General features: G+C 46.8%; 39 protein-coding genes and 1 riboswitch (1 of these 40 cut by a window edge). Of the genes, 3 read left to right on the forward strand and 36 right to left on the reverse strand.

What is annotated here, in order from left to right:
* The 30 genes from VRK_RS20330 to lysC all read right to left on the reverse strand — a co-directional run.
* Positions 1-384, reverse strand: the start of a protein-coding gene (locus VRK_RS20330) for a YhdP family protein (protein WP_059123322.1). It extends 3,564 nt beyond the left edge of the window; only the first 384 of its 3,948 coding nucleotides appear in the window; its start codon is at positions 382-384; its stop codon lies beyond the left edge, outside the window.
* 19 nt (positions 385-403) lie between these two features.
* Positions 404-1,873, reverse strand: a complete 1,470-nt coding sequence (rng, locus tag VRK_RS20335; RefSeq protein ID WP_059123323.1) for a ribonuclease G — start codon at positions 1,871-1,873, stop codon at positions 404-406.
* Positions 1,874-1,893: 20 nt separating this feature from the next.
* Positions 1,894-2,466 (reverse strand): Maf family protein, encoded by a 573-nt coding sequence (locus VRK_RS20340; protein ID WP_059123324.1) that lies wholly within the window; start codon positions 2,464-2,466, stop codon positions 1,894-1,896.
* The gene (gene mreD / locus VRK_RS20345) at positions 2,463-2,951 is read right to left on the reverse strand and encodes a rod shape-determining protein MreD (RefSeq protein ID WP_059123325.1); all 489 of its coding nucleotides are present in this window, start codon (positions 2,949-2,951) and stop codon (positions 2,463-2,465) included. The genes VRK_RS20340 and mreD overlap by 4 nt, the downstream gene beginning before the upstream one ends.
* A complete protein-coding gene (gene mreC, locus VRK_RS20350; RefSeq protein WP_059123326.1) occupies positions 2,941-3,828 on the reverse strand; it encodes a rod shape-determining protein MreC in 888 nt (295 codons plus the stop codon). The genes mreD and mreC overlap by 11 nt, the downstream gene beginning before the upstream one ends.
* A gap of 57 nt (positions 3,829-3,885) precedes the next feature.
* Entirely contained in the window at positions 3,886-4,929 is a 1,044-nt protein-coding gene (locus VRK_RS20355) for a rod shape-determining protein (RefSeq protein ID WP_038185732.1), read from the reverse strand.
* A gap of 178 nt (positions 4,930-5,107) precedes the next feature.
* The gene (gene csrD, locus VRK_RS20360) at positions 5,108-7,096 is read right to left on the reverse strand and encodes an RNase E specificity factor CsrD (protein ID WP_059123327.1); all 1,989 of its coding nucleotides are present in this window, start codon (positions 7,094-7,096) and stop codon (positions 5,108-5,110) included.
* Between the two features lie 354 nt (positions 7,097-7,450).
* Positions 7,451-8,551 (reverse strand): hydrogenase nickel incorporation protein HypB, encoded by a 1,101-nt coding sequence (gene hypB / locus VRK_RS20365; protein ID WP_059123328.1) that lies wholly within the window; start codon positions 8,549-8,551, stop codon positions 7,451-7,453.
* Positions 8,544-8,894 carry a hydrogenase maturation nickel metallochaperone HypA gene (gene hypA, locus VRK_RS20370; protein WP_059123329.1) on the reverse strand — a complete coding sequence of 117 codons (351 nt, stop codon included), beginning with the start codon at positions 8,892-8,894 and terminating at the stop codon, positions 8,544-8,546. Before hypA ends, hypB begins: the two co-directional genes overlap by 8 nt.
* Before the next feature lie 9 nt (positions 8,895-8,903).
* Positions 8,904-9,905: a hydrogenase expression/formation protein HypE gene (gene hypE, locus VRK_RS20375; RefSeq protein ID WP_059123330.1), complete on the reverse strand. Its 1,002-nt coding sequence runs from the start codon at positions 9,903-9,905 to the stop codon at positions 8,904-8,906.
* Complete coding sequence (gene hypD / locus VRK_RS20380; protein WP_059123363.1) at positions 9,902-11,065, reverse strand: hydrogenase formation protein HypD; 1,164 nt, start codon at positions 11,063-11,065, stop codon at positions 9,902-9,904. Before hypD ends, hypE begins: the two co-directional genes overlap by 4 nt.
* A gap of 4 nt (positions 11,066-11,069) precedes the next feature.
* Positions 11,070-11,321 (reverse strand): HypC/HybG/HupF family hydrogenase formation chaperone, encoded by a 252-nt coding sequence (locus VRK_RS20385; RefSeq protein WP_059123331.1) that lies wholly within the window; start codon positions 11,319-11,321, stop codon positions 11,070-11,072.
* 66 nt (positions 11,322-11,387) lie between these two features.
* The gene (hypF, locus tag VRK_RS20390) at positions 11,388-13,667 is read right to left on the reverse strand and encodes a carbamoyltransferase HypF (RefSeq protein WP_059123332.1); all 2,280 of its coding nucleotides are present in this window, start codon (positions 13,665-13,667) and stop codon (positions 11,388-11,390) included.
* 87 nt (positions 13,668-13,754) lie between these two features.
* The gene (locus VRK_RS20395) at positions 13,755-14,333 is read right to left on the reverse strand and encodes a HupE/UreJ family protein (RefSeq protein WP_059123333.1); all 579 of its coding nucleotides are present in this window, start codon (positions 14,331-14,333) and stop codon (positions 13,755-13,757) included.
* A gap of 38 nt (positions 14,334-14,371) precedes the next feature.
* Positions 14,372-15,199, reverse strand: coding sequence for a formate dehydrogenase accessory sulfurtransferase FdhD (gene fdhD, locus VRK_RS20400; RefSeq protein WP_059123334.1), 828 nt, complete (start codon positions 15,197-15,199; stop codon positions 14,372-14,374).
* Between the two features lie 14 nt (positions 15,200-15,213).
* Positions 15,214-17,295: a sigma 54-interacting transcriptional regulator gene (locus VRK_RS20405; protein WP_059123335.1), complete on the reverse strand. Its 2,082-nt coding sequence runs from the start codon at positions 17,293-17,295 to the stop codon at positions 15,214-15,216.
* Between the two features lie 73 nt (positions 17,296-17,368).
* The gene (gene fdhF / locus VRK_RS20410; RefSeq protein ID WP_059123364.1) at positions 17,369-19,513 is read right to left on the reverse strand and encodes a formate dehydrogenase subunit alpha; all 2,145 of its coding nucleotides are present in this window, start codon (positions 19,511-19,513) and stop codon (positions 17,369-17,371) included.
* Positions 19,514-19,556: 43 nt separating this feature from the next.
* The gene (locus VRK_RS20415; protein WP_059123336.1) at positions 19,557-20,105 is read right to left on the reverse strand and encodes a 4Fe-4S dicluster domain-containing protein; all 549 of its coding nucleotides are present in this window, start codon (positions 20,103-20,105) and stop codon (positions 19,557-19,559) included.
* 240 nt (positions 20,106-20,345) lie between these two features.
* Positions 20,346-20,804: a hydrogenase maturation peptidase HycI gene (hycI, locus tag VRK_RS20420; RefSeq protein WP_059123337.1), complete on the reverse strand. Its 459-nt coding sequence runs from the start codon at positions 20,802-20,804 to the stop codon at positions 20,346-20,348.
* Positions 20,801-21,253: a formate hydrogenlyase maturation HycH family protein gene (locus tag VRK_RS20425; protein WP_059123338.1), complete on the reverse strand. Its 453-nt coding sequence runs from the start codon at positions 21,251-21,253 to the stop codon at positions 20,801-20,803. The genes hycI and VRK_RS20425 overlap by 4 nt, the downstream gene beginning before the upstream one ends.
* On the reverse strand, positions 21,240-22,001 hold the full coding sequence (locus VRK_RS20430; RefSeq protein WP_231735842.1) for an NADH-quinone oxidoreductase subunit B family protein: 762 nt from the start codon (positions 21,999-22,001) through the stop codon (positions 21,240-21,242). Before VRK_RS20430 ends, VRK_RS20425 begins: the two co-directional genes overlap by 14 nt.
* A gap of 53 nt (positions 22,002-22,054) precedes the next feature.
* A complete protein-coding gene (locus tag VRK_RS20435; protein ID WP_082671490.1) occupies positions 22,055-22,750 on the reverse strand; it encodes a formate hydrogenlyase complex iron-sulfur subunit in 696 nt (231 codons plus the stop codon).
* 7 nt (positions 22,751-22,757) lie between these two features.
* Positions 22,758-24,497 carry a hydrogenase large subunit gene (locus VRK_RS20440; protein ID WP_059123340.1) on the reverse strand — a complete coding sequence of 580 codons (1,740 nt, stop codon included), beginning with the start codon at positions 24,495-24,497 and terminating at the stop codon, positions 22,758-22,760.
* A gap of 12 nt (positions 24,498-24,509) precedes the next feature.
* The gene (locus tag VRK_RS20445) at positions 24,510-26,114 is read right to left on the reverse strand and encodes a hydrogenase 4 subunit F (protein ID WP_231735838.1); all 1,605 of its coding nucleotides are present in this window, start codon (positions 26,112-26,114) and stop codon (positions 24,510-24,512) included.
* Between the two features lie 4 nt (positions 26,115-26,118).
* Positions 26,119-26,754, reverse strand: coding sequence for a hydrogenase 4 membrane subunit (hyfE, locus tag VRK_RS20450; RefSeq protein WP_231735839.1), 636 nt, complete (start codon positions 26,752-26,754; stop codon positions 26,119-26,121).
* Positions 26,755-26,776: 22 nt separating this feature from the next.
* A complete protein-coding gene (locus tag VRK_RS20455; protein WP_059123342.1) occupies positions 26,777-28,216 on the reverse strand; it encodes a hydrogenase 4 subunit D in 1,440 nt (479 codons plus the stop codon).
* Between the two features lie 11 nt (positions 28,217-28,227).
* Complete coding sequence (locus VRK_RS20460) at positions 28,228-29,184, reverse strand: respiratory chain complex I subunit 1 family protein (protein ID WP_269431957.1); 957 nt, start codon at positions 29,182-29,184, stop codon at positions 28,228-28,230.
* Complete coding sequence (gene hyfB / locus VRK_RS20465) at positions 29,181-31,214, reverse strand: hydrogenase 4 subunit B (RefSeq protein ID WP_231735840.1); 2,034 nt, start codon at positions 31,212-31,214, stop codon at positions 29,181-29,183. Before hyfB ends, VRK_RS20460 begins: the two co-directional genes overlap by 4 nt.
* Position 31,215: 1 nt before the next feature.
* On the reverse strand, positions 31,216-31,821 hold the full coding sequence (locus VRK_RS20470; protein ID WP_059123344.1) for a 4Fe-4S dicluster domain-containing protein: 606 nt from the start codon (positions 31,819-31,821) through the stop codon (positions 31,216-31,218).
* A 284-nt stretch (positions 31,822-32,105) separates the two neighbouring features.
* The gene (gene lysC / locus VRK_RS20475) at positions 32,106-33,467 is read right to left on the reverse strand and encodes a lysine-sensitive aspartokinase 3 (protein ID WP_059123345.1); all 1,362 of its coding nucleotides are present in this window, start codon (positions 33,465-33,467) and stop codon (positions 32,106-32,108) included.
* A 111-nt stretch (positions 33,468-33,578) separates the two neighbouring features.
* A riboswitch (Lysine riboswitch) is annotated at positions 33,579-33,755 on the reverse strand.
* A gap of 186 nt (positions 33,756-33,941) precedes the next feature.
* Between lysC and VRK_RS20480 the strand changes: the two genes are divergently transcribed.
* Complete coding sequence (locus tag VRK_RS20480; RefSeq protein ID WP_059123346.1) at positions 33,942-35,072, forward strand: pyridoxal-phosphate-dependent aminotransferase family protein; 1,131 nt, start codon at positions 33,942-33,944, stop codon at positions 35,070-35,072.
* Positions 35,073-35,074: 2 nt separating this feature from the next.
* Here VRK_RS20480 and VRK_RS20485 read toward each other — a convergent pair whose 3' ends face one another.
* The 4 genes from VRK_RS20485 to VRK_RS20500 all read right to left on the reverse strand — a co-directional run bounded on the left by VRK_RS20485 (position 35,075) and on the right by VRK_RS20500 (position 41,486).
* Positions 35,075-36,787: a PglL family O-oligosaccharyltransferase gene (locus VRK_RS20485; protein ID WP_059123347.1), complete on the reverse strand. Its 1,713-nt coding sequence runs from the start codon at positions 36,785-36,787 to the stop codon at positions 35,075-35,077.
* Between the two features lie 87 nt (positions 36,788-36,874).
* Entirely contained in the window at positions 36,875-39,697 is a 2,823-nt protein-coding gene (gene uvrA, locus VRK_RS20490) for an excinuclease ABC subunit UvrA (protein WP_059123348.1), read from the reverse strand.
* Positions 39,698-39,833: 136 nt separating this feature from the next.
* Positions 39,834-40,721, reverse strand: coding sequence for a UTP--glucose-1-phosphate uridylyltransferase GalU (gene galU, locus VRK_RS20495; protein WP_059123349.1), 888 nt, complete (start codon positions 40,719-40,721; stop codon positions 39,834-39,836).
* A 117-nt stretch (positions 40,722-40,838) separates the two neighbouring features.
* Positions 40,839-41,486, reverse strand: coding sequence for a response regulator transcription factor (locus VRK_RS20500; protein WP_059123350.1), 648 nt, complete (start codon positions 41,484-41,486; stop codon positions 40,839-40,841).
* Between the two features lie 273 nt (positions 41,487-41,759).
* On the opposite strand from VRK_RS20500, the gene VRK_RS20505 reads away from it, so the two are divergent.
* Positions 41,760-42,293 carry a single-stranded DNA-binding protein gene (locus tag VRK_RS20505; protein WP_059123351.1) on the forward strand — a complete coding sequence of 178 codons (534 nt, stop codon included), beginning with the start codon at positions 41,760-41,762 and terminating at the stop codon, positions 42,291-42,293.
* A 97-nt stretch (positions 42,294-42,390) separates the two neighbouring features.
* On the opposite strand, the gene metH is transcribed toward VRK_RS20505, so the two are convergent.
* A complete protein-coding gene (gene metH, locus VRK_RS20510; protein ID WP_059123352.1) occupies positions 42,391-46,065 on the reverse strand; it encodes a methionine synthase in 3,675 nt (1,224 codons plus the stop codon).
* Positions 46,066-46,256: 191 nt separating this feature from the next.
* On the opposite strand from metH, the gene VRK_RS20515 reads away from it, so the two are divergent.
* Positions 46,257-47,582 carry a cation:proton antiporter gene (locus VRK_RS20515; RefSeq protein WP_059123353.1) on the forward strand — a complete coding sequence of 442 codons (1,326 nt, stop codon included), beginning with the start codon at positions 46,257-46,259 and terminating at the stop codon, positions 47,580-47,582.
* 69 nt (positions 47,583-47,651) lie between these two features.
* Here VRK_RS20515 and VRK_RS20520 read toward each other — a convergent pair whose 3' ends face one another.
* Positions 47,652-48,590 (reverse strand): phospholipase A, encoded by a 939-nt coding sequence (locus VRK_RS20520; RefSeq protein WP_197413199.1) that lies wholly within the window; start codon positions 48,588-48,590, stop codon positions 47,652-47,654.
* Positions 48,591-48,711 lie beyond the last annotated feature (121 nt).

A 48,711-nucleotide genomic window follows, 5' to 3' on the forward strand; every position in this document is an offset into this window, starting at 1 on the left:
CAAATCAACCGAACTGACATCCAGCTTCGACTGGTGAATGACTAAATTGGCAATCACGGGCTGCCATTGCAGCAGTGATTTAAATAGGTCGAATTCAATATCGACCCGATCAGCTGCAAAATGAATATTCGATGTATCGGGTAAATGCGCTTGAAACCCCGTCAGAGAAAGAGAAGGGTGACGATTACGCCAAAATCCTTGTATATCCTTCACAGAAAACTGAATTTCAGCCTGACTGTTCATCCATTCGGTCATTGGAATCTGATACTGATTCATATGAGGTAAAGCAACTCTCAAAGCTGAAATCAGAATCGCAAGCAAAACCAACAGGCTTAATAAAAGCCATAGTAATGTCCGTACAAGACGAGAAACTATAAAACGCACTATACCCTACTCAGTTAAGTCACATCATGACAACATCAAACTGTTCTTGGACATACAAATGTTCCGCTTGAATCCGCACCTGTTTGCCAATAAAGACCTCAAGCTCTGCCAACGCATGAGATTCATCACCCTGTAAAGAATCAGCAACGGCCGGCGAAGCATAAACGACGAATTTATCTGCATCATAAGCCCGGTTCACCCGGGTAATTTCACGCAAAATTTCAAAACAAACGGTTTCAACAGTTTTGACTTGTCCACGCCCTTCACATGTTGGACAAGTAGAACACAACACATGTTCAATACTTTCTCGCGTTCTCTTGCGTGTCATCTCCACCAATCCCAAATGGGTAAAACCATTGATATTGGTTTTGACACGATCTTTACTCAGTGCCGTTTCTAATGAGGCCAGCACGCGGGTCCGGTGTTCTTCCGAGACCATATCAATAAAATCAATAATAATAATGCCCCCCAGATTACGCAGTCGAAGTTGACGGGCGATCGCTTGGGTGGCTTCAATATTGGTGTTGAAAATTGTCTCTTCCAGATTACGGCGGCCGACAAATGCCCCGGTATTGATATCGATGGTAGTCATAGCTTCCGTTTGGTCGATGATCAGATAGCCACCTGATTTCAGCTCAACCTTACGCTCCAGAGAACGCTGGATTTCATTCTCTGTATCATACATATCAAAAATGGGTTTATCGCCTTCATACAACACCAGTTTATCGGTCAGTTCAGGCACGTATTCAGATGTGAATTCTTTGAGATTTTCAAACTCCAGACGCGAGTCCACCAAAATTTTGGTTAAATCGGTCCCGACGAAATCTCTGAGGATACGCTGTGACAGCCCAAGTTCGCCATAAAGGGTAGTCCGCGTTTTATACTTTGCCCGCCGCTCCATGATCTTGCTCCACAAGCGCTTGAGAAAAGCGGCATCCTGAGAGAGTTCTTTCTCATCGGCACCTTCTGCGGCAGTGCGGATAATAAAGCCCCCCAATTCATCACAATAATTAGCGACGATATTCTTGAGACGCTCTCTTTCGCATTCACTTTCAATCCGTTGGGAAACACCGACATGACTGGCACCGGGCATAAAGACCAGATAACGGGAAGGTAGCGTGATATCCGTTGTCAGGCGAGCGCCTTTAGTACCGAGCGGATCTTTGACAACCTGTACTACGATATCTTGTCCCTGACGGACAAGTTCAGAGATATCGCGTACCTGAAACTGTTGCTTTTCATTTTCCGCCACACATTCAGTGTGGGGAACAATATCCGAAGCATGCAGAAAAGCGGCCTTATCCAGACCAATATCAACAAACGCAGCCTGCATACCGGGCAATACCCGACTCACTTTTCCTTTATAAATATTTCCGACGATGCCGCGTTTTGCATCCCGTTCGATATGGATTTCCTGCAGGACCCCACCCTCTATCATCGCCACGCGACTCTCACTCGGAGTTACATTCAACAACAACTCTGCACTCATGAGCGCACCTCAATTTGATTTTATAAAAATTTATGCAAGAGCTGGTCAGTTTCAAATAGCGGTAGTCCGACAACGGCAAAATAACTACCTTCAATCCGAGTTACAAATTTTCCACCCAATCCCTGAATACCATAACTGCCAGCTTTATCACACGGTTCACCCGATTGCCAATAGCGTTCTATTTCATTATCTGACAACGGTTTAAACCATACATCCGTGGTTACCACTATCGTGTGTGTTTGTCGGGCATCGGTGACCGTCACGGCGGTCATGACCTGATGGTTTCGCCCGGAAAGCTGTAAGAGCATCTGCCGAGCATGTGTAAAACAGGTCGGTTTTTCGAGAATATGCTGATCAACCACCACAATCGTATCTGCCCCTAAAACAACTGCTCGCTCAGACATCACCATGTGCAAACCTGCGATTGCTTTTTCCCGGGATAATCTCGACACATAGGCTTGCGCTGATTCATGGGCCAGATGCTCTTCTACGACCTCAGGTAAAATAATCTCGAATGAGTAATCTAACTGCGTCAGGAGCTCTTTTCGTCTCGGGGAAGCAGAAGCAAGATAGAGTATCCGGTGGCCGTTCATCGAATATTCCAGTAGCGTCTCACGCGCCTCAGCAGCAGGAAAAGCCATGGCCACAAAATACAGCTAATGATCCCCCCCCATAAAGAGAGCGCATTAAACTCAACTGGACGGAACAAAAACTCCCCCCCCAGAACCATGACATCGAGTGCGATCGTCAGTAACCCAATCACGATCGCCTGCTGCCACAACGCCATATTCCGCAGAATCAAAAAGTTCATCGCAACAATATACACAATAATAGACAACATCATGCCACGGATCCCCAGAGTCGATCCGAGAATCAAGTCCCAGAGTAGTCCAAGTACCAGAGCGGTTCCGACATTAACACGGTGAGGCAGCGCGAGTACCCAGTAACAGAGAATCAGTAAAATCCATGAGGGGCGCAATAACTCAAGCGCCCCCGGCCATGGGATCGTCTGCAAAACGAGCGCACAAAAGAAGGATATCCAGATCACAACATGCCCTTTCAGGACTCTATTGGCCACGCTGCCCCTCCTTATCCAAGGTATCCGTTAAAGGCTGGCGGGTTTTCTGTTGGCGGTCCTCGTTCGGCCAGACCAGCAACAAATAACGTAAGCGATCAAAGTCAACGACCGGAGTTGCTTCAATCACAGCAAACTCACGACGTGTGTCTTTATCTACTTTGGATACTCTGGCGACAGGATAACCCTCCGGGTAAATGCCTCCCAATCCTGAAGAGGCCAGCAAATCCCCCTCTTCGATATCGGTACTACTCGGAATATGCTCCAGTTGAATATATTCCGACTGGCCATTCCCGGAAGCAATCACTCGAATATCATTGCGTAGATCCTGAACAGGAATCGCACTATTGGCATCAATCAGCAGTAACACCCTGCTATTATGAGCAGCCACAAACGTCACCTGACCGACGATCCCTTTTTCATTAATAACGGGCTGGCCTTCATAGACGCCATCGGTCCGGCCTTTATCAATCACAACTTGGTGGGTATACGGTGAGGTATCGACCGCCATCACTTCCGTGACCATCTTTCGCTCATCCCGAACAAAAGACGATCCCAGTAATTTTCTTAAGCGCTGATTTTCTTCTTTATACTGATTGAACAAAATCAAATCACTTCTGAGCGTCAATACTTCTTGTTTCAGCCGTTGATTGGATTCCAATAACGTCTTGTGACTCTGCATCCGCTCGTATAAACCGTCAAATAAAACCCGGGGAAGGTCCGCAGCATACTGAATCGGTGCAACGAAACTATTGAGAAAATAACGTACGTGAGAAAAAGTATTTAAACGACTATCAGCCAGCATGAGACTGGCTGATAATACAACGGCAAAAAAAAGACGTAGCGAAAGAGATGGACCTCGCCCAAAAATTGGCTTCATGATGACAATCCCGTTTTGCAGCGTCTCTTCATCTCAAACAATGACACAAAGATGGCACTACTCTTCACTAAATAAATCACCGCCATGCATGTCGATCATTTCTAGCGCTTTACCACCGCCTCGGGCAACACATGTCAGTGGGTCATCGGCAACCACAACGGGGATTCCCGTTTCTTCGGTCAGCAGACGATCAAGATCTTTCAGCAGTGCACCACCACCAGTCAGCACCATCCCGTTTTCAGAAATATCTGATGCGAGTTCCGGCGGACATTGCTCTAATGCAATCATCACGGCAGAGACGATCCCGGTGAGCGGCTCCTGGAGCGCTTCCAGAATTTCATTCGAGTTCAGTGTAAAACTACGCGGCACACCTTCTGCCAGATTACGACCACGAACTTCTATTTCCCGGACATCGTCACCCGGATAAGCCGTCCCGATTTCATGTTTAATCTTTTCGGCAGTCGCCTCACCGATCAAACTACCGTAGTTACGGCGAACATAATTGATAATCGCCTCATCAAACCGGTCGCCACCAATCCGTACTGAAGACGAATACACGACACCATTGAGAGAAATAACTGCAACTTCAGTCGTCCCGCCACCGATATCAACCACCATTGAACCGGTCGGCTCCGAAACGCGAAGACCCGCACCGATAGCAGCAGCCATCGGTTCATCAATCAGATAAACTTCACGGGCTCCGGCACCTTCCGCCGATTCTTTGATCGCACGTCGTTCAACCTGAGTTGAACCACAAGGGACACAAATCAACACCCGGGGACTCGGTTTAAGAAAACTATTGTCATGGACTTGTTTGATAAAAGTTTGCAACATTTTCTCAGTGACGTAGAAATCAGCGATTACACCATCTTTCATGGGACGAATTGCTGAAATATTCCCCGGTGTTCGTCCCAGCATCTGTTTCGCCGCATGTCCGACGGCAGCGACACTACGACCACCACGCCCTTTATCTTGGCGAATTGCTACAACGGAAGGCTCGTCAAGGACAATACCTTGTCCTTTGACGTATATAAGCGTGTTGGCAGTCCCTAAATCAATCGATAAGTCGTTTGAAAACATACCACGAAGTTTCTTAAACATATTCTTCGTTCATCCTGCAAGAAAATTGAAGATTAAAATTCCGTTAAATGTACCAATGCCTTGCTGTCACAGCAAGATATTGACACCGAAACATGGACAGAAACACGCAATTTCTAACAGATTTCTTACTCAGGGCTAAGATTCCGCCTGAAATAGCACCGAATCTTAGCCTGTTCTGTCAGCGCTGAGTGTGTTTCGTTTTCCAGCGTTTCCGTTTCCCCGGTTTAATATTGGTTACCCGAGGCTTGGGAATCCATTGAGATTCGATATCAAATAACCGTCCCTGAACGCCACTGACGCCCAAAGACTGAAGAATTTTCCATTCACCTTCAGATTCAACACCGACGGCGATAATTTGAGTGTCCGCGCCACGGCAGACACCAACCATACTCCGAACAAACAACTGGTTCTCGGAGCGTCGTTCAATACCTTTTACCAGACTACGATGAAGTTTCAGATAGTCAATTTTGAATTCTTTGACGTAATGCGTGCTGACGATCGTACGTCCGACCTGTCCAGCCACAATCTGGCAATTGAACGCAGCAATCATTTTTAACACCGGTCGCATATAGTCAAGGTGTTTCACTAAATGACTTTCCGTAAACTCAAAACAGAGCCGCTGACGATATTCACGAGGCAGTTGCATCAGCAAATTCCTGAACCAGATAAAATGCGAACGCTGAGCAAATGAGGTGACATATAAATTGATTGAATATATATCAGTGCCTGAGCCTTCCTCCCGAAGGAATCGCACCACGCGATGACAGGTTACCCGATCCAGCACCATTTCATAGCCAACGGTCACAATTGCTGAGATAAACCGAGACGTTTTCATGAATCCCTGTCCCGGTTCGGGAATTCTGACAAAAAGTTCTTTATGGACAACCGAGAGTTGGTTATGACGGGAGATGACATAACAGTCCTGTTTGAATAAACATATTTTCTCTTCAGTCAGGTTATGTTCAAACAAACTACGCCAGCGAACGTTACCTCTTTCATCATCGACCGGTTTAACCTTGTTAAAGCGGCTCCACGCGTTGACACCTTCCAATTGAGCCGTTTTTAATGCTGTCTCCACCTCATCAATAATTCTCCCCCACTGTTCTCCTTCGGTGTACATTGTGATGCCGATATGACACCAGTTACCCGGTTCCAGTGGCAGAGGCGGACTTAACCGCTCAATCCCTTTCAAACACTGGACAGCAACCTGAGCCACTTCCTTTGAATTTTGATGAGGGATCAACACCGAGAAAACGGTGTCATAATAACGCGACAGAATGGCATCCGGATAACGTTGAATCACATTCGAAATACATTCCCCGACCTGAACGACCAAATGATCAAATTCTGATTTATCCCGCCCATCCAGCTCTTCAAGCTGTAGCATCAGGACACCGCCTCGCGCATCATTTTCGAGTAAAGCCGCTTCCAGCTTGCTATCAAACAACACGCGGTTGGCAGCCCCCGTCAATTGATCCAAAAATGTCTGCGTGCGGATAAATGTATCAAAACGGCTTCGTTCCTGTCGGGCATCTTGAAGTTCTTCAATCAGTCGGTCAAGTGCCTCACTTGCGGTATAAGGCCACTCTCTTTCATCACCCTTTGCATAACGTTCCACCTGCCCGGCCAGAATCATTCTGCCGCGCTCTTCAAGCAATTCAGAACCGAGCAGTTGAGCCTGTAACCATTTCACCCCTCGTAGCAGACACACCACAATCAGAATCACAGCAAAGGTTGTGGACCACATTGCGCTGAAAGAGTAGGTAAAGCCGATATAAGGCGGAACCGCCTTAAAGTGTAAGGTGTAATCTTGATTGCGTTTCAGGCTGAAATGAGCATGATACAATCGGCTCTCCTCAACCGAAGAGGTTGTATCTTTAAATCGGTACACGATACCGGCTTTCGAGGTGAGTGTCATTTCAACGATATTACTGGCATGAAGTAACTTGGGAACCCAGCGCTGCATAGAATAGGCAGCATCAGGTTCTTCCAACTCTTTATCAATGACTTCAACCACACCATAGAGGTAATGATTGAGATATTCATGTCCCAACCGTTGAAAAGAAAGGGTTCCGCCAATAAATAAGATGAAAATCGCCCCGGTCACAATCATAGTGACTACCGCAACCAGTCGGGTGCTGAGCTTGAGCGTTGGCGTATATCTCATGAATATCAAATCCTTTTATATTCATTGAAAATTGAACGGGCTTCATTCAGGATACAACGAAATCATGTCATATGACGGCGAATCGTATAACACAATCAAAAATAACAGGAAAATATTGACCCTCTTGGGGGAACAATATATACCTGAACCGAAGCATCCAAAAGAACACCTTCATTCTCTTTCTACGCGCAAGCTCGATTTTATTCTACCTGTTCTTTCCTTTTCTCAGATAAGTTCCCCCATTTCATCAAGATATCAGTCGTAATAATGGTTTTTATCAACTTTAGGCCCACTCATGTGTCACAACGTAAATTTGAGACATCCCTCCAATAAATGACCATCAACAACGCACCATCAAGATACAAGTTGCTTCTGCTGTTGCGTAAGCCAGTCAATCCAGGCTGACATCCCTTCACCGGTAGTGGCTGAGATTTTGATCACTTGGATATCCGGATTGATCTGACGTGCATTGGCAATACAGGCTTCAATATCAAAATCGACATAGTTCAACAGATCAATTTTATTCACCAGCATCAACTGAGAAGCGGCAAACATATTGGGATACTTCAATGGCTTATCTTCACCTTCAGTGACCGATAAAATGGTGACTTTATGCCGCTCTCCCAGATCAAAACTCGCCGGACAAACTAAATTGCCGACATTTTCAATAAACAAGATGCCGGACGTTTGCATATCAAGCTGATGATAAGCACGGTGGATCATCTGAGCGTCCAGATGGCAGCCCTTGCCGGTATTGACCTGAATCGCCGGAACGGATGTGGCCCGAATTCGGTTGGCATCCTGACTGGTCTGTTGATCCCCTTCAATCACTGCACATGGATAGCTTGACTGCAACTGCTTCAACGTTTCGACCAGTAGCGTCGTTTTACCGGACCCCGGGCTCGACATCAGGTTTAACACCAGTTGGCCATGTTGCTGAAAATGAGCACGGTTTTCATCAGCGATGCGATCATTCTGGCTCAAAATATCTTGTTCCAGATGGATTAACTGACGCTGAGACACCCCGGTGACATGGGTTTGAGCCGCACCTTGACCATAGTGAAGATCCCCCTGCGCCGTGACTGTCGGTTGATGGGGTTCCTCATGGTAATGATGATGAGGTTCATGGTGGTGCGATTCGTGATGATGTGCTTCATGGTGATGTGCTTGCTCATGATGGTGATGAGCAGCAGACTGGTACACTGCTGATGATAATTCATCCTGATGAATATGATAGTGAATATGATGATGGACATCGCCCTGATGACTGTAATGATGATGAATGACCATCGGCTGAACTTTTGACGGTTCAGCATGAGTATGGGGATGGGCGTGATCATGGTGATGGTCATGATGGTCATGATGGTCATGATGGTCATGATGGTCATGATGGTCATGATGGTCATGATGATGCTCATCCAAGTGACTTTCGCCACAACCGCAAACACTACACATAAGATTCTACCTCTATCGATTTAATTTTTAATTCTTGTCCGGTTTCAACTCGCAACTGATATGAATGACATAACGGACAACCGGTATAATGGGTATCAATATCAACGTGTTGTTGACACGGTTCACACCAAGCTGTGGCTGGAATCATCTCCACCAAAAACTGTGCGCCTTCCGCCAAAGTCTCGCGACTGGCAAACTGCAAGCCCGTCAATAATGCATCCGGTTCAATACAAGAAAGCACCCCGATCCCCAAGGTGACAGCCGTCACCCGATGAGATTGGCATTGACGTGCATGTTCTACGACCAGATCAATCGTTTTCAGACTCAGAGATAATTCGTGCATGATTCACTCCTAGCAAATGCGCGGTAACAACTCACCGGCAGGGAAGTCAAGGTAACGGCGGCTCCCCCAAGCAGTATGCAGCACCGGTTTTGCCGGTGATAAAGAGACCGCTTCACCAATCACCGCGGCCTGTGCATTAAACTGACGCAAGACTTCAAGCGTCTGCTGCGCCTGCGCTGCAGGAACCGCGATGACAAACGTCCCTTCATTCGCCAAATCACAAGGTTCAAAGCCACATAATTCACAGATCCCCCGCACGGCATCATCCACCGGGATTCGTGCTTCCTGAATCGCCAGTTGTAATCCACAACTCTGGCACCACTCATTCAGCACCGCAGCCAAACCACCGCGCGTTGCATCGCGCATTGCATGGATGTCAATTGAATCGGCTAACAGCGCCTCAACCACCGGCCACAATACGGCACAGTCACTGATGATCGGATGGGCAAGCCGTAGTGATTCTCTGGCCGCCAGAATACAGGCACCGTGGCAACCGATATCCCGGGAAACCAAAATCACGTCCCCGGCCATAATCCGCTGCGCCGAGACATCTGCTTTTTGTATCGCACCGATGCCGGTGGTATTGATGAACACCTTATCTGCCGCACCTCTGGGCACAACTTTGGTATCACCACAGACGATCTGGGTCTGACCGACAGCCAGCTCGGTTGCCATGGCATCGACAATCGTTTCTAATTCGCTGATGAGCGTGCCTTCTTCAATAATAAAGCTACAGCTCAGATAAGTCGGTTTGGCAGCAACCATCGCCAAATCATTACAGGTACCGGCCACCGCAAGCGTACCGATATTCCCTCCGGCAAAAAAATGGGGAGAGACGGTAAAACTGTCGGTTGTCATGGCTAATGGTGACGGGATATTCAGGGTTGCGGCATCTTCGGCCTGATTGAGAATATCGTTCCCCAACCGCTGCCAAAACAGATGCTGAATGAGGTGATTCATCTCGACGCCACCACCGCCATGGCTCAATTGAACGGTTTGCTGTTTTTTCATCCGCGAGACTCCTGTGGTTCAATATGAAAACCGGCGTAGCGATAATAAGCATTACAGGCACCTTCAGAACTCACCATGCAACTGCCCATCGGCCGACTCGGTTGACACGCTTTGCCAAAGACTTTGCAATCAGGCGGGCTGGCGAGCCCACGTAAAATATCCCCACAACGACACGCTTTGTGATCAGGCACAGGCTCCTGCGGTAACAGCGATTCAAACAAAACTTCTGCATCCATATCCGCATATTGTGCCCGGAGCTTCAGGGCGGAGTTCGGAATATTCCCCAGCCCACGCCAGTTAAATGCTGCCCGGACTTCGAAAATATCCGCGATACATGCCTGAGCAACCACATTGCCTTCAAATGAGACCGCTCGTGTGTATTGCGTCTGCAACGCAGGCTGACCGTCAAGTGCCAGTTCGACCAGCATATGTACCGACTCCAATACATCCACCGGCTCAAAGCCGGAAACCACCACCGGAATTTGATAATGCCGGACTATCGGCTGATAAATCTTCGCCCCGGTGATCACACTGACATGGGATGGGCCGAGAAACGCATTGACCCGGGTCATTGAGTCCGCCATCACCGCATCCATCGCAGGAGGCACCAGTACATGATTAATATGAAAACAGAGGTTGGTCAGTTGTAGACGTCGCGCATGTTGGACTAAAACCGCGGTCATCGGGGTCGTGGTTTCAAAACCGATCGCGAAATAGACTACCTTTTGCCCGGGATTTTGGCGGGCAATCTCAAGCACATCCATCGGGTCGTAGATCGGCATGACCGAACCACCATTGGCCCGACATTCTGCCAGAGACAAACGAGAGCCCGGCACTCGGATCATATCACCCAAGGTCACCAGAATTACACCTTCGGTCTGCGCCAGTATAATCGCATGATCAATCCGTTCTTTCGGCATGATGCAGACCGGGCATCCCGGACCATGCACGAAATGTAAATTCTCCGGCAATAATTGCTGGATACCATATTTCATGATGGTATGCGTGTGTCCGCCACACACCTCCATCATGTAGAGCGGCTCCGGCAAGTCACGTGCTTTATGGCGAATCTGTTCTGCCAACCCGCGAATGACCGCCGGTTCCCGAAAACCCTGATACAAAGATCGGACCGAATCTGTCGTGCTTATTTCGTCATTCATCGTTTCACCCAATCCACATCTCATCAGAACCGACCTGACTGATCAGGTCGCGATAGGTTTGCAAACTTTCCTTTGCTTCTTGCTGATCAATTTTACTGATCGCAAATCCCACATGTATCAGTAAATGTTCACCAACCTGAATCGGTTCTGATATCAAGTGAGTACTAACTTCTCGCTCGACACCTAACGTATCGACGACCGCGGTCATCCGTTGTTGATCGACACTGACAACACTCGCGGGAATACATAAACACATCACTCATTACTCTCTGCTGTCCGAAGATTCGGCCACAAGGCTTCACCATCGGATAATTCTGATTATTCAGCACTGGTGAATGCCATACCAAAGCTGCCCCATCGCAATACCGCTATCATTCACCGGGATCATCGTACCGCTATATATCGGCTGCTTGGTTTCGTCCCAGTTCTGCCACAAGGCATCCATCAACAATCGATTTTGAAAAACCCCGCCACTGACAATGACCGGCAGGGATGGATAACGGCTTGCCATCTGTTGAATCGCCCCGGCCAATGCTTCAATCACCCCCCGGCAAGCGTCAGAAATCGCTCCTTGGCTCAGCCAAATTTGGGATTCAATACACCGTATCAATAATGGTTTCCAATCCAGTAGCGACGTCCCGTCCTCCCAGTTCATCTCCCAAGATGAGTCGGGCTGCCCGGCTGACATTGCAGCGGATTCCACCAGTAAGCCGCTTTCGCCGTCAAAATCAGGACGATCAAGCAATGCGCCTAAACAAGCCCACGCATCAAACAAACGCCCGACAGAAGAACACAGCGGAGAGTGTTTACCGGACAACCACAGCTGATGCAGATTAGAAAAGTCATGGTCATCCCATCCCTGAAAGGCCGGGTGTGCCAGCGAGCGAATCTCTTGCAGCGAATAACATTCCAGCAGCATTGCCAGCAAAATTCGGGCAGGATCACGAATCGCCCGCTCGCCGCCAATCAAACGAAAAGGTCTTAAACTGCCACAACGCTGATAACCTTGGGTATCCGCCAGCAACACTTCACCGCCCCAAACCGTGTCATCATCCCCCATGCCGGTACCGTCAAATGCAAACCCTAATACGGGGTCGGTGATTTGATATTCCGCCATTACGGCCAGAATGTGGGCGTGATGATGCTGCACCTGTAAAATGCTGCCTGATCGCGCGTGAGCTGACTGGGTCGAAAAATATCCCGGATGATTGTCACACACCCAATGTGACGGTTCACATTGGTATAAATGTTGAAATAATGAAATGGTCTTTTCATGACGTTGTTGGGTGTCGAGATCATCCAAATCACCGATATAAGGAGACAACATCGACTGTCCGGATAAGGCCATGGCCATAGTCGATTTTTGCTGCGCGCCCATCGCGACAATCGGGGCGCCCTGATAATCACTGTGATGACTGAATGGTGCGTAACCTCGCGCCATTCTCAGCACCCGTATGGTATTACCAGCGTAATGCACAATGCTATCGTCACAGGGGTTGGCAATCGGCCGGTCATGATCCAACATACCGTCCAAAGCCTCACCAAACAAGCGCAGCATTTCATCGCCGTCAGCAACTAATGGCATCCCGGACAGGTTCCCACTGGTCATCACGAGAACAGGCTCGCTTCGGTAGCGACGGTATTGTTCAAACAACAGGTGATGTAACGGGGTATAAGGGAGCATTACGCCCAAGTAAGGACTGTCGCACGATACTTCAGGAGCAAGATTCGGATGAGCTCGCCGGTTCATCAGCACAATCGGTGCGGCACTGGCGGTTAGTGCCTGCCATTCGGCGGGCACTCCGGTAACATATTGCTCCGCGGTTGCGACACCATCGACCATCACCGCAAAGGGTTTACGCTGACGGTGTTTCATTTGGCGCAATTTGCTAACACTCACTGACGATGTGGCATCACAAACCAGATGAAATCCGCCAAGCCCTTTGACCGCAATCACACCACCTTGACTGAGTATCTCGGCAGCTTGCCTAAATACTTCATCCTGCTCTGTGGTACAGGCACTTTGTGCATAACGCAGAGAAACCTTCGGCCCGCAATGGTGACAACTGGTGGGCTGCGCATGATAACGCCGGTTGCTCGGTGCTTGATAAACCTGTAAACATGACGGGCAGAAATCAAACCCTTTCATCGTCGTGTTGATCCGATCATAAGGCAGTTGCTCAATAATCGAATATCTGGGGCCACAATGCGTACAGTTGACAAATGGATAGTGATAATAAGGAGAATGTTCATCATTCATTTCAGACAAACACTCGGGACAAATCGATTGATCCGGAGAAACACTGACCGCAACATGCGTTTCACGCTGACTCGGGTGAATCGTGAATCCTTGTATCCGCCTCAAACGCTGGCGCGAACAAGCGACGTGATCTACACGAGCAAGCCGGGGCGGACGTTCTCTCAGCGCCCGAACAAACAAATCGAGCGCATCTTTGCGTCCCTGAACATCAATTTTAACGCCTTCAGAGCTATTCATCACCCATCCGGATAAATGATGCTGAACCGCAAGTTGATAGACAAAGGGACGGAAACCGACCCCCTGAACAACACCGGAGACACAAATAAAATATCGTTCATTCATGGCACAACCAGCCCGGAGAACTGAAGACACTAGAGAACTTAAGGTACTCTAACTTAAGATACTTTTTCGCTTAAGACGCTTTCTTGCTTAAGACACAAGAAACGAACCGCCAAGTATTGCGACAACAGCGCCGAGCATTTTGACTAAACGGCCACTGGCTGAAAAACGTAATACAGCACTGCCAAGTCCGATCCCCGTCATATGTAACAGAAAAGTAGACAGGACGAAACCGCTGAAATACGCCAATGCATGGCTATTGAATGGCATCTCTGCACCATGAGCCATCCCGTGAAATACCGCAAATGCCATGACTAAAACCGTCACCCACTGATGAGAAATTTGCACACTGCGCCAGAGTAACAGCCCCATCACAACCACACTGAGCGCGATATAGAGTTCGACGCCCGGAACAACTAAACCGGATACCCCTAAAATACCACCAACAATCATCAATGCGATGAAAGAAAGTGGCATCTGCCAACGACTTCTTCCCCCAAATAAAGCCGCCAGAACACCAACACTGATCATCACACTGAGATGATCGACTCCAGTCAGCGGATGCAAGATGCCACTTTCAAAACCATGATCTCCACCATGACCGGAGTGTGCCCATGCCAGTGGAGAAAACAAAACCAGTAACCCGAGGAGTAAATTCTTTATTTTCATTGTTTTATCTCTTTCTCTAAGACTAAATACATTCCCAACTATTGATTCAACCCGAGAATCCTTTCTGCGTGCGTATAAATATTGGCTTGTCCCGGACGGCAATAACCACACAGCGTGACATTGAGACGCTCCGCTAAATCCACGGCCATATCGGTCGCGGCTGAGATAGCACACAAAATCTCAACTCCCCCGGCTGCGGCTTTTTGCACCATCTCAAAACTAGCCCGGCTCGTGACCAATACCACCCCTTTCTGTTTATGATACTTGGTGACCCAACCGATCAATTTGTCGAGCGCAATATGCCGTCCGACATCTTCAAATAATGCTTCCAGTTCACCATGCGTATTCATATAAGCAGCGGCATGACAGGACCCGGTCAGTTGATTCAGTTGCTGGCTCCGTTTCAAACGGTTTAAAGCGTCATCTAGTTTTTGCAAATGAAATGTCGTATGACTTTCCAGTGGTGTTTGTACACGACAAACATGAGCCAATTGGTCTGTGCCACAGAGACCGCATCCTGTCATTCCCGCCATCGTACGCCGTTTTTCCTGCAGACGATTGATACAACGATTGGCAATATCGATCGAGAGCGTGATGCCATCGGGACTCATCTGAATATTGATATCGTGGATATCCCGATCATGGTCAATAATGCCTTCCGTCAGCGAAAAACCGACAGCAAACATATCCAGATCTCTGGGGGTACACATCATAACGGTGTAAGCCACCCCGTTATATTCCAAAGCAACAGGCACTTCCTGAATCAACGCATCGTCAACCAGATGACACTGACTATTCTGCCGATAACGAACAATTTTTTTATGACTGACAGAATCAATATTCTGTACCGTGAAAGATTCACTCATAGGTCTATCCTGATTCATGACGAGGTTAATTCAGTCTCAGGCAAATAGTCCTTGCTGCTAATCCCCATCCGTTGCATTCGTGACAGTAATGTTGTCCTTTTTAAGCCGAGCTTCGCAGCCGCGCCACGCACGCCGGCGACAATGCCATTACTTTCTTTAAGCGCCTGAATCACCGTATCACGATTGATTTCAGACGTATCTTTTTTCTCGTAATGAACTTCCGATGCATTCTCCTGCGGCTGTGATTCTGCTTTCGGAATTTCCAGACCTAATTTCACTAATTCGTCCAGTGGTGCATTCAGCACATCACCGCGAGTTAAAATCACGGATCGCTCAATAAAGTTACGTAACTGTCTGACATTACCGGGCCAGGCAAACGCTGTCAGTGCTCTCATCGTTTCATTGGTAATCGCGGTAATATTCTTTCCCATCTGCTTGGCAATCACGCGGGTAAAATGCTTCACCAATAGAGGAATATCTTCAGGCCGCTGACGAAGCGGTGGGATCTCTATCGGAAAAATATTCAACCGGTAATACAGATCATTACGAAACGTTTTTTCCTGCACCATGGAGAGCAAATCAGCATTGGTTGCCACCACAATCCGCACATCAACCTGAATCAACTGGTTTTTCCCGACCCGCTCAATTTCATTTTCCTGCAGCACCCGTAGCAACTTCGGTTGCAACTCCAATGGCATATCACCGATTTCATCTAAAAACAGCGTGCCTTGATGCGCCTGTTCAAAACGCCCCACCCGTTGATGGACAGCGCCAGTAAATGCGCCGCGCTCATGACCGAAAAGCTCACTCTCAAATAAACCTTCCGGCACCGCAGCGCAGTTCATTTTTATCATCCGCTTTTGACTACGCCGGCTCATCTTATGAATCGCCCGGGCGACCAATTCTTTACCGGTACCAGTCTCGCCCAGAATCAAAACGGTACTATCACAGTCTGCCACCATCGCAACCTGATCGAGCACACGATTCATCGCCTCACTCTGGCTGATGATATCGTCAAAAATACGCTGCTTCTCATCCTTGGATGCAATCGAAATATATTCACTTTTAGGCAGCACTTTGGTATGGGTTTCATGCACACTTAAACTATGCATGGCCATCGCTACCCGAGCTGCAATTTGCTGAAGTAAGTCGAGATCGAGAGCAACATCTTGATCTTTCTTATGGAGCATGTAAGCAATATATCCGACGCGATTGGTACGAAACACCATAGGAATCACGATCAGTTGTTCAATATCTTCGGCAAACTCAATTGCATTTTTCTGAAAAAATAATGGCCTTAAATCATCTCCCCGAATTAACACAGGGGAATAAGGCTCTCTTGTGTTCTGAAACGCACTGTCATCACTAAAAAAATGGCAATGATGACTAATTTCTCCCTGAACCAAATCACTGGTGTACTGGATATAATGTCCCTGATAGGGTTCGATCAGCGCCAAATGATGCATCGCAAAATGTTGGTTCAGACAACGGAGCAAAGAATTGAGTAATGTTTCTTTACTATTTTGGCTGATGACCGCATTCGTGACGTCCACCAGAATATGATAGTTATCTCGTTCATGGCTCAGCTGCTGCGCCATATTTGACGCTAATTCATGCTCGACAATATGAGCAATGAAAGAAACGAGAATACTACTGACCATACGGAACTGCTTCTCACCATCCTCCATATTACTAAGCTTGGGATTGATGAACTCAATCACGCCCAATTGCTGACTGACCGTGTTCAGCGGCATTTTGCAATAATGGGCAATATCCCGGTAAGCCGGATGACCCGCAAAATGAGGATAGTAATAAGCAAAGCCATCACCATCGAGTTTGTAGACACCATCATCATAAGACTGATGATATAAGCCGATCTCTTGAGGATGAAATGTCTCATGCTGAACTTGCTGATTACTATCAACATAGTAAAGGATCAATTCATCAGAAACTTCTCGGTGAAGGATAATATTCATCCGCTCGACTTGCAGAAATGAACATTCATCGTCATTTAGAAATTTCAACAAGTCATACATATCGTGAATCGATAGCATGGCTTGTGAAAAGTTCATCAACTCTTGAGCAATTCTATTCATAATCAGTTACGACTCAATCAAAGGCTCTTTACAGAACATTGTACACAGACGTAAAGAGCCCATATTGATCTAATCACGCATATGCAACATGTGATTTGAGTCGAGCTTTCATTTGACTATATTCAGACTGAACATGGTTCTCTGCCCATGCCTGGTCCTCAATCGCTTCTACCTTAACAGCACAATACTTGAATTCAGGTGTACTCGATATCGGATCGACATGCTCAATCGTTAACTCGTTACATGCACCGATCCACCATTGATAAGTCATGTAAACCGCACCCGCATTAACCCGTTCTGATACGTTGGCGCGTGTAATCACTTTGCCTCGCCGGGAAGAGACCCACACTAACTGCTGATCCGCGATTCCCAGTTGCTTCGCATCCAGTGGATTCATCTGTACATATCCCGGTTCGTCTGCCAGCGTTGAAAGTGCTTTGCAATTCCCCGTCATCGAACGACATGAATAATGACCGATTTCACGAACGGTAGAGAGAACTAAAGGATACTCAGCATCCGTTTGTTCCAATGGTGGACGCCAAGACGCACCGATAAACTTGCCTTTTCCTGATGGCGTCGCAAACTTATTGCCTTCAAACAAGAATGAAGTACCGGGGTGATCTTCCGTCGGGCACGGCCACATCACGGATTTAAGCCCCGCCATTTTTTCGTAGGTAACACCGGCAAACAGCGGTGTCAGTGCCCGCATTTCATCCCAGATCTCTTGGGTATTTTCATAATGCATCGGATAACCCATTCGCGTGGCTAACAGACTGAAAATCTCCCAGTCAGGTTTGACACCTTCAGGCGGAGTCACCGCTTTATAGAAACGCTGGAAGCCGCGGTCAGCACTGGTATACACACCTTCATGTTCTCCCCAACTGGTCGATGGGAAAATAATATCAGCCATTTCAGCGGTTTTGGTCATGAAGATATCTTGAACAATCACCAGCTCCAATTGACGCATTGTCTCCCGCATGGCATTCAGATCGGCTTCAGTCTGCGCTGGATCCTCACCAAAAATGTAGAACGCTTTGCAAGAACCATCCGCAACTTTATGACCGATTTCAGTCATGCGATAGCCGGGTTTCGCTGATAATTTCACGCCCCAAGCCTGCTCAAATTTCTCACGAATCTTATCGTCAGTGACAGACTGATACCCCGGGAACTGATGTGGCAACATCCCTAAATCACAGGTGCCCTGAACATTATTCTGTCCCCGAACCGGACCACAACCAACGCCACGACGGCCAAAGTTACCCGTCATTAATGCCAGGCCAGCCAAACCACGAACCACATCAACCGCCTGACCAAACTGGGTAACACCCATACCCCATAAAATCATCGAACCGGAAGACTTGGCATAAGTCCGAGCAGCTTGCCGTACTTCAGCCGCTTTCAGGCCAGTCAGATGTTCAACTTTTTCAGGCGCATAATCCATGACAATCTTGCGGAACTCATCAAACCCTTCGGTATAATTTTGCACATAAGATTTATCATAAAGATTTTCATCAATCAGCGTATAAGCCAACGCATTGACAAGTGCCATATTAGAACCATTTTTGAGCGCCAGCCATTGATCAGCAACCCGAACTGATTCAATTTTTCGAGGATCACAGACGATCACTTTTGCACCGTTTTCACGCGCTTTCAAAATACGTCTTGCAATCACCGGGTGAGAGTCAGCAACGTTGTAACCGAAAATCAGCAAGCATTTTGCTTCTTCGATTTCAGGAATGGCATTACTCATTGCGCCATTCCCCACTACCGATTCCAAACCGGCAACTGAAGGGGCATGACAAACCCTTGCACAGTGGTCAACGTTGTTTGTACCAATCACTGCCCGGGCAAATTTTTGCATCACATAATTGGATTCATTGCCCGGCCCCCGGGCTGAGCCTGTGGTCATAATCGCGTCAGGACCATATTTCTGCTTGATAGCCGATAACTTCTCGACCGCAAAATCCAGTGCTTCATCCCAAGAAACCGCTTCAAGCTTGTCACTTTTTGTCCGACGAATCATCGGCTGTTTCAACCGTGGTGTCAGCAGTTGGGTGTCATTTAAGAAATCCCACCCATAGTATCCTTTTAAACATAATTGGCCTTCATTGGTTCGGCCATTGGCTGGTTCTGCACCAACCACCTTGTTGTTTTCAACCAGCAGGTTCAACTTACATCCTGTACCGCAATAGGGGCACACGACTAATTTTTTTTCGATCATAATTTTCTCACTATCCCCGATGTTCCATTCTCATTCTGCTTCAAACCGAAATCACGGAAGCCTGATTCGCTGCCGCTTCTCGTTTCTGTTGGCTGGTTTGTTGCAGCGACTCAGGCGCTATCAAACGAATGGCCTCTGTTGGACAAACCTGAACACAAGCCGGCCCCTCTTCTCGGTGTGAACACAAATCACACTTCAGTGCTTGGGATTGAGGCACTTGTTTTTGGAAAAGCGCGGCATGTTCAGACACCACATTTTTCATTCGGGTCATGACACTCATCGCACCATACGGACAGGCAATCACACAGGTCTTACAGCCGATACAACGGGACTGAATCACCTTCACGTAACCATCTTCATGAACGATGGCATGATTCGGGCAAACTTGCGCACACGGGGCATCGTCACACTGACGACACATCACAGGAACGGAGACTTCTGCATTTTTCACCAGTTGTAAACGTGGCGCAAAATCCTCGGTCCCATTCAAAGTACCCGATGACTCATCCTGATGAGCGACCGCACAGGCAATCTCACAGGTTCGACAACCAATACACTTATTGGCGTCAGCAAAAACAAATCGATTCATGCTGTATCCTTTTTGTGTCAATACAACAGAGTATCTTCAGACTCTGGGGGTGGTTAATCATTACAGGCACAAGGCGTGCCAATCCGGGAGTTACTATTTGAAATCATTTAATCCAATGATTTATAAGAAAAAATAAGTGACAAATTTAAAAAACAAATCCAATCAGGAAGAACTGCTAACCTCTTGGCCTGATTGTTCAACGACAAAAGTGTCGAACTTCGACACTTTTGTCACCATGCGTTAGCAATGACTAAAATCCATATCGTCATGCCATTCAGGTAAAGATTGATAAATGGTATCGACAGCGTCTCTGACCATGTCGGTCATCGGTGCAGCAAAGGCGACGATTGCAGGCTGAATCCCGATAAAACAGACATGAGGCACAAACGTTTTCAGCTCATCGATCAGAAAATTCAACGGCAGACTATGGGTAGAAACCATAAACATCTCAGCAATCGTGTCGGGATCAATAATGCGAATCACCCCAGCCTTTTCACCAAAATCAGCGGCATCAACAACCAGAACACGCTCCGGCTTGATATGACGAATCCGATGCAAGGTATCTTCTGGCATCGTGCCGCCTTCTAATACTTCCCAACTGTCTATCGGTTGTTCCAGACACCGCTTAGCCAGCAAAGGGCCGGCACCGTCATCACCCATCATGGTGTTACCGACCGTCAATAATATTTGTCTGCTCATTGCACCGTTCCTCGTACCATCAAATACATCATCGGTTCTTGATGAATGGCATTGAGAATCTCGATCAATCCTGCGGTCAAACGTTGTGATGTCTCAGACTGTGTCGCAGGATTGATTTCCCGAAATGCCAGCGCCAACATATGAATGTGCTCCGGAAAAATCGTAATCTCTCCGAATTTGAGAAAGCCACTCATTTTCCGGTACGCTTCACTGTCTTTCGCTAATCCCTCAATCCACGCTAAATATTCTTCACCGTGACAATCCATATCGGACTGGAGACAATCGACAATGCCAAGGTGGTGCCCAATCGCCAGACTGTAATACATGATCTGTTGTGCTTCTTGAGGCACCTCTTTTTCATCAACAAACTTGCGCGTTAACCGATAAAAGCGCACTCGTTCTTTTAAGTGTCTCGAATGCTTTCCGCTTTGCGCTTCAGCCACAGCCATGACAGGCACCTCCTTTGAGTTCATCGCCCACCAGCTGCTTCATCACCGAACGCATCAGCGTTTCAACAATTTCCGTCAGACGCGGATCGTTATGCTGATGAATATAGGCTTGGATCTGTGCATCCACATTGTCGGCATGGCACCCTTCCAGCACAGACATCAGCTCATCCGCAATGCGGTTGCCCTGACGATAACCGGCTAACAGGCGGGCTTCCCGTTCGATCATGACCCGGATATCTTGCGGAATACCGGTATGACTCAAACTGGCAGGCTCAGCCTCGGCATCATGGTTTTTGGCATGCATTTTTTGTTCAAGTAACCCTAAAGCCACCGCGAATCCATACAGTGTGGCCGCCGGGGTCGGGGGACAACCGGGAATATAAACATCCACCGGAACGATTTTGTCTGTCCCGCCCCAGACACAATAGAGGTCATGAAAAATTCCGCCGTCACAGCCACATGCGCCGTACGACACCACAATTTTCGGATCAGGGGCGGCTTCATAGGCCCGTAAAGCAGGCGCACGCATCGCCCGCGTTACCGCACCGGTAAAGAGTAAGATGTCGGCATGACGAGGGCTGGCAACCACTTTGATGCCGAATCGTTCGGTATCATAAACCGGCGTAGTGGCTGCAAAAATTTCAATTTCACACCCATTACATCCCCCACAGTCCACCCGATAAACATAGGCTGACCGTTTGATCTGTTTCAACAGTGTTTGCTTTAATGCTTGATGTTCAGGGGGCACTTCAACAGGCTGTGTCTGCGTATGATGAACACCCGATAATTGCTGAATACCTTTCACTGGACCTCCTCACGATTGATATCGGTGGCATTGGTATCAGTGCCATTGATAGTGGGCATATGGCTCGCAGAATGAACATTCTCTGACATACCGGAATCAGGATGAGTGGCAGAGATACCTGTAGTATAGATAGTGTTGACCGGTATCTGCTCGGCGGTCACGTAGCGATTGCATGCCAAATTTTGCCCATCCAGCATATTGGCCTGCCGACGACATTCCGGGCAGCTTTCCAACTGGTGACGACGCATGTCTAACGACTCACCACTCAACCCCGCGTGCTGAAGTATTTCCATAACATAATGGAATAATTTTTTAGCGATGAAAGGACGATCACATTCCCGGCAATTGACCAACTCAAACTCAGCCTGTTCATACAAATCTGCTTTGTTGGTCACAGCCAGTTCGAACTGTTGTGACAAGACCAGCGCATGCGTCGGACACACTTCTTCACAACGTCCGCAATAGATACAACGCGCCAGAGAAAGCTCCCAGCGCCGGATGCCCTGCTGCTCATCAGTCTCCATCACTAACGCGTTGGCAGGACAGGCCCTCATGCAGGCACCACAAGCAATACACTGTGTTGCGTCCAGTTCTGGCTTGCCCCGAAAATCCGTGCTGACTTCATACGGCGCAAAAGGATACTTGGCCGTGGCATCGCCGGTTTTTAAAACTGTTTTGAATAGTTTTAACATCACAACCTCACATTGATTTCAGGGGTGAGTTTTTCCGATTGATGCTGTACTGCTCAATCGTTTTATAAGGCACGGTCTGAGACCGTTTTTTCTTGGTATCAATGATGGTGACGCGATCCGTACAGGAGTAACAGGGATCAAGGCTACCGATAATCAGTGGCGCATCGGCAACCGTATTGCCCCGCAACATATAACGCAGCGTCGGCCAGTTGGCATAGGTCGCAGCCCGACAGCGCCAGCGGAACAGTTTTTGGTTATCCCCCGTCATGCTCCAGTGGATATTTTCGCCACGCGGTGCCTCGGTAAATCCCAAAGCAAACCGATGAGGGACGTACTGAAAGTCTTCAGTCAAGATTGCACCTTCGGGAAGATGATCTAATCCAAACTCAGCGATATTGAGTGAATCGAACACTTCACGGATTCGAATCAGCAGGCGCGCCTGTACATCGCCACTGTCAAAATGGTGTAACCCGATCGGTACCTGCCCGTAAGATTCCAGCGATTGACCGTGTACAATCCGGGCGTCGCGGGCAAACCCACTGCCGCGTACCAGAGGACCAACCGGACTAAAATCACGGGCAATATCTTTTGCAAGTACACCGACACCGGAGATCCGGCTGTCAATATTCGGAGTCGAAAGCAGTACATCGACCAATTCGGTAAATGACTGGCGAACTTCACGAATCATGGCAATGCCTTTGGTTCGCTGCTCTTTAAGGAAGTCACGCCGCACCCCGCCAATCAAGTTCATGCCGTAGGTTTTTCTGGCCCCGGTCAGTAACTCCGCAAGTTCCATGGTTTTCTCACGCACGCGGAAAAATTGCATGAAACCGGAATCAAATCCGACAAAGTGGCTGGACAGGCCGATATTGAGTAAATGACTGTGTAAGCGCTCGACTTCCAGTAACACGGTCCGAATCATCTTGCCACGAGCCGGGACTTCGATGTTCAGTGCGGTTTCGATAGAATTGTTATAACCGACGCTATGGGTAAATCCACAGATGCCGCACACGCGATCTGCAAGAAACCCGACTTCATGATAGCCCATCCGCGTTTCAGCTAACTTTTCCATGCCGCGGTGAACATAAAACATCCGATAGTCAGCATCGATAATGTCTTCACCATCAACAAATAAGCGGAAATGACCGGGCTCGTCACTGGTGATATGCAAAGGCCCGACGGGCACGATCCGATCAGAATCGCTTCCCAATTCATTGATAAACGGATAATTTTCCGTCTCTGTTGTCGGTTGCGGACGTTGACGATAATCCATCGCATCTTTACGCAATGGGTGCAAATCTTCCGGCCAGTCATCGGGCAGCACCAGACGACGCTCGTCCGGCAAACCAATCGGGCGCAGACCGAACATATCGCGAATCTCACGCTCTCCCCACACGGCTGCCGGGATCTCAGGTGTGATCGAAATAAATTCCTGATCGTTTGCATTCACCAAAACTTTGACGATCACCCAACTTTTCACTTCGCCTTCCATCGATAAAGCATGATAAACGCCAAAACAGCCGTTTAATGTCCGTTCATCATTACCAAAAGAAACGGACAACCATCCTCCTTGGTCGTAGTAGAGCCATTTCATCACCTCAACCAACGAGGTCATTTTTACGGTCAACGTCACCTGATTGTCGGCCTGCCAGGCTTCATCTTCTATTGCCGCAGGAAAATGTTGACGCACCCCATCGACATAGAGCTTCCCGATCTGCTGTTGCGTGTTTCTATTCAATTGATCCATGTCATAAGGCCTCTAGTTGATCGATTCAGTCAGAGATACAGCCGATAAACTGTCACTGCTTGAAGAAATGGGTTCAATTCCTTGTTGCCAAGGGAGATTTAATGTTTCAAGGAGAGATTCATTAGGTTGATTAATGACAATTTGTGTCGCTTGCTCGACACCATGAAGAATCGTGTTCGGAATATGAGTCCCCATGACAACCATCAGAACAATCAGCACCACCAGCGGGCAGACCGTCAGATAATTCACTTCACCTTTTTCAACATGTTCAGGTGCTGCGCCCATCACACATCCTGCAACCATGCGGGCGAATCCGGCCAGTACCAGCGTCAACAGTAGGAGTAAAACAATGATCAACACCGGATGTTGCGCATACAGCCCGGAACAGATAATCAGAAACTCACTGACAAACAGATTAAATGGCGGCACACCGGCCAGCGCCAGCGCACCGGCACCAAACAGAATACCGGTCCATGGGGCTATCCGTACCACACCTTTGATGATATTCATGTCCCGGGTGCCATACTTGAGCATGATATTGCCGGCCCCGCAGAACATCAGTGTTTTGCCAAGGCTGTGATTGATCATATGAAGCAGCGCAGCAAAGATGCCCAGCGGACCGAGACCAATCGCGAAGGCAATTAAACCCATATTTTCAACACTGGAGTAAGCTAACAAGCGCTTGATATCTTGCTGAACCAGAATGAAAAGTGCTGCAACACCAACCGATAGCAACCCGAATCCGAGCATCAGAGAGCGGGCAAAATCACTGCCGAGCACAATAGAACTGATGGCAAAGTGACGCAGAATAATGAGCAAAGCGCAGTTTAATAACCCTGCCGAAAGTAATCCGGAAACCGGGCTGGGCGCTTCTGAGTGCGCATCCGGTAACCATGTATGCATGGGAAATAAACCGGTTTTTGTCCCGAAGCCAATCACAATAAAGATGAAGGCAATTTGCATCAGTCGCGGATCAAGCAAATGTGCATGATCCCGTAGTGTTGTCCATAGCAACGCCTGTTCCGGTGCATCGAATACAGCAACGGCATTGGCATAGGTCATCACCGTCCCAAACAGACCAAATGCGACCCCGACGCTGCACAGCATGATGTATTTCCAAGCCGCTTCCAGTGATGAGCGCTGATAATACAGCCCGACCAGAAACACTGAACTGACGGTCGTCGCTTCAATTGCCACCCACATCATCAGGATATTATTGGCGGTTAAAGCGATCAGCATGGTCGCCAGAAACAGATTGAAGAGCCCATAAAACAGCGAGACTTGCTTGCCTGACAATTCGCCGTGCTGATGCTCGTGCCCGATATAACCGACCGAGTGAATCCCCGTACACAAGGCTACCAGCCCAAGCACCGCAAGGAACAGTGCTGATAGTCCATCAAGCATCAACCAATTTCCGGCAGAGAAAATCGCACCATGCCTGAACACTTCAGTGGCCATCCCCCAACTGATGCCCCAAGTTGCCACAACACTGACAAGGTGAATCACCATGGATAAGTGGCGGAATTGGTCTCGCAGTGCAATACAAATCAAAGAAATCATCGCTGCGGTTAAGGGAATGCCAAGCAAGTACGGAAATAGATTATTCATTGACATCATACAATTACCCTTTCAGTACAGTCAGTTGATTCACATCCAGCGTATTGAGTCTGCGAAAAATTAACCGAGCCAGAATCACCATCACAATCACCGCAAAGATCGCGTCAATCGTAATCCCGATTTCCAATAAATGAGGCGCGCGGTGTGCAACAAGCGCTAACATCAGTGATGAGCCATTCTCCATCAGGCAATAGCCGAATAACTGCTTCAGAATGTTTCGTTGAGTGATGATACACAGCAAGCCGATAAAGAAATGCGCCAACGATACAGCGAGGACAGGTTTCAGCGTAGCAACCATCGGAAGCGCCACCGGCTGAATGATATAGAGACAAACCAGACTGATTACCGCGACGAAAACCGCGATCAACGCAGGGTGAAACATAGGCTTTTCAGCCTCAGCATCACGCATTTTTCCCAGTTGGATATATAAAATTGTCGGTAACAACACCACTTTCGAAATAAAAGCCGTCATCGACCAAAGGTACAAATCACTCGCGTCGTAATGGTCGGCTATGACCACAAAGAGCAGGACCAACACGAAAGACTGACAGGCATACAGCCAAGATGCAGTTCTGGCCTGACGGGCAATTACCACAAAATAAGACGTGATGACTAACAATCCGGCAAGATTATTCATCATGAGATCATCCATTATGCATCTCCTATTGAAGCCATGTTGCAGCAATCACACTCGATATCACCGACATTGTGATTAATACAACTAAGGTTATTTTCATTGAACCGGGTAAAGGGGACATCCGCTCAACCGCTTCAGAAGGTTCACCGATAATGGTTCGGCCAAACCAATACAACAGCCAACCAAATGTCGCGATGGACTCAATCAACGCCAGAATCAACAGCGGGGTTAACCAAGCATGGGTCGCAGACAGATGGAACCCGGCCTCAAACAACGGGAACTTACTGAAAAATCCATTCAATGGCGGAACCCCGGCGATTGCCATTGCCGCGATACAGAACCCAACGGCCAAGAGCGGTGATTTGCGAATGACTCCTTTCAGTTGAGGAAGCATTCTGGTCCCGCAGGCATAGCTGAATGAGCCAGCAACAAAGAAGAACAGACATTTGGCAAAGGCATGGTTGAAGATGTAAGCAACCCCACTGTCCAGCGCCAGTGATGACCCCATCGCAGCCATAGAGAGTGCCAGAAAAATATATGCTAACTGAGTGATGGTTGAATAAGCCAACAGACGCTTCATATCTTTCTGTGGCAAGTACATCAGAAAACCGTAGATCATGGTGATCATGGCCCCGACAATCCCGACAATCCCGACGATTTCAGGAATCGTTCCGGCAGACAGAATACTGCGGGCAAAAATGTAAACGCCCACTTTGACCATCGAAGCGGCATGTAAGTAAGCACTAATCGGCGTTGGTGCATTCATTGCGTCGGGGAGCCACATGTGCATCGGTAGTTGGGCCGATTTTCCCCACGCGGCAAACATGATGCCAAACAGCACCACCATTTTGGCGACAGGAGTCAATCCTGCAATTGCAGTGAGTTCAAACGTCCCCGCCTGAACAAACAGGGTCGCCGCAGCGATAAATAACCCCAATGAAGCAATGTGAGTGACAAGCAAAGCTTTCAGGGCTGAACGAAACGCCAGCGGCGTTTGGTAATAACCGATCAGAGACCAGGAACAAGCCCCGGTGATTTCAAAGAACAGCAACTGTCCCAAAATGGTTGAAGAGAAGACCAGACCGGCCATAGCTCCGATAAAGATCAGCAGAAACACATAATATCGTTTCGCACCATGCTGCGCGTGTTCTTTGTTCCCTGAACTCATATACCCCAGAGAATAGACCGCCACGATCAAGCCTAATCCGACCACGGCTACGGCAATCAGGGTGCTGACTTTATCGAAGACCAGACCAAAAATAAGGACATGTCCTACATGCAACAGAGGCACCGAAACCGCTTCGCCACCTGTCGAGAAAAAGAGATAAGACAATCCCCAGGTTCCCAATGTCGCCAGTACTGCAAAAAACTGACAGATCCATTTTGCAGACTGCTCAGAGGCAAACAGGATGAATATTGCCCCTAAAAAAGGAAGTCCAATAGTGAGTAATCCAATGATTTCCATCGTTTAATACCTCACAATCGAATGATATAAAATGCGAGTGCTAAAACAGCACAAGCAAAGGCAGACCAAGTCAGCCGATGAGTATTCAGAAAACGAACACGTGCCATACTGTTTTCAACCAATGCCGCCAGAAAGAAAACGACAATGAGTTTGAGCAACAGAATCACGCTCGCAATCCCCAAAGCAGTCACCGTCAGTTCGGCAGCCTTTCCCCACGGGAAGAAAATCGCCAAGAATAATTGAGCAACCACCAGCTGCTTCAGCCCCAGCCCCAGCTTCACCATCGCGAGCCCCGAGCCGGAGTATTCAGTCACCGGACCTTCCTGAAGTTCTTGCTCTGCTTCGGCTGCATCAAACGGGAGTTTTCCCATTTCGATAAACACGGCAAAGGCACAGGCAACACCGGCCAGAATCACAGGAATCGGCTGATTGAGACTTTCGGTTAGCATGCCCTGACTGATGTATCCCAAATCGGTCGAGCCGACCATCAAAGCCATCAGAAAAATTGCCAGCATTAACACCGGCTCGACCAAAACACCCAATGTAAGCTCGCGACTACTACCGATACCACCAAACATGCTATTGGCATCAATGCCGGCTAAAGCAAAGAAGAACCGAAAAATTGCCAGTAGATAGATATCGGTGATCACATCACCGGAAATCGGAAATGGCGACACCTGAGTCAACGTTGGCAAAGCCATCGCAATCAATAACATCGTGACAATCAGGATCCATGGCATTGCCCAGAAAATGCCGCCGGCATTCTCCGGTGCAACCGGCTGACGACGTAGTAACTTGGCGATATCTCGATAATCTTGTAGTAACCCCGGCCCACGTCGGGAATGGATTCTGGCTCTGAGTACCCGTGAAAATCCGGTAGCTAGCGGTGTCAAAAGCAACATGAATAAAGCCTGACTAAATGCAAGCACCATCCAGCTCATCTCAGGCATATGTAGTTCAGGCATCATTTCACTCCTGATTCAAACGGAATAATAAGTAACACAATCAGTGCTATCACAATGTAGAGACAGTAGATGCGGAAATCCCCGCCCTGTAGCTTTCTCCCCCAAGTCCCGAGCTTCAGAGCCACATCACAACAAGGTCGAACCAAAAACCGGTCAAATACCGGTTCAACTGCCGCAGCTGAAATCGTGGCCTGCTGGTAGCTTCGTTTCATCCATCCCGACGGGTCGAGCAATATCCGCATCCGATAGACCGGTGAGAACATATAACGCAGGGGTTGCGTAAACCCGCTCGCCGAGACCGTCATGCGTTGTTCATAAGCATATCCGCACGCCCATGGATCACCTTGGTGACGCCGTTCGAGGCGATGTTTCTTAAACAGAGACAAGACCAGAAACGGAACAATCAACAGTACAATTAAACTGATGGTAATAACTGGTGTCGAAAGAATGGCCTGCGTGGTTGAGACCGGGTGAAGCGCGATCCCCTGCTGCACATCGATTGGGGTGATAGCCAGCGTATTGGTGGCAACATCAGAGATGTAAGGTGAAATCCACGGGGATCCGACGCCGAGAATGATACATAGCAAAGCCAGAAAACCAGTGCCGACAATCATCGACCACCCAACTTCACGGGCCTGACTGGCGACTTTGCTCCGCGGCGCACCGGTAAAACAAATCCCATAGACTTTCACAAAACACATACATGCCAAAGCCCCGGTTATCGCCAGCATCACAACAGCACCGAGCCCTGCCGTCACCATGAAGATATGATTTTGCTGGCTCATCTGGAACAAGGACTGATAAATGAACCATTCACTGACAAAACCATTGAGTGGCGGTAATGCAGAAATCGCCATCGTACCAATCAAAAAGGCAAGCGCAGTATAAGGCATCAGCTTGCCGAGTCCTCCCATGCTTTCCATATCTTTGGTATGAACCTGAGAGATGACCGAGCCGGCGCCAAGAAATAGTAATCCTTTGAATACCGCATGGTTCAGTAGGTGATAAAGTCCGCCCAACAAGCCTAAAGCAGCGAGAACCGGATGACCGGATGCAGTACCAATCATCGCTACACCGACGCCCATTAAGATAATGCCGACATTCTCCACGGTGTGATAGGCAAGCAAGCGTTTGATATCGTGCTCTGCCAGTGCATACATCACTCCCAGTACCGAGGAGAAAGCACCAAAGGCGAGCACCAGATATCCCCACCAAATTTCTGCACCACCGAGAAAAACGAGCCCCACTTTGATGATGCCGAACACCCCAATTTTGACCATCACACCGGACATCAGTGCGGATGCATGAGAAGGCGCTGCAGGGTGAGCCTGAGGTAACCAGCTATGTAACGTGATCATGCCGGCTTTCGCCCCAAAACCAAAAAATGCCAGTAAGAAGATGACTGACGACTCCCATGCAGGTAACGACAGATGGGAAAAATCGGTGAAATTCAGGGTTCCGGCTGCCCGGTAAAGCATAAAGAAGGCAATCATGATGAGTACAGAACCGGCATGAGCAATCAGAAAATACTGCAAGCCAGCACGAATACTTTTTTCACTCTGTTCCACCAACACCAGAAAATAGGATGCCAGTGACATCATTTCAAAGAACACGATGAAGTAAAATGCATTATCTGCCACAACTAACGCAACCATCGAAGCAACAAAAAGGTTGAGAAACAGGCTGATCCCCCATCCCCCTTTGCCTTGATATTCCTTCATATAGTGAAAACCGTATATAGAGGCAGCAATGACAATCAGCGAAATAACCATCACCATAAATGCCGCTAATCCGTCAAAGCGAACGAGCAGTTGCGCAAAAGGGAAAGGACTGAAAAGCTGCGCTTGCCACACCTGATGACTGACGAGAGCATACCCCGAGCTGATCACACCGGTGATACCGCCAATCGCAGAACACAGACTCGCAAGAGACACATACAAAGATTCCCGTCGAGAACTGCCAAACAAGGACACAACACAGGCGATGAGATAACACCCCATCGATAAAGCCAACAGCGATAAAGGACTCATCATGTTATTTCTCCATATCCACAGCCCGTGAGCCGTTGGCCGTCACTTCTCTCTTGAGCTTGCGGGCACGTTCCGTTGCTTCTTCACTCACCAACACAATTGCCCCGGTCGGACAGACTTCCATACAGGCAGGGCCTTCCTCTCTGAACTCACACAAATCACATTTCACCGCAATACTTTTCACCCCCGGCTCCCAAGCCAAGAGATCATGACCAAACGTTCGGGGTACGGACGTCGATGGATTACTGGAACGTGGTGTTGACGGTATATATGTGTCATAACTGTTGGCATGAGCAATCGGGCGACTGCCATCAAGAGCAATCGCACCAAACGGACAAGCCACAGCACACAATGTGCACCCGACACAAATTGATTCATTGAGAAATATCCGGTCAGCTTCTTTGGTGATCGCCTGTACCGGGCAGACCGTTGCACACGGAGCGTCTTCACAATGACGACACATGACCGGAACCGTTGTGTCGTTATTTTTCACAACAGTCAAACGCGGGTGACTTTGCAATCCGACTTTCTGGTGAACATCAGAACAGGCAGCCATGCATGTTTGACATCCGATACACTTCTTAGGATCGGCAACTACAAATTTTTTCATAGCATCCCCTGACAGCTAAATAATCAACTAAGAGGGCAATAACCATGCCATTCATGTGAATTTATTTTTATTTAATTAAAATCAAATAGTTAAATTGAAATTCATTTTAAATTTCACCATTCTCGTCAGTGAATCATCACAAAGTCAACCACTCTCGACACTTGATATCGACACTATTGACGAAACAAAAACAAGCTCAGGATTGAGCGAAAAAATGTTATAAAAAAAAAGAGGTTGGCATCGCCAACCTCTTCTAAATATTCTTGCCTGTTTTCTCGATTGTTTTACCCGTTGTCTTGCGACTCAAACAGATCCTGATGCAGTTTCTGAATCACACTTTTTGCATCGTCGGCATCGACAAGAAAACACAGATTATGATCACTGGCACCGTAACAAATCATGCGCATATTGTAATCACCGAGAGTACTGAAAACCTCTTTGGCATAACCTTTGGTCTCCATATGGTTACCAATCAAAGCCACCAGACTCAGATTTCGTTCGACTTCAATATGTGCGAGTTCTTCCAGCTCAGCCCGGGCAGCCGCAGGCAGCTCTGGCGCACCCCCAGCCGTGTCCGTCTTATCCAGCGTGATGGACACACTGATCTCTGACGTGGTAATTAAATCGACCGAGATTTTATGCTTGGCCAGAATTTCAAAAACCTTGGCTAAAAAGCCATACGCGTGGAACATTTTTGCACTGCGAATCGTCACCATCGTTTGATTGGCTCGCAATGCCAGCGCCCGAAAATAAGGTGAGTTTTCAACGCGTTTCCGAATCCAGGTGCCACCTTTCTCCGGCTCTTTTGATGAACCGACAAAGACCGGAATACCATGCCGAAGCGCAGGAAGCAACGTCGAAGGATGCAGGATTTTTGCACCGAAATTCGCCATTTCTGAGGCTTCATTGAAGCTAATTTCAGAAATCGGAGCCGCTTTAGGTACAATGCGTGGGTCAGTGGTATAAATGCCGGAGACATCCGTCCAGATTTCCAGTCCGGATGCCTGAACCGCTTCCGCAATCAGTGCAGCTGAATAGTCACTCCCACCGCGCCCCAGAGTGGTGGTATTGCCCTGTTCATCAGAACCGATGAATCCCTGTGTCACCACCAGATGTTTTTTACACAAGGGTGCCAGTTTGTCTTTAGCCTGAATAGCCGTCACTTCGATTTGTGGTTCAGCCCGGCCATAATAATCATCCGTGCGTAACACTTCACGAATATCAAATCTGACGGCATCGATCCCCCGCTCTTTGAGAACCTGAGTCAGAATATGGGTCGAGATTAATTCGCCACAGGCAACCAGATGGTCCGTCAGTTTACTGCTGGTCTGGAAAGACGCAGCGTCCGCGAGACTTGTCACCGTGTCAAGAATCGCCTGAACCGACTCTTTGACTGAATCTTGTTCTTGTAACGATTCAATAATTGAAAAGTGAATATCAGATAATTGTTCTAAAATGGATGAACGCCTTTCCGCATCCTGAACACCGTTGGCCAGTTCAACCAGCAGATTTGTCACGCCAGAACAGGCACTACTGACAACAAGCTTTGTGTCCGGATTACTTTCGATGACCGCAGCACAACGACTCATTGCTTCGAAGTTTGCCACGCTTGTTCCGCCAAACTTGGCGACATTGAATGCACTCACGGCATTTCTCCCACGACTTCCTAAAATAAAAAATGTTGTGTTGGGTAACCAACGTCCAATGTTCGAAGAGAGTATTTCTAGAGCAAAAATAGAGGCGATTCGATGAAAGTAGACCTCAGAAGCTCTTCATCAGTTAGCACTGATGACAGTTGATGGGATTCAGCCCATTCACCCGACAATCCAAATCCACAACTATGAACTGTCTCGGCACTACTCCCCCTGAATATTCTGTCTTGGAGTTGAGGCTCCACAAAATACCTGCCTGGGCAGTGCTCCTCTTCTGCTTAATAGCCTAGGTATTGAACGTTTTTGTCCTATCAATGTCAATGACAAATTGAATCACATTGGTTAATTTTCACCCAAATAATCAGATTACAGAAAAATACTCAACTAGACTTGTGTCGGATAGCTTTCCTCACGGATAAGCGTTAGCCTGATAACTTGCCAGTAAGTGTCAATGAAAGGAGTCAGCTTGTGACTGTACAAAGTTTTTTTCCACCGCAAAGAACACTCATGGGCCCCGGCCCGTCTGATATTCATCCTCGGGTTTTACAGGCCTTAAGCCGGCCGACAATCGGGCACCTTGACCCGTTATTTATTCAAATGATGGATGAATTGAAGTCTCTGTTACAATATGCATTTCAGACCGAAAATGAATTTACGATTGCCATTTCTGCTCCCGGAAGTGCCGGAATGGAAGCCTGTTTCGTCAATTTACTGGAACCGGGAGACAAGGTTATCGTCTGTCGCAACGGTGTCTTTGGCGAACGGATGCGGGAGAATGTAATCCGTTGTGGTGCCAACGCTGTGCTGGTGGATAACGCATGGGGAGAAAGTGTTTCTGTTGCAAAAGTCGAACAGGCGATTCAAGAACATCCAGATGCGAAGGTGTTAGCATTTGTCCACGCAGAAACATCGACCGGTGCGCTCAGTGACGCGAAAGCGTTAGGCCATTTGGCGAAGCGGTACGGTTTGTTGACCATCGTTGATGCAGTGACCTCGTTAGCCGGTGTACCTTTAGCGGTAGATGAATGGCAATTAGATGCAGTTTATTCAGGGAGCCAAAAATGTCTTTCCTGTGTTCCCGGCCTGTCTCCTCTTACGTTTTCTCAGGCGGCGATTGAGACCATCAAAGCGCGTAAAAAGCCCGTCCAGAGCTGGTTTCTCGATCAAACATTAGTCATGGGTTACTGGAGCGGACAACAGAAGCGCAGTTATCATCACACTGCTCCGGTCAATACTTTATATGCCCTGCATGAAGCGCTTGTGCTGTTACAAGAAGAATCACTGATGTCGTCATGGCATCGCCACCAGCAGATGCATCAACAACTGAAACAGGGCTTGGAACAACTGGGGTTGACGTTTGTGGTTGCAGAATCAGAACGATTACCACAATTGAATACGGTACGAATTCCTGAAGGGGTTGACGATGAGTGGGTTAGAGGTTACTTACTGCGTCAGTATAATTTGGAAATTGGCGCGGGATTAGGTCAGTTTGCCGGTAATGCGTGGCGCATCGGACTGATGGGACATAGTGCTCGCTCCGAAAATATCGCGCTCTGTCTGAAAGCATTGGAAGATGCGCTCACACAGAGCAAAAGATAAAATCACTCCGGACGGGGCGGTACAAGACGCTCTTTATCTGGAAGCGTAAAGGGATATTGAGGAAATAAAAACTCAGCCTCTATCCGTGATTGCTCCGCGCGATTCATATCTCCGATATGCTGATATAACGCCATGAGCAATTGATAGTATGCCGGCCTTGGCTGCCGCTGGATCAACTCAAGTAGCCAAGGAACGTAAGTGCTTAACTGCTGCTGATGCACTTCGGTATTCTTTTGCTTCAATTGATCCATGAGCTGCGCTTGCATCAATTGGTCTTGCCATACTAAAGGTACATACCTTTGTGCCTGTCGTGAGATATGCTGACCTTGCTGGTATTGCATCAATAAGCTTTGAGCCCACAACAATGTGCCACAATAAAGCATTGTTAAAATAGGGAGTAATATTCCGACCCCATGTAACCCTCGGATTGTCAGGCTATGGATAGGCACACTTCTGTATTTTGCGACACGTTGGTCAACCCAAAACAAGAGAATGATAAATGTAATCCAGTGAATTGCAGACTGGCTGAATACATCATCGACCTGACTCGCCATTGCTATCGGAAAAAGTAGCGACAATGTCGCGAGACGGGTTTTAGGTTTAGCGCCATAGATACGCCCCAAGACAAATAAAGCTGCCAGCGTGATTGCAAAAATCGGTAAAAGTCCGCCTTCAATCCCCCAATAAAGAACTTCATTATGCGGATGTGATAATCCTGCTAAAGGCGATGAATAGTTTGGGTTCAATTGATGTTGCCGGGCGCTGTAAAGCACATATTCTTCTTCAAAGTGCCCGTAGCCATACCCCGTAAACGGTTTCTCGATAAACATATCGATAGTTTGAGCCAGACTGTCCGATAACGGTGACAATCGTTTGACAGACTGAGCGTTAAACGGTGTTGTATAAAGCGACTGGATCAGAATAAAGCCGATCAGCAGACCGAGCATAATGGAGATACCCCACCCCCACAGTCTTTTCCGACTGGCGAATCGGTACAGATAGGGAAAAATCATCACGATTCCGATCAAGGTCACACTCCACCCCGTGACTGAGCGAAGCAATACCAATAGAGGAATGCAGATTAATGGCGTGATATAGAGCAAACTGGCAAAACTAAATTGTGTCTGATATTTCTTCAAATATCGAGACAATAAATATCCGGATGCCAAAACCCCCGTAGTAATATACGTCGCGAATATGTTGCTCGTCGGAAACACGCCCAACGGCACTTGAGCCGGATCGATAATCAGTTGATAGTAAGCCAGAACGCTTTCAATCAATGTCGACAATACGATCAACCAGATCAGTCGGTGTTTATGCTTGTTACTGAAACGAAACTGCTGCAGCACAACAAAGAGAACAAACCCACCCCATAAAGCGATAACACGATATGCAGCAAGCGAGACAGAGGCATGATCATAAAACAAGGGCAACGTCAGCAGTAAACAACAGACAAAGAGACCGATCGTCAGTTTTGAATATCTGACTTTCCGGGCTCTGATAACCTGAAATAACCCGACTGAAATAGCAATACTGACCCAAAACCAAGTCGCAATATTAAATAGCAGTGTTAACCCAACGCCTCTATTCAGGTCACTCGGAAAATGCAGAAAAAGGAGGTATAGCATCCCGATAACAAATAAAAAAGGTCGATTTAAAGGCAGTTTTACCGGAGATGGCTCGAGCCTCGTTCCCTGTACAATCAGTATCGCCATAGTCTCATTCATGTTGTGGGGGAGACTATGTTGCCACGTAAAATGACGCTGTTACGCTTCGTCTCCCTACAGGAAGTATGATGGAAGTTATTCTAACATAGGTTTCAGGAAACGTGCGGTATGAGAACCGGTGACTTTGGACACATCCTCCGGTGTACCCTGAGCGATGATTTCTCCGCCACCTTGCCCGCCTTCAGGTCCCAGATCGACAACCCAGTCGGCCGTTTTGATCACATCTAAGTTATGTTCAATCACTACAACAGTATTGCCATGATCTCTCAATCGATGAAGAACCGTCAGCAATTGCTGAATATCGTGAAAATGCAACCCGGTTGTCGGCTCATCAAGGATATACAAAGTTTTTCCTGTATCGCGCTTAGAAAGTTCTCTGGCAAGCTTGACCCGCTGAGCCTCACCACCGGACAGCGTGGTAGCAGCCTGACCTAAACGAATGTAAGAAAGCCCGACATCCATCAGTGTCTGTAATTTTCTGGCAATCACAGGAACCGGATCAAAGAAAGTTCTGGCATCTTCCACTGTCATTTCAAGTACTTCGTCAATGGTTTTACCTTTATATTTAACTTCCAAAGTCTCTCGGTTATAACGTTTCCCTTTACAGATATCACAAGGCACATAAACATCTGGCAGGAAGTGCATTTCCACTTTAATGACCCCATCGCCCTGACAAGCCTCACAACGCCCGCCTCGAACATTAAAGCTAAACCGTCCCGGCTTATAACCTCTGGAACGGGACTCCTGCGTTCCGGCAAATAACTCACGAATCGGGGTAAAGATTCCGGTATAAGTTGCAGGGTTAGAACGCGGTGTCCGGCCAATCGGGCTTTGGTCGATATCAATCACTTTATCAAGCTGATCCAGTCCCTTGATTTTTTTGTAAGGTGCGGGCTCTTCCGCACTCGCCCCATTGAGTTCAATGTGGGCGATTTTATAGAACGTGTCATTAATTAAAGTCGATTTGCCTGACCCCGAAACACCGGTGACACAGGTAAACAACCCAATCGGGATCGTCAACGTTACATCTTTGAGATTATTGCCGCTGGCCCCGGAGAGTTCGACCACCTTCTTCGCATCAAAAGGGGTTCTTTGCGTAGGAATGGCTATCGACTTTTCACCACTCAAATATTGGCCGGTCAATGAATCCGGTGTCGCAATCACTTCCTCGACATTCCCTTGAGCAACAATATGTCCGCCATGTACCCCTGCTCCCGGGCCTATATCGACAACGTAGTCAGCCATCCGAATGGCATCTTCATCATGTTCAACGACAATCACGGTATTGCCTAAATCACGCAGGTGCGTCAGCGTTTGCAGTAATCTTTCGTTATCCCGTTGATGTAATCCAATCGAGGGTTCATCCAGAACATACATCACTCCAACCAGACCCGCTCCGATTTGGCTCGCTAAGCGAATTCTTTGCGCTTCCCCACCGGACAGCGTTTCAGCGCTCCGGGAAAGATTGAGATAATTTAAGCCGACATTAACCAGAAACTGCAGTCGGTCATTGATCTCTTTCATGATCTTTTCTGCAATTTGTGCTTTTTGCCCCGTCAGTTGCAACGACCCAAAGAAAGTCAGTGCTTCAGCAATACTCAGTTCAACAACCTCGGGAAGCGTGGTTTCATTGACAAACACATGACGAGCTTCTTCCCGAAGCCGGGCTCCGTGGCAACTGGCGCAGGGTTTGGTCGAGATAAATTTAATCAAATCTTCCCGGACTGAATTCGATTCCGTCTCTCGATAGCGCCTTTCCAGGTTACTCAGAATTCCCTCAAAAGGATGATATTTTACTCGGGTATCACCGCGATCATTGACATATTTAAACTCAATCGACTGTGTTCCTGAGCCTTGCAGAATGACATTTTGGATTTTCTTCGGTAATTTTTCGAAAGGTGTCGTCAAATCAAAATCATAATGTTCAGCAAGTGACGTCAGCATTTGAAAATAATAGAAGTTCTTTTTGTCCCAGCCACGAATCGCCCCATTTGCCAAGCTGAGACTTTTATCCTGAACGACTCGGGATGGATCAAAATATTGTTGAACACCTAAACCATCACAAGAATGGCAGGCTCCGGCTGGATTATTAAATGAGAACAGACGCGGCTCCAGTTCCTGCATACTATAACCACAATGTGAACAGGCAAAATTAGATGAGAATATGGTTTCATCTCCCGCCTCATCCATCGAAGTGACAACCGCAATGCCACCAGACAATTCTAACGCGGTTTCAAAAGACTCAGCCAAACGCTGTTGCAAATCTGAACGGACTTTAAAACGGTCAACAATCACCTCAATCGTATGCTTCTTATGAAGCTCCAATGTCGGTGGATCTGAGAGATCACTGATTTCCCCATCAATTCGGGCGCGAATAAACCCTTGTGCAGCAAGGTTTGCCAGTGTTTTGACATGCTCCCCCTTCCGTTCTTTGACAATGGGAGAGAGCAACATCATTTTTGTGCCTTCCGGAAGATCAAGCACTTTATCAACCATCTGACTAATCGTCTGTGCGGCCAGAGGAGTATGATGCTCCGGACAGCGCGGCTCCCCGACCCGGGCATAAAGTAAGCGCAGGTAATCGTAGATTTCAGTGATAGTACCGACTGTTGAACGTGGGTTATGTGAGGTTGATTTTTGTTCAATAGATATTGCCGGAGACAGACCTTCGATATGATCAACATCCGGTTTTTCCATTAAAGACAGAAATTGTCGGGCATAAGCCGACAGAGACTCAACATACCGTCTTTGCCCCTCAGCATATAACGTGTCAAAAGCGAGGGAAGACTTCCCTGAACCGGATAATCCTGTGACAACGATAAGTTTGTCACGCGGAAGTGTCAGACTGATATTTTTTAAATTGTGGGTACGAGCGCCCCGAATGTCAATACTATCCATCTTCTATGCTCTGGTAACATGTGGCAATGTCCTAGTATTACATAGAGTCAGATATGAGCAAAGTCTTACTGTATAAAAAAACAGTGTTTTGATAAAAGAATGAGCGACCAATGTCGCTCATTCAGCAGTCATCAAATCAAGCAGAAATTGCTTGTTCACCTTTCTTCGTTGAATGTTTATTGAGTTCAACTTTGTCTGAATTCTTCTGATAAAGATGCTCGAAACAGTAGTTCGTTGCTTCAATATAGCCTTCAACACTACCACAGTCGAAACGATGTCCTTTAAATTTATAGGCCAACACACATCCGGCTTTCGCCTGTTTTAACAAAGCATCGGTAATTTGAATTTCTCCACCTTTACCGGGTTCGGTCTGTTCGATTAAATCAAAGATATCTGGCGTCAGAATATAACGACCGATAATTGCCAGATTACTTGGTGCAGAACCAGCCTCTGGTTTTTCAACCATATCATCTACCCGGAAAAGATCATCTTTGATCATTTCACCGGCAATCACACCATACTTGTGTGTTTCATCTTCAGGCACTTCCTGCACAGCGACGATTGAACAGCGGAATTGTTTGAATAACGCCACCATTTGGGCAAGAACGCCATCACCTTCACTGACACACAAGTCATCAGCAAGTACAACGGCAAACGGTTCATCACCGACAAGTTCTCGGCCAGTAAGAATGGCATGACCCAGCCCTTTCATTTCACGCTGACGAATATAAGTAAAGTTCGTGGTTTCAATGATTTTACGAATGTCGACAAGCAATTTTTCTTTGTTGGTTCCTTTGATTTGGTGCTCCAGTTCATAGTTCATATCAAAATGATCCATGATCGAGTGCTTTCCTCGCCCAGTAACAATACACATCCCATTCATGCCTGCCTGAATAGCTTCATCAACACCGTACTCGATCAAAGGTTTATTAACGACCGGCATCATTTCTTTCGGCATAGATTTGGTTGCGGGCAAAAAACGAGTTCCATAGCCAGCTGCTGGGAAGAGACATTTTTTAATCATATTATCGTTACCTTGTTGTATTCAGGTTTTCCATCAACTTCATTCACTGTACCACGACTTACTCTGCAAGGTGATTTTGGATTGAAAAGATACGGTCAAATCATACTACTGGCTCATTTATGAGACTAGATTTTGTTTTGCCCATGTTGTGGCTTGAGTTCGGTTTTTCACAGATATTTTCTTGAAGATCTGATACAGGTGTGACTTGACCGTGAACTCACTGATGAACAGGTTATCTGCAATTTGTGTATTCGTTGCCCCCGTTTTCAGACAGCGCAAAATTTCCAACTCTCTGGAAGTCAGAGATATCGCTGCACTGATATTTTTATTGTTAAATAAATGTCGATAGTAATGAAGAAGTTGACCACAAATATGCCGTGGTAAGTAAATTTGCCCATTTCGTATTTCACGCAGCGCAGCAATGATCAGTTCAATCGGATCACTACGATAGAAAAGTCCTTTCAGATTGCCTAACTGGAGAAGTTCTTCTGTTCTTGGGCGTTTCTCAACATTGATCACAACCGTTTCGAGACATAAATCCAGTGCGTTATACATATTCAAACGGGATAGCAATACCTCTTTTTGTTGATAATCAAACAGGAGTATTTTGTGCCGATCAGTCTGATGGGACAGCATAAATTGCCGGGGTTGAATTTTTGGGAGTATCTGTCCCAGCGCGTCCTCGATTTCATGATAGAACGTTGAAGGTTCTTGATTATCAGGATAGAGGATATAAAGCATTCTGCTGTAATTTGATCTTTTCATGGCCTTGTCGGTGTGCTGATTGAATATCGAACAACATGCCAGAACAGAAAAAACTCTTCTAATTCAATCAATTGTTTATCGTGCAGCGTCTTGTACCATTGAAAATATGAAGTCTATCAGTTTTAAAAAAATCGAGTGGTATTGAAAAAAGTGGTGTGATTTCCAATACTTTTAGATGAATTGCGATCAGAATTCAGTAAGGGAGTTGAGACCTTTATCAAGCGTGGTATCCTATGTGCTGAATAGATACATCATGAGATGACGGAGCAAAGCATGGCAAGCCGTGGAGTAAACAAAGTTATATTAGTTGGGAACCTTGGAAGTGATCCTGAAGTTCGTTACATGCCAAGTGGCGGTGCAGTTGCGAACATCACTATTGCGACGTCGGAAACATGGCGCGATAAAACGACGGGTGAGCAAAGAGAAAAAACCGAATGGCATCGTGTCGCCCTGTTCGGGAAATTGGCAGAAGTCGCAGGAGAATACCTACGTAAAGGTTCTCAGGTATACATTGAAGGACAGCTGCAAACACGGAAATGGCAAGATCAAAGCGGTCAGGAGCGTTATACGACCGAAGTTGTTGTTCAAGGGTTTAACGGTGTAATGCAAATGCTGGGTGGACGTCAGGGAGCAGGGTCTGGTGGTCAAGCTCAACCTGGGATGCAGTCTCAACAACAAAATAGTGGCTGGGGACAACCTCAACAGCCTCAATCACAAGCGGCTCATCAGCAACCACAGCAACAATCTGCACCGCAACCACAATACAATGAGCCACCAATGGATTTTGATGACGACATTCCGTTCTAGGCTGGAATTTTTAATACCTGACTCATCGGGTAAATTATAGCGTAATAAAGCCCCGTTTAACGGGGCTTTATTACTACTCAGTGAGACAAAAAACTGATTAATCCATATTCGGGGCAAGCCACTTTTCGGCTTCTTCCCGCCCCCAGCCTTTTCGTTCGGCATAGCTCAGAAGTTGGTCTTCCTGAATCCCCGCGACAGCAAAATAACGGGAATCCGGATGAGAGAAATACCAGCCGGATACAGATGCACCAGGCCACATGGCATAACTGGTTGTCAAAGACATCCCGATCTTCTCTTCAACCTGAAGCATTTCCCAGATAGTGGCTTTTTCCGTATGCTCCGGACAAGCCGGATAACCGGGAGCAGGCCTGATGCCCTGATATTTTTCTCGAATGAGATCATCATTACTCAAGCGCTCATCGCCCGCATATCCCCAGATCTCTTTGCGAACCCGTTCATGGAGGTATTCAGCAAAAGCTTCAGCCAAACGGTCGGCAACGGCCTGAACCATGATGGCATTGTAATCGTCCCCTTGCGCTTTATACGCATCAGCAAGTTCTCGTTCACCAATACCACCAGTGACAGCAAAAGCACCGATCCAGTCTTTTTTTCCACTACTTTTGGGAGCAATGTAGTCAGACAGACAATAGTTATACCCTTTCGGCTTGTGTGTTTGCTGCCGCAAATGGTGTAATCGATGAGCAACCTCTCGACGAGATTCATCATGATAAACTTCGATATCATCACCGACACTTGCCGCCGGGAATAACGCACAAATTCCTCGTGCTTTCATCAGACCTTCGCTCTCAACGCGATCCAGAAATTCATTGGCATCTTTAAACAGACGACGCGCTTCTTCACCGACCTCTTCATGATCCAAAATCGCTGGATATTTACCCATCAGTGACCAAGTCATAAAAAATGGTGTCCAGTCGATATATTGACGGAGAGTTGCAATATCAAAATCATCAAAGACATGAACCCCACTTTGCAGGGGAACAGGTGGGGTGTAATTATCCCAATCAATCGCGACACGGTTTGCTTGCGCTTCTTCCAGAGTGACCGGGCGAGTTCTGGGGGTTTTCCGGGCATGCTGCTCCCGGGTCCGTTCATAGTCAATATTCAGCTTCTCAACAAATCCCGGCCGTAATTCATTCGAAAGCAGAGAGGAACAAACACCAACCGCCCGGGATGCATTGTTTACATAAACCACTGGCTGATGGTAGTTTTGTTCAATCTTGACGGCTGTATGCGCCTTTGATGTCGTTGCACCGCCAATCAGCAATGGGAGTTCAAATCCCTGACGTTCCATCTCTTTGGCGACATGAACCATTTCATCTAAAGACGGGGTAATTAATCCCGATAAACCGATAATATCGACCTGTTTTTCTTTGGCAACTTTAAGTATCTGTTCACAAGGAACCATCACCCCAAGATCAATGATCTCGTAGTTGTTACATTGCAACACAACACCAACAATATTTTTCCCAATATCGTGGACATCGCCCTTCACTGTTGCCAGTAAAATTTTGCCATTAGTCCTTCCGCCCTGTTTCTCTGCATTAATGTACGGTTCAAGATAGGCAACCGCCTGTTTCATCACCCGAGCCGATTTAACCACCTGGGGAAGAAACATTTTGCCCTCACCAAATAAATCACCGACCACATTCATCCCATCCATGAGCGGGCCTTCGATCACTTCTAATGGTTTCGCTGCCTGCTGTCTCGCTTCTTCAGTATCTTCAGTAATGAATTCGGTAATTCCTTTGACTAATGCATGTTCAAGACGCTTAGAAACCGGCCATGTCCGCCATTCCAATGCCGCTGAATCATCCGCTTTCCCCACCGCATTTTCACGATACTCATCTGCAATCTCCAGCAAACGCTCCGTGCCATCATCTCTGCGGTTGAGAATGACATCTTCAACAGCATTTCTCAGTTTCTCAGGAACATTGTCATAGATCTCAAGCTGCCCGGCATTGACGATCCCCATGTCCATACCATTCTTAAAACAGTGGTAAAGGAATACAGCATGAATCGCTTCCCGCACGTAGTTGTTTCCTCGGAATGAGAAAGAAACGTTCGATACCCCGCCCGAGACCATGGCATAAGGCAACTCTCTTTTGATATCACCGACAGCATTAATAAAATCAACCGCATAGTTGTTATGGTCGTCTATCCCTGTTGCAACTGCAAAAATATTAGGATCAAAGATGATATCTTCCGGAGGAAAACCAACTTCATCAACCAGTATGCGATAAGCTTTGGTACAAATTTCAATTTTCCGCTCACGGGTATCAGCCTGACCAATTTCATCAAATGCCATCACCACAACGGCAGCACCATAGCGACGGATCAATTTAGCCTGATGAACAAACTTTTCTTTGCCTTCTTTCAAAGAAATTGAATTCACAATTCCTTTACCCTGAATGCATTTTAACCCCGATTCAATGACCTCCCATTTAGAGGAGTCTACCATTACCGGAACTTTGGAAATTTCCGGCTCAGAAGCACACAAATTTAAGAAACGCACCATACAAGCTTCTGCATCGAGCATTCCTTCATCCATGTTGATATCGATAATCTGAGCACCATTCTCGACTTGTTGTCTGGCAACATCTAACGCTTCATCGTACAACTCTTCTTTAATGAGACGTTTAAACCGGGCAGACCCCGTAACGTTGGTCCGCTCACCCACATTGACAAACAACGTTTCCTTCTCAATCAGGAGGGGCTCTAGTCCGGATAACCGACATGCCACGGGAATCTCCGGCAAGGAACGGGGCGGCACACCTTCAACAGCTAAAGCGATCTGACGAATATGTTCAGGCGTCGTCCCACAACATCCACCGACTAAATTCAGGAAACCGGCTCTGGCCCACTCACTAATATGCTCTGCCATTTGTTCGGGAGACAAATCATATTCACCGAAGGCATTGGGTAATCCAGCGTTTGGGTGGGCAGAGACAAAAGACTCAGAAATTCGGGATAATTCTTCAACGTAAGGACGCAATTCATCAGGACCAAGCGCGCAATTTAATCCAAACGATAAGGGCTGAACATGGCGTAGTGAGTTATAAAATGCCTCTGTTGTCTGACCGGATAGGGTTCGGCCTGAAGCATCGGTAATAGTTCCGGAAATCATGACAGGCAATGTCACATTTAATTCTTCAAACACACTATCAACAGCGAAAGCACAAGCTTTAGCATTCAACGTATCAAAGATCGTCTCCAGCATAATCAGATCAACACCACCTTTAATCAAGGCGCGTGTCGATTCGGAATAAGCTTTTACCAAGCCATCAAAAGTTACGTTACGAAAGCCCGGATCATTCACATCAGGAGAAATAGAACATGTCCGGTTAGTCGGACCCAGAACACCGGCGACATAGCGAGGGCGCTCCGGCGTTTTCGCGGTCCATTGATCCGCAACTTCCCGAGCCAGCTGAGCAGCAGCAAAGTTTATCTCTGCACTGTATGACTGCATATCATAGTCAGCCATGGCAATAGCGGTTGCGTTGAATGTATTGGTCTCAAGAATATCAGCGCCAGCTTCAAGATAGCTCGCATGAATTTCTTTAATTAAATCAGGTTGTGTCAACACAAGGAGATCATTATTACCTTTCACATCGCAGTGCCAGTCAGCAAAACGTTCTCCGCGATAATCATCTTCTTGTAAGTTGTATCCCTGAATCATGGTACCCATGCCACCATCAATCAATAAAATACGTTGTTGAAGCTGTTCTGCTATCTGATGCTTTACACTACTCACTTTGCCGCCCTATCCCTTGCTTTTTATCCATCCTACCACACAATCATTAGAAATCTAGACGTCTATACGGTTATATAATAGAACAATTTAACACGAAAAGAGATCACCTCACTACCAGAAAAAGTGATTGCTATTTATCCGACATCAAAGGAAAATTTCAACCTCCGTGTTCAAGATGTGAAGAGAAAAAAATGTCGGTCTACCATACACTATGCTTTCTTGCCGCTGCTGCAATGCTTATTGCTTTTTTAAACAGTAAAATAAGCAAGATGCAAACCACTATCGCAATTACTGCTGGTTCAATGCTGCTTTCTTTACTGATCTTAATTGCTGGTCAGAATAATTGGTTCCATTTGTCGCAAATTGCGACAACAACCATGAGTAGTATCAACTTTGAAAATTTTCTCCTCAAAGGAATTTTAGGGTTTCTTCTTTTTGCCGGTGGTCTTGGAATCAAACTACCTAACTTAAGAGACCAGAAGTGGGAGATCACTGTACTTGCTCTTGGTGCCACTCTTTTCTCTACTTTTTTTATCGGCTTCTCTTTATATGGCATCTGTCAATTGATCGGTATTCAGTTTGATCTGGTGTACTGCCTACTATTTGGTGCTCTGATTTCTCCGACTGACCCGATAGCCGTTCTCGCAATTGTGAAAAAACTGAATGCCCCCAAAAGAATATCAACTCAAATTGAAGGTGAGTCCTTATTTAATGATGGTTTCGGCCTAGTTATTTTCGTCACTATATTTACGATTGCTTTCGGTTCAGAGCCACCCACTGTTATCAGTGTTTCCCAGTTGTTTATGCAAGAAGCGATTGGTGGAATTGCATATGGCTTCGTTCTGGGACTGATATTTCACTATCTTATCAGCGCGACTGATGACCATTCGATGGAGTTATTACTCACGATAGGTATTCCCACAGCCGGTTACGCATTTGCCGAAATTCTTCATGTTTCCGGCCCTCTGGCAATGGTTGTTTCCGGAATTATGATTGGTAACTGGACGCGGTTTATCGGCTTTTCCAAAGAAAGTGAAGAGCATTTGGATCATTTCTGGGAACTCGTCGATGAATTCCTCAACGGTGTGCTTTTCCTTTTAATCGGGATGTCGATGCTACTGTTCGAATTCCACGAGGAAGATTGGATCATGATGGCGATTGCTGTCCCATTGGTACTGCTAGCACGCTATTTGAGCGTTTACGTGTCATATATTGGATTCAAGCGCTATCGCCAATACAATCAATGGTCGATCAGAATATTAACTTGGGGCGGACTCCGCGGTGGATTAGCGTTAGCGATGGCACTATCCATTCCATCAGGTGTTCTTATCATTCCAGAGAAGCTTATCGATGTGAAAGAAATTATTCTGGTGATGACCTATGCGGTCGTTGTATTCTCAATTCTGGTTCAAGGGTCAACCATTACTCCAATGGTTGAGAAAGCTAAAAAAGCAGAACTCGACAAAGAGATAAAAGAAATAGAAGAAGCTGCTCAAACCAAAGAGAATCAGGCTTAATTGATATAAAAAAGATGGTTCACTCTCGTGAACCATCTTAAAAATAAAGTCGATACTGAAAACGACTCATCACAACAAATCATTGAGTGCAATACCAATCCCAATCCGCTGAGTATGGACATTATAATCCACCAAACTTTCACCATAGCCATTAAAGTACTGCATATAAAATCTCAGGTTGTTGGCTTCTTTTAATATGGGATAGCTCCAACTCAAACGTAATGCACCACGGTTATTTTTCTCCAAATTATCTCGTAGGAGTAAAGTAAACCGATGTTGACCGGCACCATATAGAGAAACAAATTCAAAGTTCCCCATGTAATGTCGTATATCTGGGTTATCATCTCCTGATGTATCTGTCGGAGAACTCTTATCTCGCTCAGGAATCCGCCACCACGTTTTCAAACTCAAGGCGAGAGGACCGCCATCATCAAACACCATCTGACCATAAACCCGATTCCAACTTCTTGATAACGATCCTGATTGACCATTCGATTGATGGTTAATCCCGAATAACCATAAAGAGTTGGTCAAATTACCGATCTTCCAGTCATTATCAAACTGCATAAAGAGTTCCGGCTCATGAACAATCTCACGAAATGGTGATGAGCTACCTCGATTGTAAACTTGCCACCAAGATTGATTCGTATAGGCAAAATAAAGGTCTCCCGTATCACCAATCAAGTGACTGGATATAGGCATCTTAAAACTAATCTGAAATTTAGCCTCATATTTATCCAGTGACTGATGATTAAACGTATCAACATCGGAAAAAGGGGCACTATTAGGATGTGGATTATATGTGATAGGAAGTATGTAGTTTTCTTTATGTGGAATAATGACAAACTCTTTATTCTCGATGGATTTTTCTTCTGCTACCCTTTGCTCGATTAAAGATTCATCACTCACATTTTCTCGATCTTCCGCTGCTTGAAGGACATGACAATAACCACCAAGCCCTAAAAACATTAGAAATGAATATTTAAAATAGCCATACATTCTTGCCATGAATTATTATCTCTCCAGCCAAATCAACAATTAAACTAACATCATTTAACAATAAAACAATACCGTTAATCTCAATGCTTTTTCAAAAGCTGAAGAAATATCTGCATAACAATCCGCTGGT

The sequence above is a fragment of the Vibrio sp. MEBiC08052 genome, from assembly GCF_001506075.1.
Classification (GTDB): domain Bacteria; phylum Pseudomonadota; class Gammaproteobacteria; order Enterobacterales; family Vibrionaceae; genus Vibrio.

What these genes read in the sequence shown, in the direction of transcription:
- hyfE (WP_231735839.1), bottom strand. Translation starts at nt 26,754, where the DNA reads ATGATGAATAATCTTGCCGGATTGTTAGTCATCACGTCTTATTTTGTG.
- VRK_RS20355 (WP_038185732.1), bottom strand. Translation starts at nt 4,929, where the DNA reads ATGTTTAAGAAACTTCGTGGTATGTTTTCAAACGACTTATCGATTGAT.
- uvrA (WP_059123348.1), bottom strand. Translation starts at nt 39,697, where the DNA reads ATGGATAGTATTGACATTCGGGGCGCTCGTACCCACAATTTAAAAAAT.
- VRK_RS20520 (WP_197413199.1), bottom strand. Translation starts at nt 48,590, where the DNA reads ATGGCAAGAATGTATGGCTATTTTAAATATTCATTTCTAATGTTTTTA.
- VRK_RS20385 (WP_059123331.1), bottom strand. Translation starts at nt 11,321, where the DNA reads ATGTGTTTATGTATTCCCGCGAGTGTTGTCAGTGTCGATCAACAACGG.
- VRK_RS20425 (WP_059123338.1), bottom strand. Translation starts at nt 21,253, where the DNA reads ATGGCTGTGGCTGAAGCGCAAAGCGGAAAGCATTCGAGACACTTAAAA.
- VRK_RS20440 (WP_059123340.1), bottom strand. Translation starts at nt 24,497, where the DNA reads ATGGATCAATTGAATAGAAACACGCAACAGCAGATCGGGAAGCTCTAT.
- hypB (WP_059123328.1), bottom strand. Translation starts at nt 8,551, where the DNA reads ATGTGTAGTGTTTGCGGTTGTGGCGAAAGTCACTTGGATGAGCATCAT.
- hyfB (WP_231735840.1), bottom strand. Translation starts at nt 31,214, where the DNA reads ATGATGAGTCCTTTATCGCTGTTGGCTTTATCGATGGGGTGTTATCTC.
- hypE (WP_059123330.1), bottom strand. Translation starts at nt 9,905, where the DNA reads ATGAAAAAACAGCAAACCGTTCAATTGAGCCATGGCGGTGGTGGCGTC.
- VRK_RS20340 (WP_059123324.1), bottom strand. Translation starts at nt 2,466, where the DNA reads ATGAACGGCCACCGGATACTCTATCTTGCTTCTGCTTCCCCGAGACGA.
- VRK_RS20460 (WP_269431957.1), bottom strand. Translation starts at nt 29,184, where the DNA reads ATGATGCCTGAACTACATATGCCTGAGATGAGCTGGATGGTGCTTGCA.
- VRK_RS20445 (WP_231735838.1), bottom strand. Translation starts at nt 26,114, where the DNA reads ATGATGTCAATGAATAATCTATTTCCGTACTTGCTTGGCATTCCCTTA.
- mreC (WP_059123326.1), bottom strand. Translation starts at nt 3,828, where the DNA reads ATGAAGCCAATTTTTGGGCGAGGTCCATCTCTTTCGCTACGTCTTTTT.
- VRK_RS20405 (WP_059123335.1), bottom strand. Translation starts at nt 17,295, where the DNA reads ATGAATAGAATTGCTCAAGAGTTGATGAACTTTTCACAAGCCATGCTA.
- VRK_RS20435 (WP_082671490.1), bottom strand. Translation starts at nt 22,750, where the DNA reads ATGTTAAAACTATTCAAAACAGTTTTAAAAACCGGCGATGCCACGGCC.
- rng (WP_059123323.1), bottom strand. Translation starts at nt 1,873, where the DNA reads ATGAGTGCAGAGTTGTTGTTGAATGTAACTCCGAGTGAGAGTCGCGTG.
- csrD (WP_059123327.1), bottom strand. Translation starts at nt 7,096, where the DNA reads ATGAGATATACGCCAACGCTCAAGCTCAGCACCCGACTGGTTGCGGTA.
- hycI (WP_059123337.1), bottom strand. Translation starts at nt 20,804, where the DNA reads ATGAGCAGACAAATATTATTGACGGTCGGTAACACCATGATGGGTGAT.
- fdhD (WP_059123334.1), bottom strand. Translation starts at nt 15,199, where the DNA reads ATGAGTGAATCTTTCACGGTACAGAATATTGATTCTGTCAGTCATAAA.
- VRK_RS20515 (WP_059123353.1), top strand. Translation starts at nt 46,257, where the DNA reads ATGTCGGTCTACCATACACTATGCTTTCTTGCCGCTGCTGCAATGCTT.
- VRK_RS20395 (WP_059123333.1), bottom strand. Translation starts at nt 14,333, where the DNA reads ATGAAAATAAAGAATTTACTCCTCGGGTTACTGGTTTTGTTTTCTCCA.
- VRK_RS20500 (WP_059123350.1), bottom strand. Translation starts at nt 41,486, where the DNA reads ATGAAAAGATCAAATTACAGCAGAATGCTTTATATCCTCTATCCTGAT.
- hypD (WP_059123363.1), bottom strand. Translation starts at nt 11,065, where the DNA reads ATGAATGACGAAATAAGCACGACAGATTCGGTCCGATCTTTGTATCAG.
- VRK_RS20505 (WP_059123351.1), top strand. Translation starts at nt 41,760, where the DNA reads ATGGCAAGCCGTGGAGTAAACAAAGTTATATTAGTTGGGAACCTTGGA.
- VRK_RS20455 (WP_059123342.1), bottom strand. Translation starts at nt 28,216, where the DNA reads ATGGAAATCATTGGATTACTCACTATTGGACTTCCTTTTTTAGGGGCA.
- VRK_RS20470 (WP_059123344.1), bottom strand. Translation starts at nt 31,821, where the DNA reads ATGAAAAAATTTGTAGTTGCCGATCCTAAGAAGTGTATCGGATGTCAA.
- hypF (WP_059123332.1), bottom strand. Translation starts at nt 13,667, where the DNA reads ATGAATGAACGATATTTTATTTGTGTCTCCGGTGTTGTTCAGGGGGTC.
- galU (WP_059123349.1), bottom strand. Translation starts at nt 40,721, where the DNA reads ATGATTAAAAAATGTCTCTTCCCAGCAGCTGGCTATGGAACTCGTTTT.
- VRK_RS20485 (WP_059123347.1), bottom strand. Translation starts at nt 36,787, where the DNA reads ATGGCGATACTGATTGTACAGGGAACGAGGCTCGAGCCATCTCCGGTA.
- hypA (WP_059123329.1), bottom strand. Translation starts at nt 8,894, where the DNA reads ATGCACGAATTATCTCTGAGTCTGAAAACGATTGATCTGGTCGTAGAA.
- VRK_RS20415 (WP_059123336.1), bottom strand. Translation starts at nt 20,105, where the DNA reads ATGAATCGATTTGTTTTTGCTGACGCCAATAAGTGTATTGGTTGTCGA.